Source organism: Roseburia sp. 1XD42-69 (assembly GCF_003612565.1).
In the GTDB taxonomy this organism is placed as follows: domain Bacteria; phylum Bacillota; class Clostridia; order Lachnospirales; family Lachnospiraceae; genus Roseburia_B.
This window is the reverse complement of record NZ_RAZG01000017.1, coordinates 1-57,671: the sequence shown is the minus strand read 5'-3', so window position 1 is coordinate 57,671 and position 57,671 is coordinate 1. Positions and strand designations below refer to the sequence as shown.

62 protein-coding genes and 1 pseudogene (1 of these 63 running past the window's edge) are annotated in these 57,671 nt (G+C 43.1%); 53 read left to right on the top strand and 10 right to left on the bottom strand.

Translation table 11 applies throughout. The annotated features are described in order from the left end of the window. The 14 genes and pseudogenes from drmA to D7Y06_RS10545 all read left to right on the top strand — a co-directional run. Positions 1-53 carry the 3' portion of a DISARM system helicase DrmA gene (gene drmA / locus D7Y06_RS10615; RefSeq protein WP_120407768.1) on the top strand. Its footprint begins 3,415 nt before the window's first position, so only the last 53 of its 3,468 coding nucleotides appear in the window; the start codon falls outside the window, past its left edge; its stop codon occupies positions 51-53. Then, complete coding sequence (drmB, locus tag D7Y06_RS10610; RefSeq protein WP_120407767.1) at positions 53-1,816, top strand: DUF1998 domain-containing protein; 1,764 nt, start codon at positions 53-55, stop codon at positions 1,814-1,816. Before drmA ends, drmB begins: the two co-directional genes overlap by 1 nt. Continuing rightward, on the top strand, positions 1,798-2,496 hold the full coding sequence (locus tag D7Y06_RS10605; RefSeq protein WP_120407766.1) for a phospholipase D-like domain-containing protein: 699 nt from the start codon (positions 1,798-1,800) through the stop codon (positions 2,494-2,496). Before drmB ends, D7Y06_RS10605 begins: the two co-directional genes overlap by 19 nt. Before the next feature lie 79 nt (positions 2,497-2,575). Further along, entirely contained in the window at positions 2,576-4,093 is a 1,518-nt protein-coding gene (locus D7Y06_RS10600; protein ID WP_120407765.1) for an ATP-binding protein, read from the top strand. A gap of 407 nt (positions 4,094-4,500) precedes the next feature. Further along, positions 4,501-5,091: a TetR/AcrR family transcriptional regulator gene (locus D7Y06_RS10595; protein ID WP_016289076.1), complete on the top strand. Its 591-nt coding sequence runs from the start codon at positions 4,501-4,503 to the stop codon at positions 5,089-5,091. 11 nt (positions 5,092-5,102) lie between these two features. After that, positions 5,103-5,333 (top strand): DUF4177 domain-containing protein, encoded by a 231-nt coding sequence (locus tag D7Y06_RS10590; RefSeq protein ID WP_120407764.1) that lies wholly within the window; start codon positions 5,103-5,105, stop codon positions 5,331-5,333. Further along, positions 5,330-6,091 (top strand): ABC transporter ATP-binding protein, encoded by a 762-nt coding sequence (locus D7Y06_RS10585; RefSeq protein ID WP_120407763.1) that lies wholly within the window; start codon positions 5,330-5,332, stop codon positions 6,089-6,091. Before D7Y06_RS10590 ends, D7Y06_RS10585 begins: the two co-directional genes overlap by 4 nt. Beyond that, entirely contained in the window at positions 6,063-6,758 is a 696-nt protein-coding gene (locus D7Y06_RS10580) for an ABC transporter permease (RefSeq protein WP_120407762.1), read from the top strand. The genes D7Y06_RS10585 and D7Y06_RS10580 overlap by 29 nt, the downstream gene beginning before the upstream one ends. Before the next feature lie 19 nt (positions 6,759-6,777). Continuing rightward, a complete protein-coding gene (locus D7Y06_RS10575; RefSeq protein ID WP_120407761.1) occupies positions 6,778-7,002 on the top strand; it encodes a hypothetical protein in 225 nt (74 codons plus the stop codon). A 10-nt stretch (positions 7,003-7,012) separates the two neighbouring features. After that, on the top strand, positions 7,013-7,258 hold the full coding sequence (locus tag D7Y06_RS10570; protein ID WP_120407760.1) for a hypothetical protein: 246 nt from the start codon (positions 7,013-7,015) through the stop codon (positions 7,256-7,258). Then, entirely contained in the window at positions 7,248-7,451 is a 204-nt protein-coding gene (locus D7Y06_RS10565) for a cysteine-rich KTR domain-containing protein (RefSeq protein ID WP_120407759.1), read from the top strand. The genes D7Y06_RS10570 and D7Y06_RS10565 overlap by 11 nt, the downstream gene beginning before the upstream one ends. Positions 7,452-7,885: 434 nt before the next feature. Then, positions 7,886-8,038 (top strand): annotated as a pseudogene (locus tag D7Y06_RS28250) (site-specific integrase); the annotation flags it as partial. 690 nt (positions 8,039-8,728) lie between these two features. Continuing rightward, positions 8,729-9,019, top strand: a complete 291-nt coding sequence (locus tag D7Y06_RS10550; protein ID WP_442970413.1) for a hypothetical protein — start codon at positions 8,729-8,731, stop codon at positions 9,017-9,019. Then, positions 9,016-9,507, top strand: a complete 492-nt coding sequence (locus tag D7Y06_RS10545; RefSeq protein ID WP_120407756.1) for a DUF3368 domain-containing protein — start codon at positions 9,016-9,018, stop codon at positions 9,505-9,507. The genes D7Y06_RS10550 and D7Y06_RS10545 overlap by 4 nt, the downstream gene beginning before the upstream one ends. A 15-nt stretch (positions 9,508-9,522) precedes the next feature. On the opposite strand, the gene D7Y06_RS10540 is transcribed toward D7Y06_RS10545, so the two are convergent. Next, positions 9,523-10,170 carry a GNAT family N-acetyltransferase gene (locus tag D7Y06_RS10540; RefSeq protein ID WP_120407755.1) on the bottom strand — a complete coding sequence of 216 codons (648 nt, stop codon included), beginning with the start codon at positions 10,168-10,170 and terminating at the stop codon, positions 9,523-9,525. 135 nt (positions 10,171-10,305) lie between these two features. On the opposite strand from D7Y06_RS10540, the gene D7Y06_RS25955 reads away from it, so the two are divergent. The 3 genes from D7Y06_RS25955 to D7Y06_RS10530 all read left to right on the top strand — a co-directional run bounded on the left by D7Y06_RS25955 (position 10,306) and on the right by D7Y06_RS10530 (position 12,234). Further along, positions 10,306-10,461, top strand: coding sequence for a hypothetical protein (locus D7Y06_RS25955; RefSeq protein ID WP_158591348.1), 156 nt, complete (start codon positions 10,306-10,308; stop codon positions 10,459-10,461). A gap of 376 nt (positions 10,462-10,837) precedes the next feature. Then, positions 10,838-11,017 (top strand): hypothetical protein, encoded by a 180-nt coding sequence (locus D7Y06_RS27035; protein WP_243119253.1) that lies wholly within the window; start codon positions 10,838-10,840, stop codon positions 11,015-11,017. A 137-nt stretch (positions 11,018-11,154) separates the two neighbouring features. Continuing rightward, on the top strand, positions 11,155-12,234 hold the full coding sequence (locus tag D7Y06_RS10530) for a helix-turn-helix domain-containing protein (protein WP_120407754.1): 1,080 nt from the start codon (positions 11,155-11,157) through the stop codon (positions 12,232-12,234). 174 nt (positions 12,235-12,408) lie between these two features. On the opposite strand, the gene D7Y06_RS10525 is transcribed toward D7Y06_RS10530, so the two are convergent. From D7Y06_RS10525 to D7Y06_RS10505, 5 genes are all read right to left on the bottom strand, one after another. Next, positions 12,409-13,140, bottom strand: a complete 732-nt coding sequence (locus D7Y06_RS10525) for an ABC transporter permease (RefSeq protein ID WP_120407753.1) — start codon at positions 13,138-13,140, stop codon at positions 12,409-12,411. 12 nt (positions 13,141-13,152) lie between these two features. Beyond that, positions 13,153-13,917 carry an ABC transporter permease gene (locus tag D7Y06_RS28245; RefSeq protein WP_120407752.1) on the bottom strand — a complete coding sequence of 255 codons (765 nt, stop codon included), beginning with the start codon at positions 13,915-13,917 and terminating at the stop codon, positions 13,153-13,155. Continuing rightward, positions 13,905-14,828, bottom strand: coding sequence for an ABC transporter ATP-binding protein (locus tag D7Y06_RS10515; RefSeq protein WP_120407751.1), 924 nt, complete (start codon positions 14,826-14,828; stop codon positions 13,905-13,907). The genes D7Y06_RS28245 and D7Y06_RS10515 overlap by 13 nt, the downstream gene beginning before the upstream one ends. Before the next feature lie 170 nt (positions 14,829-14,998). Continuing rightward, entirely contained in the window at positions 14,999-15,178 is a 180-nt protein-coding gene (locus D7Y06_RS27030) for a hypothetical protein (protein ID WP_243119251.1), read from the bottom strand. Next, positions 15,169-15,414, bottom strand: a complete 246-nt coding sequence (locus tag D7Y06_RS10505) for a sigma factor (protein ID WP_243119250.1) — start codon at positions 15,412-15,414, stop codon at positions 15,169-15,171. The genes D7Y06_RS27030 and D7Y06_RS10505 overlap by 10 nt, the downstream gene beginning before the upstream one ends. A gap of 302 nt (positions 15,415-15,716) precedes the next feature. Between D7Y06_RS10505 and D7Y06_RS28240 the strand changes: the two genes are divergently transcribed. After that, positions 15,717-15,827 (top strand): DUF3788 family protein, encoded by a 111-nt coding sequence (locus D7Y06_RS28240; RefSeq protein WP_442970412.1) that lies wholly within the window; start codon positions 15,717-15,719, stop codon positions 15,825-15,827. 133 nt (positions 15,828-15,960) lie between these two features. Here the strand turns inward: D7Y06_RS28240 and D7Y06_RS25950 are convergent, their stop codons facing one another. Then, positions 15,961-16,131, bottom strand: a complete 171-nt coding sequence (locus D7Y06_RS25950) for a hypothetical protein (protein WP_158591346.1) — start codon at positions 16,129-16,131, stop codon at positions 15,961-15,963. Positions 16,132-16,319: 188 nt separating this feature from the next. Between D7Y06_RS25950 and D7Y06_RS10495 the strand changes: the two genes are divergently transcribed. The 8 genes from D7Y06_RS10495 to D7Y06_RS10460 all read left to right on the top strand — a co-directional run bounded on the left by D7Y06_RS10495 (position 16,320) and on the right by D7Y06_RS10460 (position 24,262). Then, the gene (locus tag D7Y06_RS10495; protein WP_120407750.1) at positions 16,320-16,796 is read left to right on the top strand and encodes a hypothetical protein; all 477 of its coding nucleotides are present in this window, start codon (positions 16,320-16,322) and stop codon (positions 16,794-16,796) included. A 7-nt stretch (positions 16,797-16,803) separates the two neighbouring features. Further along, positions 16,804-17,163 (top strand): MmcQ/YjbR family DNA-binding protein, encoded by a 360-nt coding sequence (locus D7Y06_RS10490; RefSeq protein WP_120407749.1) that lies wholly within the window; start codon positions 16,804-16,806, stop codon positions 17,161-17,163. A gap of 118 nt (positions 17,164-17,281) precedes the next feature. Beyond that, on the top strand, positions 17,282-17,485 hold the full coding sequence (locus D7Y06_RS10485) for a hypothetical protein (protein ID WP_120407748.1): 204 nt from the start codon (positions 17,282-17,284) through the stop codon (positions 17,483-17,485). A gap of 75 nt (positions 17,486-17,560) precedes the next feature. After that, on the top strand, positions 17,561-18,343 hold the full coding sequence (locus tag D7Y06_RS10480) for a ZIP family metal transporter (RefSeq protein ID WP_120407747.1): 783 nt from the start codon (positions 17,561-17,563) through the stop codon (positions 18,341-18,343). Between the two features lie 117 nt (positions 18,344-18,460). Then, complete coding sequence (locus D7Y06_RS10475) at positions 18,461-20,491, top strand: EAL domain-containing protein (protein WP_120407746.1); 2,031 nt, start codon at positions 18,461-18,463, stop codon at positions 20,489-20,491. A gap of 27 nt (positions 20,492-20,518) precedes the next feature. Then, positions 20,519-22,729, top strand: coding sequence for an ATP-binding protein (locus tag D7Y06_RS10470; RefSeq protein WP_120407745.1), 2,211 nt, complete (start codon positions 20,519-20,521; stop codon positions 22,727-22,729). 4 nt (positions 22,730-22,733) lie between these two features. Further along, positions 22,734-23,909, top strand: coding sequence for an MFS transporter (locus D7Y06_RS10465; protein ID WP_243119248.1), 1,176 nt, complete (start codon positions 22,734-22,736; stop codon positions 23,907-23,909). A gap of 11 nt (positions 23,910-23,920) precedes the next feature. Then, entirely contained in the window at positions 23,921-24,262 is a 342-nt protein-coding gene (locus tag D7Y06_RS10460; protein ID WP_120407743.1) for a cupin domain-containing protein, read from the top strand. 31 nt (positions 24,263-24,293) lie between these two features. Here D7Y06_RS10460 and D7Y06_RS10455 read toward each other — a convergent pair whose 3' ends face one another. The 3 genes from D7Y06_RS10455 to D7Y06_RS10445 all read right to left on the bottom strand — a co-directional run bounded on the left by D7Y06_RS10455 (position 24,294) and on the right by D7Y06_RS10445 (position 27,202). Continuing rightward, positions 24,294-25,109 (bottom strand): bacteriohemerythrin, encoded by an 816-nt coding sequence (locus tag D7Y06_RS10455; RefSeq protein ID WP_120407742.1) that lies wholly within the window; start codon positions 25,107-25,109, stop codon positions 24,294-24,296. A 106-nt stretch (positions 25,110-25,215) separates the two neighbouring features. Next, on the bottom strand, positions 25,216-26,496 hold the full coding sequence (locus D7Y06_RS10450; RefSeq protein WP_120407741.1) for a sensor histidine kinase: 1,281 nt from the start codon (positions 26,494-26,496) through the stop codon (positions 25,216-25,218). Between the two features lie 19 nt (positions 26,497-26,515). Next, positions 26,516-27,202, bottom strand: coding sequence for a response regulator transcription factor (locus D7Y06_RS10445; RefSeq protein WP_120407740.1), 687 nt, complete (start codon positions 27,200-27,202; stop codon positions 26,516-26,518). Between the two features lie 157 nt (positions 27,203-27,359). Here D7Y06_RS10445 and D7Y06_RS10440 point away from each other — a divergent pair, with 157 nt between their 5' ends. From D7Y06_RS10440 to D7Y06_RS26525, 27 genes are all read left to right on the top strand, one after another. Further along, positions 27,360-29,681, top strand: coding sequence for an extracellular solute-binding protein (locus D7Y06_RS10440; RefSeq protein ID WP_120407739.1), 2,322 nt, complete (start codon positions 27,360-27,362; stop codon positions 29,679-29,681). Next, entirely contained in the window at positions 29,641-30,492 is an 852-nt protein-coding gene (locus tag D7Y06_RS10435; protein ID WP_120407738.1) for a carbohydrate ABC transporter permease, read from the top strand. The genes D7Y06_RS10440 and D7Y06_RS10435 overlap by 41 nt, the downstream gene beginning before the upstream one ends. Before the next feature lie 9 nt (positions 30,493-30,501). After that, positions 30,502-31,386, top strand: a complete 885-nt coding sequence (locus D7Y06_RS10430; protein ID WP_243119246.1) for a carbohydrate ABC transporter permease — start codon at positions 30,502-30,504, stop codon at positions 31,384-31,386. A 96-nt stretch (positions 31,387-31,482) separates the two neighbouring features. Beyond that, entirely contained in the window at positions 31,483-32,937 is a 1,455-nt protein-coding gene (locus D7Y06_RS10425) for a biotin/lipoyl-binding protein (RefSeq protein ID WP_120407737.1), read from the top strand. A gap of 147 nt (positions 32,938-33,084) precedes the next feature. Continuing rightward, a complete protein-coding gene (locus D7Y06_RS10420; protein WP_120407736.1) occupies positions 33,085-34,443 on the top strand; it encodes an SLC13 family permease in 1,359 nt (452 codons plus the stop codon). An 18-nt stretch (positions 34,444-34,461) separates the two neighbouring features. After that, positions 34,462-35,058, top strand: a complete 597-nt coding sequence (locus D7Y06_RS10415) for a cytidylate kinase-like family protein (RefSeq protein WP_120407735.1) — start codon at positions 34,462-34,464, stop codon at positions 35,056-35,058. Positions 35,059-35,459: 401 nt separating this feature from the next. After that, positions 35,460-36,068: an MFS transporter gene (locus D7Y06_RS10410; RefSeq protein WP_243119245.1), complete on the top strand. Its 609-nt coding sequence runs from the start codon at positions 35,460-35,462 to the stop codon at positions 36,066-36,068. A gap of 94 nt (positions 36,069-36,162) precedes the next feature. Then, positions 36,163-36,924, top strand: a complete 762-nt coding sequence (locus tag D7Y06_RS10405; RefSeq protein ID WP_120407734.1) for a formate/nitrite transporter family protein — start codon at positions 36,163-36,165, stop codon at positions 36,922-36,924. A gap of 2 nt (positions 36,925-36,926) precedes the next feature. Then, positions 36,927-38,726 carry a response regulator gene (locus tag D7Y06_RS10400; RefSeq protein ID WP_120407733.1) on the top strand — a complete coding sequence of 600 codons (1,800 nt, stop codon included), beginning with the start codon at positions 36,927-36,929 and terminating at the stop codon, positions 38,724-38,726. Positions 38,727-38,753: 27 nt separating this feature from the next. After that, positions 38,754-39,896, top strand: a complete 1,143-nt coding sequence (locus D7Y06_RS10395) for an aldo/keto reductase (protein ID WP_120407732.1) — start codon at positions 38,754-38,756, stop codon at positions 39,894-39,896. A 210-nt stretch (positions 39,897-40,106) separates the two neighbouring features. Continuing rightward, entirely contained in the window at positions 40,107-41,912 is a 1,806-nt protein-coding gene (locus tag D7Y06_RS10390; RefSeq protein ID WP_147415633.1) for a vWA domain-containing protein, read from the top strand. A gap of 50 nt (positions 41,913-41,962) precedes the next feature. After that, positions 41,963-44,146, top strand: coding sequence for a transcriptional regulator (locus tag D7Y06_RS10385; RefSeq protein WP_120407730.1), 2,184 nt, complete (start codon positions 41,963-41,965; stop codon positions 44,144-44,146). Positions 44,147-44,181: 35 nt separating this feature from the next. Further along, the gene (locus tag D7Y06_RS10380) at positions 44,182-44,607 is read left to right on the top strand and encodes a hypothetical protein (RefSeq protein ID WP_120407729.1); all 426 of its coding nucleotides are present in this window, start codon (positions 44,182-44,184) and stop codon (positions 44,605-44,607) included. A 13-nt stretch (positions 44,608-44,620) separates the two neighbouring features. Next, a complete protein-coding gene (locus D7Y06_RS10375) occupies positions 44,621-45,049 on the top strand; it encodes a membrane-associated protease 1 (RefSeq protein WP_120407728.1) in 429 nt (142 codons plus the stop codon). A 25-nt stretch (positions 45,050-45,074) separates the two neighbouring features. Further along, entirely contained in the window at positions 45,075-46,166 is a 1,092-nt protein-coding gene (locus D7Y06_RS10370) for a UbiA family prenyltransferase (RefSeq protein ID WP_120407727.1), read from the top strand. 1 nt (position 46,167) lies between these two features. After that, positions 46,168-46,611: a hypothetical protein gene (locus D7Y06_RS10365; RefSeq protein WP_120407726.1), complete on the top strand. Its 444-nt coding sequence runs from the start codon at positions 46,168-46,170 to the stop codon at positions 46,609-46,611. 105 nt (positions 46,612-46,716) lie between these two features. Further along, positions 46,717-47,142: a DUF4279 domain-containing protein gene (locus tag D7Y06_RS10360; RefSeq protein WP_147415630.1), complete on the top strand. Its 426-nt coding sequence runs from the start codon at positions 46,717-46,719 to the stop codon at positions 47,140-47,142. A 40-nt stretch (positions 47,143-47,182) separates the two neighbouring features. Further along, positions 47,183-47,653: a DnaJ domain-containing protein gene (locus D7Y06_RS28565; RefSeq protein WP_120407724.1), complete on the top strand. Its 471-nt coding sequence runs from the start codon at positions 47,183-47,185 to the stop codon at positions 47,651-47,653. Positions 47,654-47,657: 4 nt separating this feature from the next. Beyond that, positions 47,658-48,212, top strand: coding sequence for an FHA domain-containing protein (locus D7Y06_RS10350; protein WP_158591345.1), 555 nt, complete (start codon positions 47,658-47,660; stop codon positions 48,210-48,212). A gap of 16 nt (positions 48,213-48,228) precedes the next feature. Next, positions 48,229-48,741 (top strand): FHA domain-containing protein, encoded by a 513-nt coding sequence (locus D7Y06_RS10345; protein WP_120407722.1) that lies wholly within the window; start codon positions 48,229-48,231, stop codon positions 48,739-48,741. Continuing rightward, a complete protein-coding gene (locus D7Y06_RS10340; protein WP_120407721.1) occupies positions 48,738-49,601 on the top strand; it encodes a PP2C family protein-serine/threonine phosphatase in 864 nt (287 codons plus the stop codon). The genes D7Y06_RS10345 and D7Y06_RS10340 overlap by 4 nt, the downstream gene beginning before the upstream one ends. Next, positions 49,576-51,375 carry a PP2C family protein-serine/threonine phosphatase gene (locus tag D7Y06_RS10335; RefSeq protein WP_120407720.1) on the top strand — a complete coding sequence of 600 codons (1,800 nt, stop codon included), beginning with the start codon at positions 49,576-49,578 and terminating at the stop codon, positions 51,373-51,375. The genes D7Y06_RS10340 and D7Y06_RS10335 overlap by 26 nt, the downstream gene beginning before the upstream one ends. Beyond that, positions 51,329-52,687, top strand: coding sequence for a hypothetical protein (locus D7Y06_RS10330; protein ID WP_147415628.1), 1,359 nt, complete (start codon positions 51,329-51,331; stop codon positions 52,685-52,687). The genes D7Y06_RS10335 and D7Y06_RS10330 overlap by 47 nt, the downstream gene beginning before the upstream one ends. After that, positions 52,684-53,391 (top strand): hypothetical protein, encoded by a 708-nt coding sequence (locus tag D7Y06_RS10325; protein WP_120407718.1) that lies wholly within the window; start codon positions 52,684-52,686, stop codon positions 53,389-53,391. The genes D7Y06_RS10330 and D7Y06_RS10325 overlap by 4 nt, the downstream gene beginning before the upstream one ends. Positions 53,392-53,422: 31 nt before the next feature. Beyond that, the gene (locus D7Y06_RS10320) at positions 53,423-56,053 is read left to right on the top strand and encodes a molecular chaperone (RefSeq protein ID WP_147415627.1); all 2,631 of its coding nucleotides are present in this window, start codon (positions 53,423-53,425) and stop codon (positions 56,051-56,053) included. A 17-nt stretch (positions 56,054-56,070) separates the two neighbouring features. Beyond that, positions 56,071-56,847: a hypothetical protein gene (locus D7Y06_RS10315; protein WP_120407716.1), complete on the top strand. Its 777-nt coding sequence runs from the start codon at positions 56,071-56,073 to the stop codon at positions 56,845-56,847. A gap of 261 nt (positions 56,848-57,108) precedes the next feature. Then, the gene (locus D7Y06_RS26525) at positions 57,109-57,513 is read left to right on the top strand and encodes a hypothetical protein (protein ID WP_199714689.1); all 405 of its coding nucleotides are present in this window, start codon (positions 57,109-57,111) and stop codon (positions 57,511-57,513) included. Positions 57,514-57,671 lie beyond the last annotated feature (158 nt).

Genomic DNA, 57,671 nt, shown 5'->3' with positions numbered 1-57,671 from the left:
CTATGCGTGATGTTGAGCAGTCATCAACAGTATTTTATTGGGAGGATGTCTGATGAATTTCTATAAAAAGCTGGGCGAAGTTCGTCCGAATCAGTTAATAACCACATATGGACCGGGCTCAATTATGGATGCGGTAAATGATTCATTGACCGTTTTGGATATTGAATACTGGAACAATAACAGCATTGGTAAAGAAATCAGAGATGCACGGTTGGCAAGCTATATGAATGTTAGAAAGTTCTATATGCCTAAAACTGGTGGCAAAGAAGATATTCCGGTTGTTTCATTTCCTTATTATCATGTTTGTTCCAAAGGTTCATGTAAATTCTTGTTTGATATGAGAGATTATTTTGATATTGATCAATATAATGGCAATCAAGGTGAAGTTAAGTGTCCCAAATGTGGATTCCCAGCATATCCGTCAAGATTTATTACAGTATGTGAAGATGGACATATGGATGACTTCCCGTGGAGGTGGTGGGTTCATTATGGAGAAACAAGCTGTAAAGAGGATATGTTCCTTAAATCAAGGGGTACTACATCGTCACTTGCAGAATTACGGGTAGAATGTAAATGCGGTGCAAAAAGAGTAATGTCGGGAGCAATGCAAAAAGAAAAATTTGTCGGATTATGTTGTTCCGGAAATCACCCCCATAGACCCGGAACGAAGCCAAAGATATGTAAAAAGGGTGTTGTACCTAGTCAAAGAGGTGCATCTAATGTTTATTTTTCTGTTACAAGAAATGCGATATCCATTCCGCCTTGGACAAATCCTATTAATGATATTATGGGGGCGCAGAGGTCAACTATTGAAACATTAGTGGAAGCAATGGGAGAGGAAGCAGGTCTTTCATTTGCATACAAAAAATATTTTGCTGACAAGTATTCTTATGAGGATTTCAAGAATGCCTATGATATGTTAAGTCAGAATATAAAAGAGTTTACTGAATTAAAAGAGATGGAGTATGTCGCTATCACGCACCATGAGGATGTGGAATATCAGCATGATGTGAAATATTTTAAAGCTGAGGAAGTAAGTTTATGTGATAGTATCAGGAAGTATATATCACGAATTATTAAAATACATCGCTTAAGAGAAGTAAAAGTTTTAACCGGATTTACCAGATTGGAAGCTCCGGAACCAGAGGTAGATGAACAAAATCATATTGTTAAGTTAAAATACGGTTCAGTAGAAAAATGGCTTCCGGCAGTTGAAATAAATGGTGAGGGTGTTTTTATTGAGTTGAGTAGGGAAAAAATAGATCAATGGATGCAGAATGAACAGGTGGAGGCGCATTCTAATAAGTATAAAGAGTGTTATGCGTCATACTGCCAGAATAAGGGGTGGGAGAATTTCAAGCCAAGAAATGCGGAATATGTTTTATTACATACCTTTTCGCATATGCTTATTAAGGAAATGGCTATGCAGTCTGGATATTCTTCTTCTGCGTTGCATGAGCGTATATATAGTAGTGAAAATATGTGTGGTATTTTGATATATACAGGTGCGGCTGATAAGGAGGGATCGCTTGGCGGGTTGGTGGAATTGGGTGGAATGAACAAATTCCTGCCGCTTCTAAAAGGTGCATTGGAAAATGGATTGGTTTGTACGACAGATCCTGAATGTTTTATGAAAAACCCGACAAGTGATAGATTAAACGGAGCTTCTTGCCATTCATGTACAATGATTTCAGAAACCGCTTGTGAAAACGGAAACCGGCTGCTTGACAGGGCATTGGTTGTACCTGTGCCTGAACATGAAGAAATGGGATATTTTAGAGACTTGGTGAAGGATTTATGTGGAATACGAGTGTAAGAATTGAATATATCGCAGGTTTGATAGCTGATTCATTTGAAAATTATTCTGTAAATGATGTGAGTAATCAGTTTGATAAAGCAATAAGCGAACTGAAAAAATATTTTGTCCATTGCAGTGATGAAGAAATAGCAGACATAATTAGCTTGTGCATGAAAATGTATTCATCAAAGAAAATAGAACATGCCGATCTGGTTCTTACATCTCCAGATTCATTTCGTGTGAAGGCATTAAAAACGAAGGATATAGTACATAAACTGATTACGAGCACTGAAAAGAGCCTTACTCTTACGGGGTATTCTGTTTCGGATTATTTTACAGATATGCTTGATATTATTATTGAAAAGAGCCAGCATGGTGTTTATGTGCGATTGTATGTAAATGACATTGAAAGGCAAAGAGATGTACTTAACAGGCTAATGGCGTATCGTTCACGTTTTCTACAAGTATATGAATATCAAAAGCAGGAAGAAGATAAAATGGCAGCGTTGCATGCGAAATTAATAGTTTCAGATATAAAGAGATTATTGCTTTCATCAGCTAATCTTTCATATCATGGTATGCAAGGTAATGTTGAGATGGGATTTTTGATAGAGTCGCATGACAAAGCCAAACAGATAGAAGATGTTATGAAGGAAATGGTTAGGATGAAGGTTTTTTGTAGGCGAAACAAGGACTAAGATGATTGATGCTGTGGCTTTATCAGAATATTATCAGAAATTTTTGTGAATAATTCATACCAGAAAGAGAGGCATCTGAATGATACCATTAAAGATAGAAACTTTGTTAGAAGGACGTGTTGTTGAACATGACCGTGTAGAGTATAAAACAGGCTGGAATCCAAATGATATTATTCATTCTATTTGTGCGTTTGCAAATGACTATGATAACACGAATGGCGGATATATCGTCATAGGGGTAAAAGAGAGCAATGGTATGCCGGTATTTCCGTTAGAAGGCGTTCCGAAGGAAAAGTTAGATTCCATACAGCAGGAAATATTTCAGTACTGTAATCAGATTATTCCAAGATACATTCCAAGAATGGAAGTGGTTGATTATAAGAATGAAGGAATTTATTTGATATATCTATGGTGTTCGGCAGGTGATAGCGGTCCTTATCAGGCACCGAAATCAGTGTATGTGGAAAATGGCGAAAAAGCTGACAAAAGTTTGAAATATTGGATTAGACCGGCATCGCTTACTACAGATGCGAAACAGGATGAAATATCCGAATTGTTTGATAAATTTAATTCCGTGCCATTTGATGACCGTGTCAATAGAAAGGCAAAAATTGATGATATCATGAGAGGATATCTTGAAGACTTTATCAGGAAGAGCAATAGTAGTTTGGTGATGGAACTGAATAGCAGTTCATTAGAGGAACTGCTGCTTGCACAGGAAGTTGCAAATGAGACAGATACGGAATTGGATATCAGAAATATCGGCGTATTGATGTTTGCGGAATATCCGGAGAAGCTGATTCCGGGGGCATATATTGAGCTGATTAGATTTCATTCAGAAGAAGCCGAGGCATCGGATGATTTTACGGAAAAAATATTTACAGGACCAATATGGAGACAAGTTCAGGATGCTTTGAATTATATAAAGACAACTGTGATCGAGCAAAAAGTTGTAAAGGTTCAGGGTCAGGCAGAAGCAGAACGATATTTTAACTATCCATATAATGCATTGGAAGAAACATTGGTAAATGCAGTATTTCACAAGTCGTATCGCGAGCCGGAGCCAGTGGAAATCCGTATATATGTGGATAGCATTCAGATACTTAATTATCCCGGACTTGCGAAATGGATTAATCTTGAACGTTTTGTATCAGGTAAAGTGAAAGGAAGAAAATATCGTAACAGAAGAATTGGAGAATTATTTAAGGAGATTGACTTATCTGAAAAAAAGGGAACAGGTATTCCTAAAATATTAAGAGAACTGAAACAAAATGGTTCACCAGAGCCTGAGTTTGATATGGATGAGGAAAGAACCTATTTGAACGCGATTATTCGCATAAGAGACGGTTTTGAAAGAAAAGAGAAAATGTCCGAATCAATGTCCGAATCAATGTCCGAATCAATGTCTGAATTGGAAAGAGCAAGAATGCAGATTATTTTGATTTATCTGGAAACAAATAAAGAAATAAATAGTGCTGCTGCAGCAAAATTGCTGGAAGTTGAAATAAAGACGGCAAGCCGTTTGCTGTTGAAGGCTGAAAAGCTGAATATCCTTAAAGGCACAGGAAAAACAAAAAATAAGGTATATAGAAAATAAAATATTTTTAAGAGAATAATGCAAATGAATGTCATAAGAATGGATTAAGAAGCCTATCTCTATCATAAGAAAAATGATGGAGATAGGAAACAGGCTGTTAATTAAATTCATTCATCACAGCACATGGAAAAGCTAAAGAGCAGCTTTCCCGCGTCCTGCAAACAGAGTTACCCACAATTCCATAAGATAGCCAGTTATACACATTCCCACAAATGCCGATTACTACGGAATCCAACCCCATTCTTTCTATCTTTCCTTCTCAAAAATTTATTTATTGTCGAGAAATACGGCATTGCTAAATCAAGTTCCCTACTTGACAACAGCTATCAATCGTGCTATCATTTGTTTTGCGAATATTTATTGCGAATATTCGCAAATATAGTTCAGAAGAAAGGAGAAGTGAAACTATGCCGTCAAAGCCAGTCCTTTCGGACGCGGATAAAAAAGCAATCCGCAAAAAGCTGGAAGAACTATGCGAGGAATGTTGGATAGCGCAAGGGTACAAAAAGACAAGCATTAAGAATCTATGCGACAAGGCAGTTATCTCTATCGGTACTTTTTATACGCTCTACCCAACAAAGGAAGATTTATTCCTTGAAACAATCACAGACATACAAAGGAGGTTGACAGAAAAGATTATCGACATAAACAGGAACAGCCGGACGAAAGAGGGCTTTGCACAGTCCATGAAAAGGCTTTTCCGGGAATACGACAGCAAGCCGTTCCTCTACAATGTCAATACGCCGGATTTTCAGTCTTTTGTGACAAAGCTGCCGGAAGAAACGATTAAGAAAATCAAGTTTGACAGTTTCGATTTTTTCAGACAGGTTATCCATGCCGCAGACCTCAATCTGAAAATGGAGGAAGCACAGGCGTATGGAATTTTGAGTGCGCTGCTGTCAACAATTAATGCAAAAGAAACGCTTTCCGTCACTTGTGATTATTTCGCTGTTTTTGATTTTATGGTGGATAGCCTTGTGGCAGATATTTTTGAGTAAAGGAGATTTTTATGACAGAATTTGAGTACAAAACGGTAGTAATTGACAGCAAGGAAACAGAACATTCTGAAAAGTCGCTGTCTGATAAACTGAACCATTACGGTAAGGACGGCTGGGAACTGGTTACTTGTTTTGCCTATCCGTGCATAGGCAGCTCCCAATATTCCCTTATCGGAATCGCACAGAAAGCGACTCTGATATTCAAAAGGCGGCTATGCCCCGAAAAGGGGGCGAGCGAATGACAAATGCGGTTGAAGTCCGGCATTTATCAAAATCCATAGAGGGCAGCCCCATACTGAATGATATTTGCATGAATGTAAGGCAAGGGGAAGTATACGGATTTCTGGGCGCAAACGGCGCTGGAAAAACTTCGCTGATGAAAACACTGTACCACATCATTTTCCCCGATACAGGTACGGTATGTTTATTAGGCGAAACTATCAACAAGGGGAACAATCCCGTTTTCTCCCGTATCGGCAGCATTATTGAAAGCCCTGTTTTTTACAGCCATTTAAGCGCATACGAGAACATGGAACTCCATTGCCGGTACATGGGAGCAGGCCACGAATGCTGCGCTTCGGAAAACATCATGGAAACGCTGTCATTGTTGGGGATTGCAGAAACGGGCAATAAAGCCGTAGGGAAATTCTCTTTGGGAATGAAACAGCGGCTTGCCCTTGCAAGGGCAATGCTCACAAAGCCGGATTTGCTCATTTTAGACGAACCTATAAACGGCTTAGACCCACAGGGAATTATCGAAGTGCGGGGGCTGCTGCTGCGAATCAACCATGAATACCACACAAGCATTTTAATATCCAGCCATATCCTTGACGAGCTGTCTAAAATTGCCGACACAATCGGAATTATTGACCACGGGGCTATGCTTGCGGAAGTATCTATGAAAGAGCTTACGGCGAACGGGATAGACCTTGAATCCTATTATTTAGGCTTATTGGGAGGAGGTGGAAAAAATGTGGAATCTTATCCGCATGGAAATTAAGAAAGTACCGTTAAAGCCGCATATCGCCGGATTGTTAATCGCTAACTTTATCATTTTTCTGCTTTCCGTCTTTACGTCCAGCCTTTTAACTGCAAGCGGCAATATATCCACGCTTCCGGGATTTGACCCAGTCCAGTTAGATACGGTTACGTTAGCGGCAATGCTTGTAAGGGCTACTCTGATTGTATGGGAAGCGGTACTGATTTCTGTATTTGTGATTGAAGAATACAGAAACAAGACAATCGGCTTGCTTTTCACTTACCCGATCAGCCGCACGAAACTGATTACGGCAAAACTCATTTTGATATGCTACATTAGTTTTACGTTCCATGTGCTGTCAAATATCTTCCAATATGCCACAATCTTTCTTGCGGCAAAATGTTTTGATTTTGTCACGTTCAGCTTTGGAAACATACTGGCACAGGCAGTTACAACAATATCCGCTATCCTGTTGGGGCTTCTCCCGCTGTATGTTGGAATGATAAAGAAGTCAACGATTGCAACTGTTGTTTCATCTATTGTCATTGTTGCCATAGCGTCAAACTCACAGGGAAGCAGCGCAGGACTTTTGTCAATTCCCGTTGCGGCAATTATTTTCGGTATCATAGGAATCATTTATTCAGCAGTTGCAATGAGAAAAATGATTTTATCAGATTTGAGCAATTAAAAGAAAGGGGGACGATAACATGAATTTTCCAATTCCCGATTTTGTACCTGTTCCAAGTGCGGAAATCATGCAGACTATTTCAATCGTATCATTGATTGTCGGTATCTGCCTTGTGGGTGTGGGATTAATTTTCCTGTTTCTGAACAAGAGAAAAGGGAAAGAAAAGAAAGCCACAGCCCTATGGATTGTCATAGGCATTGGCGTGTTGCTTATTGTAAATCACGGCATACAGTTATTATTTTAAGGAGGACAAAATGATTAAAGAAGTAAATCAGGCTTGCGAAAAGCTGAATAGTAGATTGGGGATTTCCGTAGAGCTTCCCAACCCGAAAAAGAAAGCGTTAAAAACGGCAGCGGCTTGTAACTTAGTTGTCGGTGTTGGTCTGGTGGCGGCAGGAATCCTTTTCCCGTCAAAATCTTGTGCATTATTGGGCGGCGTCAGCGTTATCAGCAGTGCTGTACTGAAAAAGGAAAGCAAGAATAAAACCCATGAATCATAACGAGAGCGAGCAATTCAAATGGTTATTATGCCCTGTTTGCGGAAGCAAGACACGCATTAAAATGCGGTCAGATACAGAACTTCGGAATTTCCCACTGTTCTGCCCCAAATGTAAGCAGGAAATCTTAATCAATGTAACACAATTTCATATTTCAGTTATCAAAGAGCCGGACGCACAGACGCAGAGCCGATAACACGCCAAAATAAAAAATGCGGTTATCGGTTCTTTTTTGTAATCAATAATCAAAGGGCGACAGCCTAAGCGCAGCCGTCCCTATGATTTATAAATGCAACTTGTAAACCATGCACCGCCCTATGTGGGAGAAAGGGGGAATCATCTATGCCTTGTACAGAAGCATACAGGGAACATATCATGTATCTCTTACACTTATATGGTATTAAAAAGGGCACCCACCTATAAAAGTGAAACGCCCACGGCAACCAGCGGTCAGGCAATACACCGGACCGCTGGCACTATTAAATTTTGTCGTTAATGAAACAGCCTCCTTTTTTCGATATTTTTCTCGCCATGTTTCAACTTGGAAAAGGAATTGAATAAATGACGGCAAACGCTCAAACTCCTTGAAAATAAAGGCTTTTTCCGTTTGTCGTTATTATACCGTAATGGCATAGCCATGCAAGTTTATTGATTTCCAGACTGGGGGCACAGCCGAACCTTGTGGCGGAACGGTTAGGGCATGAGAAAATACAGACAACCCTTAATACCTACAGCCATTTATACCCAAACCAGTCGAGGGATCTGGCAGAGGGCGTTGATTGAGGAGAGGGCGGCTCTCAGCGGATATCATAAAAAGGATTTTATAGCCCGGAGCTGTATTTATTCTAACATTGTGGTTGTTGGAAAACAGGAAAATATAAAACGTATCGTGGACTCTTTACAGGAGATGCAGTATGTGATGAGAGAAATCGCCAGGCAGTTACAATCTGGCGATTTTTCCTTGTCTGAGGATGCATATAAGGAGATGAAAGAAGATTATCTTGCTATGGCAGTTACGGTAGTGGATATTGTCAATGGAGCGGCATATCTGTTTGATAAGTCACCTGATACAGATAACCAACATTGGAAAGCAGATTTGGAGTTAGAGAAGTTCCGGGGAATATTGAAGTAAAATGCATATTGCTTTTTCATTGAGAAATAGGAAGAGGTATGCTAATATAATTAGTAGGAAGACGGATAATATATATGGAAAGTAAAGAGATGGCAGCACATGGAACGCAAGATGCGGTAAGTGAAGATATAGAAAATGTTGTGGATGAGGCATTAAGAGTAGAAAAATGGTGAAGCTTTGTTTCTGGGAAAGTGACAGGAGGGCTTGCAGTTCTTGAGGCTTTTGGATATTAAAGAAAAGAGAATTAGCATTATGTTGAAAGCGCCTGATTTTTCAGAGGCAACAGCGACTACTATGGTAAATGATTTTTATGAGGAAAGAGATGCATAGGAAGGAGAGATATTATGGCATTAGTAGATGTTAATATTAAGGTTCCGATGGAAATGGCGGTTTACTTAAAACCATCCGGTCAGGTTGCCGAGCTTGAAAGAAATGCGCTGCTGCTATACCCTTATATTCTAAGGCAGATCATATCCCATGGCCGTGCGGCTGAAATTTTAGGGATACGCAAAAATGAGCTGATAGATATTTATGATAAACTGGGATTTTCCTATTTGGATTTAACAATGAATGATCTGGATGCGGAGCTGGAAGCTTACAGAAAAGTCAAGGCAAAAGGAGAAATGGTATGATAGTTATATCGGATACTACGCCAATGATTTCTCTTTTGAAAATTAACAGGCTTGATTTGCTGGAGAAATCATTTGGAGAGGTTTTAATCCCGAATGCCGTATATGAGGAACTGACAGCCGATAAACGGTTTATAGAAGAAGCTAAAACAGTGAAGGATGCTCCTTATATAAAACCCGTTCCTGTATCAAATCCCGAAGCAGTTAGGATATTAAGGATGGCAACAGGGCTGGACCAGGGCGAAAGTGAAGCGATTGTGCTTACAGATGAACGGAAAGCGGATATTTTGCTTATGGATGAGGCGAAGGGAAGGGCGATTTCCGGGAAAATGGGAATTACCGTTATGAGAACAATCGGCATTCTAATTAGCGCTTATGAGGAAAATTTGATTACTTCAGAGGAAGTCAGAAAGTGTATTGATGACCTTCAAAGATCTGGCAGACATATAGGAGAACGGTATTACCAGATGCTGTTAGACAGATTGCAATAGTGGTAATAAAAGATTTCAAAACCATTTGGATGATGTGGAAAAGCGGAAAAATGGCGTATGAAAAAGGCTGTAAATACACTGAAAATGACCACAAAAACGGTCATTTGAGATGAGTTCGAGTAGTAAACAGAAAGCCGGGAAGCCGCATAAACAGCGGACTTTCCTGCTTTTAATGTGAGGCGTGATACCTTTTTGATACCTATATGAGCGAGTGGTTAAAATTTTATATCTCACGTATATAGATTTTTTCAATTTCTCCCCAAGGTGCCATTTTTTGTCAATAACTTTAAAACCATACTTTTCGTAAAAATTTTCATGGTCACTTACCAAATAAACATGATGAAAGCCCTGTGTCTGTAAATAAGATATTGCATAAGAAATGAGTTTTTGACTTAGGTGATGCCCTCTGTACTTTTCATCAACGAACATATAGCCAATGTAAGGTGTGTATGAAACATTAGGAATACAATCGCTTTTTGCAACAGTACAGTAACCCGCAATATTATTTTCGTGCAAAGCAACTATCACACGCTCCCAATCTGTAAAAGTGTTGTCAGACATATTTTGGGATAGAGATTTTCCAGCTTTCCATGAGCAGTTTTGTGCGTATTGACTTACTTCATTCCACATATCATCAGAAGATGTGATTGATAAAAAATTCATGGTATTTCCTCCGATTTTATTTATTGGACAATATGAAGTGACCTCACATTTGTAGCAACGTGGATTTACCTGTATACTAAGTTGTTGGAAAAACAATGGTAACAGGGATTACCGCATACAAAAGGAGGTCACCTAATGAAAAGAATACTACGAATCGGAATGGATGTCCATAGCACAAACTACACCTTATGCGCCATTGAGCCAATATTTGACGGGGATGACATTATTTACGCGAATATCAAGGTAACGTCAGAACCGGACAATATCGTGCAGTTCATTGAAAATATGTAACTATTCAGCACCCCATTTAGGGCACATTGATTTTTGTGCAAAACGGAGAAAATAAAATTTCTGTTTTGCCATGGCTTTATTGCGAAAAGTGGATAACTTTTCAATGCAACGGCCAGGTGCTTTTTGCTTGTGGATAACGAAACCATAAATCTTCGATTTCGGCCAGATAATGTTCTGTTTGTGGATTTTATCCGGGTGTTATTGGCAGTTATTACAGCAGGTTAATACATTAACATCAACTGTAGATTCCCTGAATGCTACAATCAACGCACAGGCACAGTTGATCGCTCAACTCAATCAGACAATACAGGAACTGAAGGAACAGCTTAATAAGAACTCCCAAAACAATACCCGCAGAGGTGATGTCCCTTCTGACGTGAAAGCAGCTGTACAGTATGGGGAAAACCTTCAGGCATTAGCTGTTGTATTAAATACCGTAGGAGCAGTCAGCGTCAAACGCACCCATGAGATTCTTTCCGGAGTATTTAACATTCCGATTGCAACCGGAACGATCAGCAGTATGGTAAAAAGATACCCTGATTTCATCTTTGAATAAGGGGCTCTGAATAGTTACCTTATAGTTAAAAAAATCATTTCTCAGTTAACAACTGCTCAATTGTTTTTTGGGAAATACACAAGTATAATAAAGTCAACAAAAGCTTTTATGCCATTCTCAATAAGGAGGCTTCTATTATGCCTATGAACTTAGTTATACAAGAAAGAAGAAAAGAATTAGGACTCACGCAGGAACAAGTTGCAGAATATCTCAATGTGTCTATTCCGGCAGTCAGTAAATGGGAAAAAGGAACAACCAGTCCAGATATTTCGCTTTTGGCTCCGTTAGCCCGATTGTTAAAAATTGACTTAAACACTCTTTTTTGTTTTCACGAAGATATAACACAACAAGAAATTGGTTTGTTCTGCAAGGAGGTCGGAAAGATTGTTGGAGATAAAGGAATCGAAGAAGGGTTTGCAGCAGTAGGGCAAAAGCTCCACGAGTATCCTCACAATGAGAGACTCATGCACGGTCTTACATTCCAACTGGATGGACTTCTTTCCATGTCCGACTTGACTGCAGATGAAATGCGCCCCTATGAGGAGCAGATCCTTGAATGGTATCATCGACTTGCTGGGAGCACAGACGTAGAAATAAGCAACAGCGCAAATTTTATGTTGGCAAGCAGATATCTTCGCAGTGGAGAATATGAAAAAGCCCAGGAAATATTAGACTTAATGCCTGACAGAAACGATATTGTCGGCAGCATGGCGGATAAGTTTTGGTTACAAGTTGAAATTGATAAACATCAAGGCAAATCAGAGAAAGCGGCAGAGGATTTGCAGAGAGAATTACAGTTGGCTCTCAACAAGGTCCAGCTGCTGCTATACAAAATGATGAGTATTGAGTTAGAGTGCGGCGAATCTTTCACTGCACAAAAGATAGCAGATAAATCAGCACAGATGGTCACACTTTTTGAAATGTGGAAGTATAGCGCATTCACTGCACCATTGGAAATCGCCTTTGCGGAAAAGGATGCCGATAAATGTATTTCTATTTTGAGAGAAATGCTTGCGGCAATGCGCGAACCATGGAATATGGATAAAACCTTATTATTTAATCGCATACCTGCACAAGCGACTCAACCAGAGCAAATGATTCCTGTAATCCTTTCTGCAATGGAAAAAGAACCTCTGTTGCAAAACTCCTCAGAGTTTCAAGAACTAATCACAGAGTATAAGCGATTCAAAGGCAGGAACACTAATCAAATTATGTAAGCCGCCGATTATGGGTAACACCATGGCGGCGGTTTTCTTTGCCTATCGGCTGTCTCTGTCAAAGGATTTCTTTCTGTGCGGCTTCGGCGGTCTGTGCTTTTTCTTCATGTTCATCAAATGTCAGCGACAGTATTTTCATAATATTATCGCCCACTTTCAAAGTGTAATGTGTTTTCACATTATCATACTCTTTGTGCGTCTGCTAATTCCATAAACAAGAATAATTCCTGTTACGATATTTACAATGACACCTGATACAATCATTTTTCCTGTTAATCCAATTCCGTTATATCCAGAAAAAGCATACAGATAATACATAAAGTCTACAAAGGATATGTAATCTCCAAAAAACTGGCTAAATAAATTATTGACTAATAAAATTATCAGAGAAGCGCACATCATACTGGATATATTTGACATATACAAGGATAAAAGCACGAAAAACAGAACCATTGTTATCTGCGGAAAAGCTAATAACAACGTTTGTAACAAATATTCCTGTGCATAATCGAAGATATGACTGCCCCATAAAAAGAAACCTGTTACAATGCTGACGATTACCACAAACAAAAAACAGATTAGCGCAACTGTCAAAATACTGACAGTTTTTGCGATTAAAAGCTGTTTTTTGGAAACGCCATTCAACAAAGGCTGTCTGAACATACCGCTTGCCTTTTCCCCGCAAATCAATACTGCGCTGATAAAGCTAAGGAAAAGTGTACCGACAATATCAATATAGGACTGCATACACATTGTTGGAAATTTACCGCCTGCATAATATCCCATGCCATTATCTTCTTGAAGCGCATTGGAAATGATAATCACTGCCATTACGACAAAAAATAAGTATAATATCTTTTGCCTTTTCAGTCTTGCAAATTGTATATTTAATAATCTTATAATCATTTTTTACCTCTCTCAAAAATCTATTTTTTTTGTTCTGTATAGGGATATTTGAAAAAAAGCAATTCCGTACAGTATCATAATGAATATTCCTATAATCAGTTCGCTAAATGGTATTTTCTGATACTCATATGCAAAAGTCCAAAGATTAAGGTAATATCCAACCCATATTTTTTGTAATAAAGCAATATTGGAACTGTATATAAATTGGTCAATCAATAAATAAATAATCACAAAAAATATTGTTTTCCATGCGTTGCGGGTACAAATACAAAGTAAAACGATCCCAAGCGTTATAACTGACATATAGATACCCGATAACAGATATTTTATAATGGTTCTGATAAAGGCTGCCTGTTCAAAGATTTCATAGCCCCAACGCATAAAAGCTGTTATGTAATTGATAAAAGCCACCAACAAAACAAAAACCATTGACATACTGACAGCAACATAGATTTTTGAACGTATCATTCTGTTGCGGTTTTCCCCATGCAATAAAGGCTGATAAAGCATTTTGTTCCTATCTTCCTCACAAATAAACAGTGTCAGCAGAAATACATGAAAAAGAATACCCACTGTCCCGACATAAAACCGCATCATAAATTCGGGGAAATTTTTTCTCCCAACAATTCCAATATTGATATTCAGCATTTCTTCCATTTGCGGTGTTGAAATAAGAAAAGCGTAAAAGAAAGAAGCTGTAAAAAAGCAGGCAAAAAAAATGTAAATCAATTTTTGTCTGTATAGTTTTCTTGCATAAAATCTTGTTAATGGATACATGGCTCTGCTCCCCCTGTCAGTTTTAGAAAAAGATCCTGCAATGAGTGTTTCCGCATGGAAAGATAGTGAATATGCAAATGGTTTGCTACAAGGTTTTTAACAAATTCATCAAAACAGATATTTTCAAGTCTGATTGTAAACTGATTTCCTTTCTGTGACACCAAACTTATTCCTTGACACCCGGAGAGAACTCTCCGGGCAGCGTTTGTTTCTTCCAGTATGCAGTCCACGATATTTGTTGTTTCGGATAAAATGTTTTCCGTTTTTCCTTGCAAGATACTTTTTCCCTTATCCAAAATTAAAATATCAGTACAGAATTTTTCCATATCATGCAGTTGGTGTGATGAAACGATAAAGGTTGTGTTTCGTTCTTTCGCCATGTCGCAAATCAGACGGTATAGGTTAATTTGTCCCTGCGGGTCTAATCCGTTTGCCGGTTCATCTAAAATAATCAGTTTTGGCTGTCCTAACATAGCCCTTGCCAATGCCAGTCTTTGTTTCATTCCAAGAGAAAACTTTTTCACTTTCTTTTCAGCCTGGTTCTTAAGTCCGACATAATCAAGCAATTCCATAACTTGCCCGTTTGGGATATTTTCATATAGATGTGCAAAACATTCTATATTTTCTCTTGCAGTCAGTTCCTGATAAAAACTAGGGGTGTCAAGTGCCGCCCCAACCTTTGACAATGCCAGTCCGGGATTTTCGTCTAATGATACGTTGTCTATGACGATTTTCCCATTATCTTTGGAACACAAATTTGTAATCATCTTTAATGTCGTAGTTTTGCCCGCCCCGTTTGTCCCCAATAGTCCCATGATATTTCCGGGTGCAAGCGCAAAGCATACATTCTCAACGGCAGTTTCCTTTTTATATGCTTTTTTTAGATTTTTTACGCTGATTATTTTCTCCATTTTTTAATCCTCCCTATAATTCCAAATGTTATAATTCCAATTACTTCTCCAAGAGCATTGCCTATAAATCCCTGCATATGGAGCGCGTCTTCCCACATATAATCTCCCGTGATTAGTTTTGTGACATAGTTTCCTATGATTACCAAGAATAGGAACAATGCTATGCAGTCTCAAATATTCCATTTCAGGAATATTTCCCCCAGCACTGGAAACCAAAGGACAAAAAGCCATAACAGCAGGGGAGGCAGGCCATAACGGAAAAGCCAAAATGTCCCTGTTCCAATCAGATAATACCGGGTAATCTGTATGACGGAAAGCAGAACAAACGCCCCAATGCTTATTACTGCCATTGCAATACTGCCTTTATTCTTTTTGCAGGTTGAAAGAGCATATATAAAAGCGTCCGCAATAGCCAGACAGAAATTTTACAATCTCCCCTAAATTTGTCAATCCCTTTCATTGCTTGAAAGAATGTTTCCTGCGTCAGATCCTCGTCAAGTCCGCTGTCCTGCGTTAAGCCGCATAGATATTTATATATCATGGCGGCGTTTTCACGATACATTTCATCTAATTTTTCTTTATCCATATCAGCACCTCATATTGTTAGTTCTTTTCAAGTGCGATTTGTTACAAATATTTTTATTTTTTTCGTTTTTTTCTATAACCATATATAGAATCATATACGATTAGGCAAATGAGAAAGCTGCATTTTAGCTTTTCCATGTGCTGTGAACAGAGTTATCCATGAATCCATAGCCTGTTTTGCAACATTCCCGCAATGCTTGTCTTTTGGTTTTTAGTTCGGAATAGTGTGGTGCTGGCGGTCTATCTCTTGTTTTCGGTTGCTTGCTTCTTTACCGCACATGAGCATTATGACATGGATTCTTTGTGGATAAAGGCGGCAAAGCATGGAAATATAAATATAAATATCGCCGGGGCGGTAAAACGCTGTGTGCATTGTATGCAAGAGAAAACTGTGTGGGTTTCATGACTTTATGAAACTGTTGAGAATTAAAAGAAAACCAAACAGAAAGATTTTCTCTCCATTATAAAACCACTCCTTGTGATTCCGGTTATCTCATTAGATTTTATCATTTCTATAGATACTTTTCGCAGTATGTATCCGGGATGCTTAAACATCCCGGTTTTTCTTGGGGAGAGGGTAACCATTCCCCTGAAGGTCGGTGGAGATATCATTAAGATGCTGTTTTTTGGAAGGTTTCTTCCTCTCATTGATAACACCGCCTTCCCAAGCTCCTTTTGGTGTAGTGTAAATGACTTTATCTCTATTGGCTGTTTTCATTGCATCCTCCTGAATTTTGATGGGATTAGTATAACCCCAAAGCGGGAAGTTGATACTTTTTTCACATATTTTCATGGGGGATCAAACAGCGCAATAATTGGTATTTGATACGGCGGCATTTATGTGATATGATAAAACCAAGCCTTTAAGGCGTATATTTTAGCAGGATTCACGAATAGGAGGAAAAAATGAGTACACAAATGGAAAACTTAGTAACGGAGGATTGGGAGAAAAAGGAAAACCTTCCCCTTGGATTAATCGGGGCAGTGATTGGGATTTTGCTGGGCTCGGTTTTATGGGTGTTAATCGGACAGATTGGGTTTATTGCAGGAATTGCCGGATATGCCATTGTTTTTTGCGGGATGAAAGGCTACCAGCTGCTGGGAAAGAAACTTTCAAAAACCGGGATTATTATCTGTATCGTCCTTTCTTTTCTGGCTATTATAGGGGCGGAAGTGGTATCTTTGGGAATTACGGCATACAGGGAACTTTCTGAATATTATTCCCTCACGCTGGGAGAGTCATTTTCCCTGCTCCCGGAACTATTAAAAGAGCCGGAGTTAGTTGGTGCGGTGGCAAAGGATTTGGCTATTGGATATATTTTATCCATCTGGGCAAGTTATTCTTCTGTAAAAAATACCTGGAGGCAGACAGGAGGAAAATAGGACGAAGATGAAATACAGTTGGATGGATGAATATTTGTTGGGAAAACCAGGGGTAACGAAGGATTTACAGAAAGACTGGAACTGGATTCGTTATCAGATTGGGGGAAAAATGTTTGCGGCGCTTTGCCTTGGGGAGGATGATAAGCCTTATTACATTACCTTGAAACTGGAGCCTATGGAGGGAGATTTTTTAAGAAGCCAGTATGAAGATATTGTTCCCGGGTATTATATGAATAAGGTGCATTGGAATTCTGTAAAACCGGAAGGAGCAGTGCCGGATGACTTACTGAAAGATATGCTGGATAAATCTTACCAGTTGGTGCTTGGGGGATTGAGCAAGAAAAAGCAGCGGGAAATATTGGGCTGACTTTGTTCTTATATTATTCCAAGAAGGGTAAAGCAGGTGATTTCCTGCTTTACCGTACACCTGGCGGGGCGTAAAATTAATTTATGGAAAAACAGATATGTAGACAGGAGGAAATGAGATGACGAAAAAATGTAACGAATTATGGCAAAGTTTAAATGTTCCGGTTTTGGTAAACAAAAGGGAACTGGTATTGGGAATTATGGTCTGTACTCTGGCAGGAATTTTATTTGGCATTCTGTTCAGCCCGAAAAAGCACACCACAATCGGCAGCAATAATGGAAACAATTCCGGGAATGTTTTGCCGGAGGAAGAGGAAATTTAACCTGTAACCTCAACCCCTTTTTCTGCATAAGATGAAGGGAAAAGATGACGAAAAGGTTGGAAATTGGATTCTAACATGTTCAGGGATATTATGGTTGGTCTTAGTGTTCCTTTTTTGGGAACAATGTCAGGCTCTGCAATGGTATTTTTTATGAAGAGCCAGATGAATTGTAAAATTGAAAAACTGCTTTTGGGGTTTGCCTCCGGAGTGATGGTGGCTGCGTCTGTTTGGTCTTTGCTTTTACCCTCCATAGATATGGCGGAAGAGCAGGGACAAAGGCCGTGGCTCCCGGCTTCGGCAGGCTTTTTATTTGGCATGGCATTTCTGTTTTTATTGGAGAGCATGGCTTCCCGGCTGGATTTGCTGCAGGGAAAGTTTAAAGACACAGGGCATGGGGCAAAAAAGACGGCTATGCTGGTGTTTGCCGTGACTTTGCACAATATTCCTGAGGGAATGGCGGTGGGGGTGGCCTTTGCTGGAGCAATGATAGACAGTCCAAGGATTGCCCTGGCAGGGGCTTTGGCCTTAGCGGCGGGGATTGGGATACAAAACTTCCCGGAGGGGGCTATTATATCCATGCCTCTGCGAAGTCAGGGAACCAGCAGGCCAAAAGCTTTTTTCTACGGCGTTCTCTCCGGTCTGGTGGAACCTGTAAGCGCCGTGTTTACCATTCTTTTAGCCAGGATGGTAGTGCCTGTGCTGCCATTTCTTTTAGCCTTTGCGGCAGGAGCTATGATTTATGTGGTAGTGGAAGAACTGATACCGGAATCCCAGGCGGGGGATGAGTCCCACAGGGGAACCTTTGGAGTTGCAGCGGGGTTTGCAATTATGATGATTTTGGATGTGGCATGGGGATAAACAGGAAAAAAATTCTGATTTTATGACAAAAGTGACAGAAATATGGTAAAATCGGTATAATTAGTGCTATTTATATTATATCATGTTACTATATATCTGCGCATAAGGAGAATTTTTATGAAGGAATACAAAGAAAAAAGTTTAAAAGGATTTCGCAAGAAGAGTATCTGGCCGTCCCTAATACTGTTTTTTGTTTTTCTCGTGTTTTGTATTGGCCTCATTGTGATGATAATGAGCGTGTTTGAAGAGTACATTATGGATTCGAAAATTGCTGGGGTGTATGAGGATGCGGAGGATTTGGGAAGACTGGTGAAGGCCAATAAGGAGGAAAATATAATGGAGTCCCTTTCCTTTGTGGGGAGGAATCTGAAAAAAGAAAACGGCATCTGCCTTACGGACAGGGACAATCAAATTAAAATAATTTACGGAAAGTCACGGCCGGACTTTAACCGCAGGGAGGAGATAGACCTTTTTGATACCTATATAGTGATGCCGGATCAAGGCGCACAGCAGATGGAGTGGGACAACATGCTGATGATTCCTGTTCAGGAGCTTTGGGAGCGAACTATGGATGGACCCATAAGGCTGAATAACGATTCCAAGCAGATGTGGGAGATGTGGCTCAGGGAAGAAATTTTTACCGTAAACTGCTGGCTGGAGGTTCCCTTAAATTTTGAGGAGTATCATCTGTATTACAGGGACCGTGTGAGATTGGTGCGAAAAGATATCCTGTATCTTATTGTAGTGGGTATTATAGCCATATCGGCACTGAGTCTGCCTATTATTCTGCTCCTTATCAATGTTCTCTCTTCTATAGTGATACAGAGACGTATGGTAAAGCTGTTGTATCTGGATACCATCACAGGGGGGAAGAACTGGACATATTTTATCCATCACAGCAAAAAGATTCTCAACAGGGTGTCGGGCAGTAAGAATACATATGCCATGGTGAACCTGCATATGGACAAATATCAGGATTTTTGTGCCTGTTACGGAAACAAGTCGGGGGAGGAACTTCTGGAACATATATCCGGCTTTTTACAGGCAAAAGTGGGAAAAGGGGAGGCCTTTGCCCGGTTTGCCACAGCTGATTTTGGCCTTTTGTTAAAGTGCCAGTCCAGGGAACAGTGTGAGATGCGGCTTCGGAAAATGTTAGCTGAGCTGAAAGGGATCAGAAAAGACAAAAAACTGAATTACCATGTGGGAATCTATATGATTGATCCTCTGACCCATCAGAAGGGAGATAAAAAACATTACCGCAGACAGGTGGATGTGGACCAGATTTATCATTATGCCAGTGCGGCAAGGCAGGAGGTAATGGGAAATGAAGGTCAATATATCAAAGTTTTTGACCAGCAGATTTTAGAGGAGCAGCTTTGGAAACGAAAAGTGGAGGATTCCATGGAATCCGCTCTGTTAAATAAAGAGTTCCAAATTTATCTTCAGCCAAAATACAGTCCCGTTTCGGGAAAATTGGTAGGGGCAGAGGCGTTGGTCCGGTGGATTTCTCCCACAGACGGCCTGATAACCCCAGGATGTTTTATTCCTATATTTGAAGAAAACGGGTTTATCACCCAGCTTGACGATTATATGATTTCCGGTGTGGCAAAACTTCAGTCGGAGCGGAAACTCCAGGGGAAAAAGGCTGTCCCTGTTTCCGTAAATGTCTCCAGAGCCCATTTTACCAGGGAGGACTTGGCGGAGCATATCTGCCAGTTGGTGGACAGTTACGGTACAGACCACGGAAGCATTGAACTAGAAGTGACGGAGAGCGCATTCTTTGGGGATAAAGATATGCTGCAGAGAATTATCAAAGAGCTGAAAGTGTACGGTTTTTCTATTTCCATGGATGACTTTGGGGCAGGCTACTCTTCCCTGAATTCCTTAAAAGATCTTCCTATTGATGTTTTGAAGCTGGATATGGAGTTTTTCCGGGGAGAGGATGTGGAAAAACGAGGTGAAATTGTGGTAAAAGAGACCATTCAGCTCGCCAAGAATCTGAATATGAAGATTGTGGCGGAGGGAATCGAGCGGAAGGACCAGGTAGAGTTTTTGGCGGATCAGGGTTGTGATATGATTCAGGGATTTTACTATGCAAAGCCAATGACGGTTCAGGAGTTTGACAGGAGAGTGGAGCGGGACAGTTAAAGGAAGGTTTTTGAAAGAGGGAATGCTATGCATACATTTTACATCGCAGTACAGTACATAGGAATTATGATTTTAATGGTGGAGGCTTTATATGTGATGGGGCAAAAGCCCTCCAAACATCAGCAGTATCTTTTGTTTTTGATATTTGCACTTTGCATTAATTTTGTGGGATATCTCCTGGAATTGCAGTCTACATTTCTGAGGGAGGCGTTGACCACAGTTAAATTTTCTTACCTGGGAAAATCCTTTCTGGGGATTACCATGTTTTTGTTTGTGATGCAGATTTGCAAAGTCAAGATACCCGTATGGGTATCCCGGACGCTGGCCTTAGTGCATATTGTGATTATTTTCCTTGTGTTAAACTGTGAAAAGCACACGTTGTTCTACAACAGCATAGAGTTTGTCCAGGAGGGAGATTTTCCCCATTTGGTGCTGGGACACGGGGTGGTATATAATCTGAACTGCATCATTTTGATTTCCTACGCCGCTGTTATGATTGGCGTTTGTGTGCATTATTACCAGAGGGCCCACTATGTTTTTGAAAAAAAGCAGTTTGGAAATCTGTTGTTTATTAATATTGTGGCCCTTCTTGGATTTGCCATTTATATCAGCGGAGTGACAAAAGGTTATGATATTACGCTTCTGGCTTACCTTATTGATACCATACTTTTATCGGTGCTGATTTTTAGGCACAGGCTTTTTGACACTTTGACCCTGGCGAAAGATCTGGCAGTGGATTCCCTGGCGGAAGGGCTGGTGGTTGTGGACAATGATGAGAAAATTATTTATTTTAACCAGAAAGCGGAGCAGATTTATGAAAAAATCTCCCTGGGAAAGGCGGAACCTATCTTAGAGGATATGAACGACTGTATTCTGGAAAAGAAAAATATTATCCGGGATAAGCAGATTTATGCTGTGGGCAGTTATATGGTGGAGCAGGAGAGCACTTATTATGGAAAAATGTATGTTCTGACAGATGTGACAGACAATTACCACTATACGAAACGGATGCAGGAGCAGGCGGAGATTATGAAGGAGCTAAAGGAGCAGGCGGAGGCGGCAAACCAGGCCAAGTCTCTTTTTGTCTCCAATATGTCCCATGAAATCCGCACCCCCATGAACGCCATTGTGGGGCTTACGGAGGTTCTTTTGCGGAAAGACTGGCCTATGGAGGATAAAAAGTATCTGTTAAACATTAAAAGCTCCGGGAAAGCGCTTTTGGATATTATCAATGACCTTTTGGATTTCTCCAAGATAGAGGCGGGGAAGTTTGTGATTACCAGGGATACCTATGATATTGCCCAGATGTTCCGGGATATTCAGGTGATTGGGGATACGAGAATCGGGGATAAGGATGTAAAACTTGTGATGGATGTGGACAGAGAAATCCCCAGGCTTTTATATGGAGATTCCCTGCGCATCCGCCAGGTGCTTATCAACATTATGAATAACGCAATTAAGTTCACCGACAAAGGCTCCGTTACAGTCCAGGTTCAGGCAAAACAGCGGGAAGGAAAAAGGGTGCAGCTTGATTTTTCTGTTAAGGATACGGGACAGGGGATTAAAAAACAGGATTTGGAGCATCTTTTTAACGCCTTTACCCAGGTGGATTTGAAAAAGAACAGAGGAAAAGAGGGCACGGGGCTTGGACTTGCCATTTCCCGTCAGTTAGTGGAGCTTATGGGGGGAACCCTTTTGGTGGAAAGCGAGTACGGCAAAGGAAGTGAGTTTTATTTTACCCTGTGGGAGGGCATTGAGAGTGAGGAGAACATAGGGGATTTCGGAGAGGTAAAGGAGCAGGCGGGGGATGCCGGGAAGGATATGTTTACCTTTACCCTGCCGGAGGCAACCATTCTGCTTGTGGATGACAACGAGATTAACCGGGAGGTGGCCCAGGCGCTGTTAGAGCCCTTTGAGATGAAAATCGATGTGGTTTCAAACGGAAAAGAGGCTTTGGATTTGGTGCAGCAAAACCATTATGATTTGGTGTTTATGGACCATTACATGCCGGTGATGGACGGGGTGGAGGCTACCAGGAGGATTAGAAGCCTTGAGGGGGATTATTACAAAAATCTTCCCATTCTGGCCTTGACTGCAGACGCTGTCCAGGGAGTTAAGGAAGAATTTTTAGCGGCGGGGATGAATGATTTTGTGTCAAAGCCTATTGCCATGAAGGATATTACTTCAGCCCTCACCAGGTGGATTCCGAAAAATAAAATTGTGCGAAAGGATGAATAATAGAATGGAATTTTTGGATACGGGGGAAAAGAAAAAACAGTTTTATTTTACATACGGGGCGTTTTTAATTAACGGTATGCTTGCCCTGTCTATCGGATCCCTGCTGCCTTTTATAAAGGACGCCAAAATGTTAAGCTATGCTTTTGGAGGGTTTATCGTAAGCCTCCACTCTGTAGGGAATTTGATTTCCAGCTTTGCAGGGGGGACCCTTCCGGTGTTTATTGGAAGAAAAAAGACGATTTTGCTGTTTAACCTGTTTACGGCGGTTGCCTATGCAATGATTGTTTTTGGAAATGATAAATATACCATTGCGGCAGCCTTTTTCCTCACAGGTTTATCCAGGGGGGCCACCAGCAATTTTTGCAATACGGTAATCAATAACCTGGCTCCGGGAAAGGCCTGGACCATCAATGCTCTGCATGCCACTTTCGCAGTGGGGGCGTTTCTGTTTCCTATTTTAATTATTTTGCTCACCAATAACAACCCGGATAACTGGGTGTATGCCTGCGTGTTTATGGTAATTATGGGAGTGATAAGCTGGCTTTTGTATTTCTTTACGCCTCTTTCCAATGACAGGCTGGAGAAAAAGCAGGGAAACCAGGGAGGTTTTTTGTTTTTTAAAGAGCCTTTGTTCTGGATTTGCACCGGAACCCTTTTCTTCTATCTCTGCGGGGAGCAGGGGGTTATTGGATGGATGATTACCTACTTTAAGGATACGGGGCTTTTAAGTGCAACCCTGTCCCAGATAACGGCAAGTGTTTTGTGGATTATGATTTTGGCGGGAAGGCTTTCCGCAGCCTGGCTGTCCACCAGGGTGAAAAAGGAAAAGCTTCTGGTGATAATGGGAGTGGGGCTTACCCTGTTTTTCTTTATCCTGCTCTTTAGCAGGACTACAGCGGTAATATTTATTGCCATTATGGGATTTGGATACAGTATGGCAGGGATTTATCCCACCACTGTGGCTGTGGGCGGCAAAATTATTAAGAAATATGATATGGCATGGAGCTTTATGCTGACTATGGCAAGCCTGGGGGCCATTGTGATGCCCTCTATTATTGGAAAAATCGCGGAGACAGCGGGAATTTTTTATGGGATGAGCTCTATTGTAGCAGTGGTGTTTATTGATTTGGCCTTTATTATCGGTTTATATCTGCTGCAGGGAAAAAAGGAAAATGCTTAAGGAGGTAAAAGATGAAAACAGAAAAAAACAGAGTGTGGAATTTTGAGAATGAGGTGGATTTGGAGAAGTGCGGGGAGGGGATAAGCCGGAAGATTATGGCTTACAGCGACGACGCCATGTGTGTGGTAAACCATTTTGAAAAAGGAGCCATTGGGGCAATGCACCATCATCCCCACACCCAGATTACCTATGTGGCGGCAGGAAAATTTGAGTTTACCGTGGAGGGGGAAAAGAAAATGGTAAAGACAGGGGACGTGCTGTTAAAGCGGGAGTCTGCGGAACATGGCTGCGTATGCCTTGAAAAAGGGATTTTAGTGGACTTTTTTACTCCCATGCGGGAAGATTTTGTATAACAAAAAAGAGGGATGTGCTCCCTCTTTTTTGTTATAAATCTATTTCATGGGTCAGGTCGGACAGATAATTGCCAATTTCTTTGTCCATATGAAGAATATGTACGGAAAGCCAGTTTAATAAAAATTCAATTAAGTTTTCCAAATATGCCTGCTGGTTATTATCCATATCCTCCAGCTGAATTTCAGCCAGTTTGTCACAGAAAGCCTGGTGGGCTTCCCTCTGCTTTAAAAGGCCGGGATATCCGACTCTTTCCATGTAGGCTTCCTCGTGTTTAAAATGTTCCTTTGTGTAATTTTTCAGACGGTTTACCACATAGACAATCTGGTCGTATTTGTCAAAAACGAGATTATCCTGTATCACATCGTGAGTCTCTTTTACCATTCGGAACAGCTGGCGGTGCTCCTCGTCGATTTCATCGATTCCGGTGGCGTATTTGGAGGTAAAGGCAAAGGGGGATTCAAATTTGCCGATTAGGATATCGCTGCCCAAAATATGGCCAAAAAGCCAGCGGGCCAGATAGTCCAATAGGTTTTCCAGAGCGGGGCGAAGCTGTTCGTCTGTGAGTCTGGAGAAATCTACGGCATTCATCCGGTTGGTAAAATCCACATGCTCCCGCTTTTGGGAGGAAAGTTCCGGATCGTCGATTTTTCTCATATATTCTTCTTCGTGGATAAAATGGGTATCGGCGTAATCCCTAAGATGTTTCAGTAAATTTTTTGCCGCGGGCCTTAAATTCTCCTCCTGGTTTAACAGAGCGTACCCTTTATTTACAAGGGCAAAGAGCCTTTCATGTTCGCTGTCAATTTCCGGGATTCCCAGGCGGCAGTCTTCGGTAAACTGTAGCATGAAACCACCTCATCTCTATTATGTAATTTTATTCAAGTGTGCATTATAGCATAGTCCTATGAAATTGGCAATAGAGAAACATGGCATATTTCATGCTTTTCTTGTTTTATTTTTTCAGTTCCAGGAAAAAGGAAGCGCCGCCTCCCAGGGTGTCTTCCAGCCAAATTCTGCCCTGGTGTCTGTCCATGATTTCTTTGGCGATGCAAAGGCCCAGGCCGAAATGGTCTTTTGCATTCCGGGAGGTGTCTCCTCGGTAAAAGCGGTCAAAAATATAGGGCTTATCAGAGTCGGGAATACCCGGGCCCGTATCCCTTACCCCTAAGAGAAAACAGCCGGATTTCTCCTTTAAGGTCAGGGTGATACTCCCACCCTCCCTGCCGTAGCTTAGTGCATTTGAGATAAGAATCTCTAAAACCTGGCGGATTCTGTCTTTATCGCAGGAACATTTGGAAACGGCCTGTTCCGGGAGGCTTATCATGAGATGCATGTCTTTATCCCTGGCAAGGGGGCGGAAAGCTTCCCAGGTTTCTAAAAGAAGGGTGTCAAGTTCCGTCGGGAGGGAATTTAGAAGAAACCGATGGCTGTCTGCCCGGGAGAGAGTGAGCATGTCATTTACCAGAACAGACATGCGCATGGCTTCCGTCTTTATGATGCCAAGAAATGCCTCCTGCTCTCTCTGGGAGGCTTTTCTTGAAGCGGAAACCGCAGATAAAATCACAGCCAGAGGGGTGCGCAGTTCATGGGATGCTGCGGCGATAAAGGCATTTTGCTTTTCGTGGGAGGATTGTATGGGGGCTAAGAGCTTACCTGTATAAAACCAGGAGAAGAGACACAGGCACAGGATCCCTAGGACATTCAACAGGGCAAAACGCAGCTTTTGGCGCATAATCTGACTGCGGAGGGGGAGAGTGTTATAGAGAATCACCCCTGTGAGGCTGCCGGAGTTTTTGGGCAGGTTTATGGCTGAGACATAATAATCAGCCTGTCCCTTCACTTTATATACAAATTCATTGTGGGAGGGGGTGCGGCTTTTGTAGGTTTTTAAGGAGGGGTATAGGGAAAATCCCTGGGCCCAGGCTCTTTCTGCCAGTTCCTTTTCCTCTTTTTCTAAAAAAAGGGCGCAGGAAGGCAGCAGGACGTCCCTGTCGTAAAACGCCGGGAGAAACCCGTTGTTTGTAAAAGCGGCGGCCCTCCACTGGGAAGAAAAATTTTCCTGCTGCTGCAAATTTAAAATGATGGCGGAGACTTCCTGGGAAAAAGAAAGGAAGCTGTTTTCCCTCACATCTTTTTCGTAGAGATAGAGATAAAAAAGGGACATGGTAATAAGAATACCTGCCGTAATTCCGGAAAAAATAAATGTAAGGCGGCGGTGCAGTTTTTTGTACATAAAAGATTCCTCCCGGGAATTAGTTTCTTAAGTCTTTACTTGTAAGGCGGTATCCAACGCCCCGGACAGTCTGGATTAAGACCTGGCAGCTTACGGTTTTTAACCGGCGGCGGATAAAGTGGATGTAGTTGTCCAAATTTCCGTCCTCCACCTCCGCATCCACCCCCCAGACCCGGGATAAAAGGGTGTCTCTTGGAAGAACCTGTTCCGGGTTTAAAAGAAAGACTTCTAAGAGCATCCCCTCTTTTTTGGACAGGGAGCAGCTTCCCAAAGCCCCGGAAAGCTGGTTGTCCCCGGGGGAGTAGGTGATATCCCTAATACACAGGGAAGGCTCTTTTTCCCACTGTCTGGGCCGCCTGCTTATGCTGCGGATTCTGGCAAGAAGCTCTTCAAATTCAAAGGGTTTTACCAGGTAATCATCCGCCCCGGCATCAAGCCCCGTTACTTTGTCAGAAAGCTCTCCTAAAGCGGTAAGGATAATTACCGGGGTCTGGCATCCCTTGTCTCTGAATTTTTTTAAAAGGGTGATGCCGTCTGTTTTTGGCAGCATTCGGTCTAAAAGAATCAGGTCATGGGTTTTTGAGCCCATATAGTACAGGGCGTCCTCCCCGTTCCCGCAGGCGTCAACGGTGAAACCTTCCTGCTCTAACTGGAAGGTTAAGGTCATTCTTAAATTGTAATCATCTTCAATCAGTAAAATCCGCATAGAAAACTCCTTTTTCTTGATATAAAAAGTGTATCACACTTATCTGGAAATAATCTTTAAAATTTAGAGAAAGTTTAAAGAAATCTCTGATATGTTAATGTTAAATCACCTCCCTGGTAAAGCAGGGCAGGGAATATTATGAATGAGAGGTAAAGATATGGACAGAAATCATGTTAGAAATTGGTGGAAACGAAAAAGGGCGGCATTGCTTTCCGGCACCCTTGCCCTTGCCCTGGCCCTTTCAGGCTGCGGGGGAAAGGGGAAAACGGCGGAAAGCCCGGGGGAAGCAGCAGGGGGAACGGAGAACTACGAAGAGAATACGGTAAAAGGGCGTTATATGGAAAGTGCAAAAACCATACCGGAAGGGATTACCGATCTGGAAAATATGGTGCGTCTTTCTGACGGAAGCCTTGGGATTGCGGACAGAAAAGCCGGGGTTTTGTATCTGTCAAAAGATGAGGGGGAAACCTGGGAGACTAAGGATGTTTCTCCACTGATAGATGTGTTAAACCAGGAGAGTTCGGAGGTGACATCCATAGCGTTAGCCCCGGACGGGGGATTATTTTTTTCCTATGTGCTTTGGGCCGGCGGTGTGGATGAGAACGGAAATGTGGCGGAACAGTATGTGTATATGGACGCACAGGGCCAGTCAAGGGAAGTTTCCCTTAAGAGCAAGCAGGAGGACTATATTTTACAGAAGGCTGTTTTTGGAGGGGATGGAAATCTTTATCTTGTGTACCTTACCGGGCAGGTGTACCGGGCGGATTTAAACACGGGAGAGCTTACCGGGGTGATGAAGATTGGCGACGACCCAACGGTTTTTACATCAAGCGGGGACTATATTATCTGCGGAAGTATGGACCAGGTAAGTATATTAAAAATTTCCACAGGGGAAGTACTGGAATCGGATTCCGTTTTAAATGATTTTTATTCCAAAGAAGTTGCCATGGTGTACAATATAGGCATTTTAGTGGACGATGCCGACGGGCAGATTTATACGGCTTCAAAAAGCGGGCTTTATGGCCATGTCCCCGGCGGAAGCGTTATGGATGAACTTTTAGCGGGAGATCTTTCCAATATGGGAGACCCCACCAGAAAAGCAGTGAGCCTTTTAAAGGGGAAAGACGGGGGATTTCTTGTGGCTTACAGCGACGGGGAGATTGATTCCTATATCTATGACAAAGACGCCCCGGCGGTGCCGGAGCAGCAGCTTACCATTTACAGCCTGACGGAAAACGATACGGTGAGCAAGGCGGTAAGCGCATTTCGGAAAAACCACCCGGAGGTTTTTGTAAAGCAGGAAATCGGCATTACCGATGAAGCCAGCATGGTGGCGGAGGATGCCATACGAAATTTAAATGCCAGCCTTCTCTCCGGGGAAGGGCCGGATATCATTATCTTAGACGGGATGCCCAGGGATGCTTACATAGAGAAAGGGCAGCTAAAGGATTTAAAGGAGTTTGCAGAGAAACTGGAAGGAGAAGGCTCTTATTTTAAAAATATCCTCCACGCCTATGACAGTGAGGAGGGGTTATATGCACTGCCCACCCGCTTTGCCATTCCCGTGGCGGCAGGAACCAAAGAAGTTTTGGGGGATATGAAAACTTTAGAAGATTTGGCGGATACCGTGGTGTCTGAGAGAGAAAAGAAACCGGAGCAGAGGACGGTTCTTGGCACCTATACCCCGGAAGAACTTCTGGCCATTTTACAAAACGGCAGCGCCCCTGCCTGGATGAAGGATGGGAAGTTTGACAAAGGGGCGGTGGAGTCCTATCTCACCCAGGCTTTGAGGATATATGAGGCGGAACATGCCAATATCACCCCGGAGCAGGAGCAGATGCGGGAGCAGTATACCACAACCGTGGATTTTGGAATGAGTTATGCAGAGTACAATTCCAATCTGAATGTAGCGGCGGCATTTAATATTATGGGAAAAGAGGCAAGCTTAATAGTGGGAAACCTAAACAGCGCCGACGGGGTGAAAATGCTGGTTTCCCTGATGAAACAGGCCCAGGGAGTGGGGTATACACGGATGCCCGGGCAGGCTGAAAATGTATTTTGCCCCCGGGGGATTGTGGGAGTGAATGCAGGGACAAAGGATGAGGGCACCGCTTTTGATTTTTTAAGTGCGCTTTTTAGTGAAGATGTATTAAAAAGCGATTTGAATGACGGCTATCCGGTGAATGAGAAAGCTTTTGATGAATTTTTTGTTGACCCCAGCGGCGGCAAAAATCAGGAAGGATTTTCTACCTCAAGTGAGGATGGAGTGAGGGTGCAGTTTGAAATTTCCTGGCCCACCAAAGAGGAGGTTGACAGTTTAAAGGAGTTTATCGGAACCTTAGACTGCCCTGGGGATGTGGAGAGCATCTTAAAAGAGGCAGTAAGCCTTACAGGGGAAAAAGTATTGACAGGGGAGATGACTCCCCAGGAGGGCGCAGATGAAATTGGTCAGAAAATGGAACTGTATTTTGCAGAGTAAATGGACCTTTCTGGTGCCAAGCCTTACAGGTACCTTTGTGTTCGCAGTGCTTCCCTTTTTGGAAGTGCTGCGGCGCTCTTTCTGGGATGACAAGGAAAAATTTTTCTCTTTTATAAATTATGGGAATCTGTGGGAAAATGAGGCTTTCCGTCTGGCGGTAAAAAATACGGTAAAGTTTGTGGGGGTGTGTATCCCACTGCTTCTTTTCTTATCCCTGGTGTTTGCCCTGGGGCTTTTTCACAGCAAATGGATGAAGTTTTTAAAATCCGCCCTTCTTCTGCCGTTGGCGGTGCCCACGGCAGTGGTGGTGTTTGTGTGGAAACTGATATTTTTTAAAGAGGGTTTTTTTAATATGTTTTTGGGGTTGTTTTCTTTAAAGCCTGTGGACTGGCTGGGAGGGGAGGGGGCGTTTTTTGTCCTGGTTATCAGTTATATCTGGAAAAATATGGGATATACTATGGTGCTTTGGCTTGCGGCAATGGCGGATATTCCAAAGGAGATGTTAGAAGCGGCAGAGGTGGACGGCAGCAGCGGTATACAGAGGATTTACTATATGGTGCTGCCATCTTTAAAACCTGCTTTTTACACTATAACCATTGTGTCTTTTTTAAACTCCTTTAAGGTGTTCCGGGAAGCATACCTGGTGGCAGGGTCTTATCCCCCAAAGAGTATGTATCTCCTGCAGCATCTTTTTAATAACTGGTTTGTCAATCTGGAACTTGGGAAAATATCTGCCGGAGGGGTTATGATGGCAGGGGTGTTTGTGCTTGTTACTTTGCTTTTGCAGCATATGTGGGATAAGTCAGAATAGAGGAATGAAATGAAGGAATTTATGATAATTAAGGTAAAAAAATTAAGGAAAATATGTCTGCGGCATTTGGGGGATATCCTTCTTTTTCTGGCCGCCCTCCTTGTGTGTTTTCCCATTCTCCTTCTCCTTACAGGGGTGGTAAAAAGCTCAGGGGAATTGAGGGAGGGCCTTGCCCCTATCCTTTCAAAGGGGGAAGGGGGGATTCACTGGAATCTGCTGCCCTTGTACCCCACAGGGGAGCATCTTTTAGATATTTTGTTTTTTAAGCCCCAGTTTCATGTGGTGTTCTGGAACTCTATGAAAATTACAGTGTGCATCCTTGCAGGGCAGCTTTTTTTGGCTTCGCCTATGGCCTGGGGATTTGCCCGGTTTTCTTTCCCCGGGAAAAAAGTTTTTTTTACGTTGTATGTGATTTTAATGCTGATGCCTTTTCAGGTTATGATGCTGCCCTCCTATCTGATTTTAAACGGCATGAATCTTTTAGACACTCATCTGGCGGTAATTCTCCCGGCCATGTGTTCTACTCTGCCTGTGTTTCTCATGTACCAGGGCTTTGCCTCGATTCCAAAGGAATGTATTGAGGCGGCCCAGATAGACGGTGCGGATAACTGGCAGGTATTTTTTTATCTTGGTGTGCCCTTAGGCTCCGGGGGGATTTTATCCGCCATGGTTTTGGGATATCTGGAATACTGGAATATGTTAGAGCAGCCTATGACCTTTTTAAGGACAAGTGCAAAATATCCCCTGTCTCTTTTTCTGCCCCAAATCAGCATGGAGCAGGCGGGGATGGTGTTGGCGGCTTCCCTTATTATGCTGATACCCGCCATGTTTATATTTTTTGCAGGGCAGGATTATTTGGAGCAGGGCATAGCGGTGTCCGGGCTAAAAGGATAGAGGAGGGAGGCAAATGCGCAGCATTTTTAGGATGCCTCCCGACGACTTGCCGCCGAACCTTGGTGAGGGGGCGCTACATTATGAGAGGAGTGCACAATGAAGCAGAAAGGAAAAGCTTTAAAGGGATTTATATGGTTTCTGGTGTTTATGTTTGTGTGCGGCATGGTTTCCAGGGGCATTTATGCGGAGCAGATGCCAAGGGTCATAACGGCGAAAATCGTGGAGAGGGAGCTTGACCACACGGTAGAGGGAGAGGGGGTTTTAGAGGCAAAAGAGGAAAAGCCCCTTTTGCTTCCGGCGGGACTTTTGGTGGAGAGGATTCATGTGAAGAAGGGACAGATGGTGAAAGAGGGAGATTTGCTCCTCACGTTTAATACGGAAAGCCTTAAGAAGCTGTATGAGGAAAAGCAAAAGGAACTTACCCTGGCGGATACCCGGTTAAAAGATTATGAGTCCGGGGTGGCAAAGGAAACGCAGAACCGCCAGAGGGCCATAGACCGGGCAAGCGAAGATTACAGTCAGGCAAACAGCAGCGGGCAGGATGGGGTGAACATTGCCCAGGGGGCGTACCAGAGGGCAAAGGATGCCCTTGACAGTTTCCCTTCCCTTAAAGAGTACAAAAAGAAGGCCAAGGAGAAAGATGGGGAATATCAAAAGCTAAAGAAGGAGGCGGATAAAAAGGACGCCTCAGATGAGGAGAAGTGTGCCTTTGAGGAGTATGCGGCCCAGCTTGAAAGCAGCTTGGAGAGTCGGTATCAGGAGGAAAAACAGGGGCTTAAGGAAGCTTTGTCCCAGAGGGAGGGGGAACTTTCCGCAGCAAAAAAGGAGCAGGGGGAAAAAATTTTGGCGGCAGGCCGGGCCTTAGAGGATGCCAGGGAACCTCTTCGGGTGGAGGAAGCCACGGAGGTGGAGCTTCGCCAGTTGATTTCGGATATTAAGAAGGAGCAGGGAATTTATAAAGAATATCTGGATAAGGAGGGGGCTGTTTTTGCCCCGGAAGATGCCTGTGTCAGCGATGTTTTGCTGGAAGCGGGGGGCATCACCGGGGAGACGGGGGCTATGGTGCTTTCCACCTTGGGGGACACCCTTTATTTTACGGGGAATATTGTAAAAGAGGACAAGAAGTATGTGGCTCTGGGGGATTTGATGACCATTTCTTTCGGGGGGAGATATCTTTCGGATATCCCGGTTTTAGCCATAGAAGAAGGGGAGGATGGGGGATACAAAGTGACGGCGGAGATATCCTCCCAGGACCGCATGATTGGGGAAAACGGCACATTTTCCCTGGTGAGAAAGACAGATTCTTATCCCCAGTGCATTCCCATTTCCGCTCTTTATACGGAAAACCAGGAGGATTTTGTATACTATATTGAAAAGCAGGAGACGATTCTTGGCACGGAGCTTGTGGCAAAAAAGCGTAAGGTAAAGGTTTTAGATAAGGATGAGAAGTTTGCGGCACTTGACGGGGGGAGTTTTACGGAGGATGAGCTTTTGATTGTGGGGTTTGACAAGGAATTTGAGACAGGAACCAGGGTGAGGGAAGAGGAGTAAAAAAAAGAACTATTGACAAATGATTAAGAAAGTTGTTAAATAATGATTGGATTAAAGGGATTACAGCGCATGTAACTTCCGGCACAAGTGACGGAGGTTCAAATATTACAAAATAATACATAAGAAAGAGTAAGGGGAGAAAGAGATATGTTAGTTGCTCAGGTATTAGCAGTAATTATTTTTATTGCGATGTTTCTAATGATTGTGATGGACAAAGTGGAACGGCAGTATGTTACTTTAGGCTGCGGCTTGCTTACCCTTGTTGGTGTATTTGGCATAGCTATGCACAGCATGGATGCAATTCTTGAGACTTTGAACATCCGAAGTATTTTTACTCTTGGTTTCTGGTATGAAGCGGGAAGTTCTTCTGAGTCTTCCGCCGGAATCAACTGGGCTACCATTATTTTTATTGCAGGAATGATGGTAATGGTGGAAGGAATGGCGAAAGCCGGATTTTTCCGGTGGCTTTGCATGACCCTTGCAAAGATGGTAAACTATAAGCCGATTCCTCTTTTTGTGGCATTTATGATCATGTCTTCTATACTGGCTATGTTTATTGACAGTATTACAGTTATTCTGTTTTTGGCAAGTGTCACAATCGAATTGTCGAAGCTGCTGAAGTTTAATCCGGTGCCAATGATTCTCTCAGAAATTTTCTGTGCGAATCTGGGTGGTTCCGCAACTATGTGCGGCGATCCGCCAAACATTATTATCGGTACTTCACTGGGATATTCTTTCAGCGATTTTATTACCAACACCGGTGTGATGGCTCTTATCAGCCTTGTGTTTGTGGTTATTTATTTTTATGTTGCTTTCCGGAAAGAAATTTTGGCGGGGGCGCCGGAACATATTGATACTTCCGCTATGCCCACACCCAGGGAGACGATTACAAACAAAAAGGATTTTGCCATAAGCTGTGTAATTTTTGCCTGTGCGGTGGTTATGCTTGTGAGCCATGCCCAGACAGGGCTTACCGTGGCATTTATCGGCACGGTAATTGCGATTATAACTTTGATTACATCAGGGAAATATGCCCTGGAGATTATAAAGAAAGTGGATTATAAGACACTCCTATTTTTCATCGGGCTTTTTATTGTTGTAGGCGGTTTGGAACAGACAGGGATTTTGGAGATTATTGCAGGCTTTATCGGTGATGTGAGCAAGGGAAACCTGAAAGTTATGGTAGCCATTATTATCTGGGTGTCCGCCATTGCCAGCGCTTTTGTGGACAATATTCCTTTTGCGGCTACTATGGTTCCAGTCATCCAGAGCCTGGCGGCTGCCCAGGGGGTGGACTTATCCACTCTTGCATGGGCTTTGTCCATGGGAACGGATATCGGCGGAAGCGCTACGCCTATCGGTGCATCCGCAAACGTTGTGGGTACTTCCGTGGCAGCGAAAAACGGCCATGTCATCGGCTGGGGCAAATACTGTATTACGGCAATTCCGGCAACGGTGGTGGTAATTGCAGTATCCATGCTGTTTATATTCGTCAGGTATTGTTAAGGTAGAAGGAGGAATGATATGGCAAAGCAGACAATTATAGCAATCAGTCGTGAATTCGGCAGCGAAGGCCATGAGATAGCCAGAATTATTGCGGAGGATTTAGGGCTTAAATTATATGACAGAAGTATGTTAGACGAGATGGCTGACAATATGGGCATTAAGGTGGAAGTGTTGGAAAAGCATGATGAAAAGCCCAGGAATTTCTTTTTAACCAGAACCGTGGGAAAGTATACAAACTCCATGGAAGAAATTGTTGCGGATATGCAGTTTGAATTTATTAAGGAAAAAGCGGATTCCGGGGAATCCTTTGTGATTGTAGGGCGCTGTGCGGATTCTGTGCTCCGGGGCATGGAAGGGCTGATTACCATATTTGTAATCGGCACGAAGGAAGCAAAGGTAAAACATGTCATGGAGAAATTTAATATGAATGAGTCGGAGGCACTGATTAAAATGGCCCGCCATGACAAGAAGAGAAGCCAGTACCACAACAGGCATTCTGATGGAAAATGGGGGGATTCCCGTTTTTATGATTTGTGCATAAACAGCAGCCTGTTAGGAGTACAGGGAACCGTGAAAATTTTAGAAGATTACATCCATGCAAGAATGGAAAAATAAAAGGAGACGCAGTATGAATGCCCTGGGGTATACACCAATTTTAAGCAGCAGTGCTTTATCAAAAACATACATTTTATATGCCCCGGGGATTACTGTACCTATTTTTATATACTTATAAATATATTTTGGCATATAAATGTAGTATTAGTAATTCCCATAACAGTTCAGTCCTTTGATGGATTGGGCTGTTTTTTATGTATTATGCCGGGAAACGGCAGTGAATATTAGCATATAAGGGGAATTATGATGAAAAAAATAGAGAATAAGAATGCAACGAAGAAATTACTGAGAAACATTAAGCTGGACTATGTTGGAACTTTTCTGGCAAATTTAAATATGCAAAGTTGTATCTGGGTGCTTATTTCCTGTACTGCGGGCTGAATCTTGCTCAGGTAGGGTTTTTGGAGGGGATTTACCACGCCACAAGCATAGTGTGCGAGATTCCTTCCGGCGCCGTGGCAGATTTGTTAGGGCGAAAGAGAAGCATGGTTTTAGGCAGAATATGTATTGCACTTTCCTGTATGATTATGCTTTTGACAAAAAATTTCTGGCTCTTTGCCCTAAGCTTTATGGTTCAGGCCATGGGCAACAATTTTAATTCCGGCTCCGAGGAGGCTTTGATATATGATTCCATGAAGTGTGCGGGGCAGGAGGAGCAGTACATTAGCGTGTGGGGAAAATTAAATATGATTCTTGAGGCGGCCCAGGGAATTGCCACAGTGGCAGGGGGGATTTTGGCGGAATATTCCTATTTTTGGTGTTATTTCTTCTGTCTCATTATCTCCCTGCTGGCCCTTATCCCGGTGTTGTTTTTAGTGGAGGTGCCGGTCAGTTCCGGGAGTGAAACAAAAAGAATTTATTTTTGGGGTATTGTGTACAGCCATTTTAGAATTAGTTTTACTGTTTTAAAGGGAGACCTGCTTTTGTTCTTGCGCTTTATGGAGGATTCTTGCTGGCGTTTGTGGGGGTGTGGAAGAGCCCATAAGGCTTTTTTACCTTTAAGTCTTTGAAAAAATGCCAAATAGATATTTATTTCACAATGTGAATTTGGTATAATAAAATTCACAGCGCAGCAAGGACAGTGAACAAGAAAGGGGAAACACGATGTTGACAGATGATATCAACGTAATATCTATGACAGCGGTAAACAAAGCCGAAGTATGCAGTAAATATCCGGGTAAATTTTTTATCAGATCCATTATGGCAGGATTTTACATAGCGGTGGCTACTATATTATCCCATGTCACTGCGGCAGTTTTATATTCCACTTATCCACAGTTTGGGAAAGTGATTTCATCTTTGCTGTTTTCTATTGGGATGGTTTTAATTGTATTTATCGGCGGAGAATTGTTTACGGGAAACAACCTTACTATGGCCATGGGGTATTACAACAGTAAGTGTACGCTTTTGGATATGGGAAAAGTCTGGCTTATGAGTTATTTGGGAAATTTTGTGGGAACGGTTTTTCTCTCATTTATACTGGTGGAGAGCGGCGCTTCCAAATCTATTTTGACGGAATATTACAAAACTTTTGTTTATGGAAAATTGGAAATCACTCCGGCGGAGATGGTGCTTCGGGGGATTTTGTGTAACTTTTTGGTATGCCTTGCAGTTTGGGTAGGGGCAAAAATGAAATCCGAGAGCGGCAAGCTTATTATCATCTTTTGTCTGATTATGACTTTTGTGGAGTCCGGGTTTGAGCACTCCATTGCCAATATGAGCACGTACACCATAGGGTATCTTTTGTTGGGAGGACTGGAGTTGAAAATGGTATTTACCAGTATGCTGTTTGTGACACTGGGCAATATGCTGGGGGGAGCGGTTCTTTTGGCTCTGCCTCTGTATCTGATGAGCTGGGAGAAGTAAATATGCCGGGTTTAAAAAAGTGGAGAGATCTTTACTTTAAGGTGGATTACATAGTTACGGCGGCTACTTTCTTATTGGAAGTTATCATGTTTTTTTTCTTATATCACATGAACCTGATTAAAGAGAGCACCGGGGTTTATCTGATGCTGTTTCTGGTAATTCCAACTGTGTTAAATGCTTCAATTATCGGGGTGGCTAATATTTTCAGAAAAAGGCTTCCCCAGGAGGATAAGAGGCAGAACGATATTGCAATTATGGCCCTTGTCTTGATTTGTACGGTTATCAGCGTGACACACTGTGCTTTTTTTAATACTTTAACTATTTTCTGCATCCCCGTCTTTATGACCACAGTGTTTGGGGAGAAGAACCTGTGCAGAAAAATTACAATTATCAGTGTGTGCAGTATTATTGCGGCCACGGTGAAACATTATTTTACGGCGGGAAATCCAGAGGATCGGGTTTGGTATTTTCCGGAATGTCTTCTGGCTGTGACAGTTGTGGTGATTGTGGAACAGGTGGCTTTAAAACTTTTAAAGATGCTGGAGGGGCAGAAAAGACGGCTGATTGACCTGGCGGAAACTTCAAAGGAGGCCCACAGGCGGGAGAAAGCTGCAAATGAGGCGAAAAGTGTATTTTTGGCTAATATGTCCCATGAAATAAGGACCCCCATCAATGCTGTTTTGGGGATGAATGAAATGATACTCCGGGAGAATGAAAATCCCCAGATTTTGGAATATGCAAAGAATATTCAATCCGCCGGGAATCTTCTCCTGTCATTGATTAATGATGTTTTGGACATTTCAAAAGTGGAGTCCGGGAAACTGGATATTGTAGAGTCGTCTTATGAGACTTCCTCTTTTCTCCACGACAGCTGCAGTATGATAGGGGAGAGGGCTTTAAAGAAGGGACTGGAGTTTCGCATTGCCTGTGATTTTAATCTTCCCAGCCGCCTTATGGGGGATGAATACCGCATAAGGCAGATTGTCACCAATCTTTTGTCCAATGCGGTAAAATATACGGAGAGAGGCAGCGTAACCTTTTCCGTGGAGAGCAGGCAGAGTGAGGAACAGTTTTTCCTTGTTATCTCCGTGGAGGATACGGGAATGGGGATACGGGAGGAAAATATGAAAGATTTATTCTCCCAGTTTGCCCGGTTTCATATGGAGAAAAACAGGCATATCGAGGGCACCGGATTGGGGCTTGCCATTACCAAGCAGCTTTTGGATTTGATGCATGGGGAGATTTTGGTGGAGAGTACTTACGGGGAGGGATCTGTTTTTACCGTAACCATTCCCCAGCAGATTGTGGACGATTCCCCTGTGGGTGACTTTTTAAAACATTTCCATGATGTCACCCGGGAAAACAGTGAGTACCAGCAGAGTTTTGAGGCAGGAAGTGCCAGGATTCTGGTGGTGGATGATGTGCCGGTGAATTTGAAAGTGATTTCAAATCTTTTAAAGAAAACAAAGATTCAAGTGGATACAGCGGAGAGCGGTGCAGCCTGCATCGAGATGGTATCTAACAAAGCATATGATATTATTTTTATGGACCATATGATGCCGGGGATGGACGGGGTGGAGACATACAAAAAGATGCAGCAGCTGAAAGATTCCCCCAATGCCCACACTCCTGTGATTATGCTTACCGCCAATGCCATAAACGGGGTGAAGGAAGAGTACTTAAAGGACGGTTTTGTGGATTACCTCTCCAAACCAGTGAGAGGGGATAAACTGGAGCGTATGATTCTGAATTATCTGCCGGAGGATAAAATAGACCTTCGGATAAATGGGGAGAAAGAGTGAGTTAATTCTTAGACGGGAGGGATTTTTATGGAGTATCGCAGGATGGAAAAAATTGGGGCCAAAGTGTCCCTGCTGGGATTTGGCTGTATGCGTTTTCCTGTGCGTGCAGACGGAGGTATTGACAGGGAACAGGCATTCGCCATGATTGAGGAGGCTTATCAGAATGGGGTGAACTATTTTGACACGGCGTATCCCTATCATGGGGGCACAAGTGAGTCCCTTACCGGGGAGGCTTTGAGCCGGTATCCCAGAGAGTCTTACTATCTTGCCACTAAGCTGCCGGTTTGGTCGGTGTCGTCCTTAGAGGATGCAGAGAGAATTTTTCAGGAGCAGTTAAGCCGCCTGGATAAAGATTATGTGGATTTCTATCTCATGCACGCCCTGGACAGACACAGGTGGAAGCAGGTAAAAGAGTTAAAAATTCTCGAATATTTTGAAAGCCTTAAGGCCCAGGGAAAGATTCGCTATCTGGGATTTTCTTTCCATGACGATTACGATACTTTTCGGGAAATTATTACATCCCATAGCTGGGATTTCTGCCAGATTCAGTTTAACTATATGGATAAGGATACCCAGGCTACGGATAAGGGGATTGCCCTGGCAGAAGAGCTTGGGATTCCTGTTATTGTAATGGAGCCGGTGAAGGGAGGCTCTCTGGCAAATCTTCCGGAGGACATCACAGGGATTTTTAAGGAAAGACGGCCGGGGGATACGGCATCTTCCTGGGCGCTTCGCTATGTGGGGACATTTCCCAATGTGAAGGTGATTCTAAGCGGGATGTCAGATATGTCCCAGGTGAGGGACAATTTAAAAACCTTTGGACAATTTCAGCCTTTAAGCCAGGAGGAGCAGGGGGTTGTGCAGCGTGTCTCTGCAGCCATCCGGGCCAGGGTTCAAAACGGCTGTACCGCCTGCCGTTATTGTATGCCATGTCCGAAGGGGGTGGATATTCCGGGAAGTTTTAAGATATGGAATGCCTATCATATGTACAATAATGTAAGCGATACTCTGTCCAGATGGAACAATGAACTGAGGGCAGAATTAAGGCCCTTAAACTGCGTGGAGTGCGGTAAATGTGAGGCGGCATGTCCCCAGAAAATCAGTATCCGCAAGGATTTGAAGCGGGTGCAGAGGGAGATGGAAGCTCTAGCAGGGGAATCTGTGGAATAGAATATGGTTACAAAAAACCGGAGAGAAACCGTTGGTTTCTTTTCCGGTTTTTTTAATGCACGTTTCAAAACGCTTTTTGCAGAAAAGTAATTTTAACAGTGTATTTCCTTATTTTGACATAAATCCTATAGATTCGACAAAATATGGTAGACTATCTTTATTTAGAAAAAGGAAATACGTTCCTAATGTTTTATTTGGGAGGAAATCTAGGTGAATAACAAGAATAAGATTCATAGCAGGTTTTTTATGATGATATTGGTTTTCCTGGTTTTCGTCCTGGCATCTTTTCCGGCACAGGCATCTGATAAAAATGGCCAAAAAGCGGTAGTATTCCTGCTGGATGTCAGTGGTAGCATGAAGACCAACGACCCGAATCGTTACGCCATTGACAGTATTGCACAGCTTATCTATACCCTGCCCACAAACTATGATGTGGGCTTTGCGGCGTACAGTTCTGAGCTCTCCGCACTTCAGGGTTTTTTAGGAAATTCCCAGAGAAGCAGAATTATGGAGGCGGCTCAGGCCGTGGAATATAGCGGTTACAGCAATCCGGGGGCAGGATTAAATGAAGCGGTTATGATGCTGAAAAATTCCAATGCGGAGGAAAAGGATATTATTCTCCTCTCCGATGGAGAAATTCTAATGGAAGATGAGGAAACTACATCCCAGTCGGAAGAAATTTACCAGAAGGCGGTTTTAGAGGCGGCGGAAAATAAAATCAGGATTCATGTAATCGGCCTTGGGGAAGAAATGGAAGATACGGGAAATTCCATTTTTCAGGCAGCAAAAAAGACAGGGGGAGGAGTTTACTATTCCCCCCAGGCTTTGGATATACAGGGATCTATTGACTCTATTACAGAGGAAGAGTTACACATAAAACAGACGACGGCGGCTATTGTGGATGTGGGAGATGAAACAGAAAATGTAAAGATTGACATGCCCTTTGCCCATGCAGGCACTGTCCGTGTGCTTTTAACCAGCGGATCCCCCATAGGCAGTCTGAAAACCAACTTTACAGCGGAAAATGCCAGACAGATAGGCGGGGAGCGTTATTCCCTGATTGAAGTCAATAATCCGAAAGGGGACCAGTTTGACATGAGCTTTGAGGGGACGCCGGAAAGCCAGGTGAGAATTACCCTGATACCGGAGTATCATGTTTTGGCAAAGGCAGATGTTTCTTATAAAGACAGTGTGCCAAAAGAAGAAGGCGCTCTTTTCTATGACAGGGAAGCGGAGGTTACCTATTCTTTTTATGACGCAGAAAATGAGAGCCTGCGGCTGTGGACAGAAGAATATTTTAACCACAGTAAAATGTCCGTAACGGTGAATGGAAAAAGGGAGGAGAAAACCTTGGAGGCCGGGGGGATTACTGTCACAGAAAAGGTGACGGGAGATGATACAAAACACGTCTCCTTTGCCTGTGAGGCGTTTCCTGCAAATGTATTGGATATAGAGGGTGTGGAAGTTTCACTGAAAGGGCCGGATTTACTTCCGGTAGAAGAGCCGGAGCCTCCGCCCTATGAGCTGTATGGCGCAGTTGTTTTAGGGGTACTTTTTCTTATATTGATAATTTTGCTTCTCTTCAGGAGAAAGACGCCCAGGACAGGATTTGCACCAAAAGAGCCGGACCGTCCCGTATCCGGAAATTCCAGCTACGTGGGAAGGCTGAATATTTATATAACCAGGACAAAATCAGGGTATGACATAAGCCCTTTGGCCTACGACCTGTTCCGCCTGCCTGCAAACCGGGTGGTTTCCATAGCGGAAATACTGGAAAACTGTGGCATTAAAGAGCATTTTTTGGGAGCGGAGAATATCTATTTAAGCTCCGGGCAGGGCAGGAGCATTATATTAACCAACCAGTCTGACTGCTGCATTATGAAGAGCGGGGAGATTCTTATGAAAAAGAAGAGTTACCAGCTTTTTACAGAATCAAAAGTGGATATTACCTTTGAGGATGAGATTAGTGAACTGACGTTTCAGTATAAAGATTTAAAACCGTCGGAGATGTATTAGAATTTGGACGGGTTTAAGTAAATATTACCAGTACAAGGGAGTGAAAGAACATGGAGATAATTAATCAGACAAACCGCACGCTTCTCCTTGATATGATTAATCCGGACAAAATGGATCTTCTCACATTGGTGGGGGATGTAAAGGGTCTGGACAGCTTAAGCGACGATCAGATGCGGGAAATCAACCAGCATTTGGAGTGCCACAGCTATGAGGAAATGGAGCGGAAGTTTGAGCCTACGGTGTGGTCATTTTTTGACGCGGGTTCCCAGTCGGTGAAGTATACATTGGAGCGCCCGGAAAATATTCCACCGTCTATGCTGACACCGATCAATTTAAATGACTATGACAGTTTTTTTAAGACGATTTTGACAGTGATGGATTCCAGAAAAGCCCAGGGGCTTTTAAATGTGGAGTTTCATTTTGAAAAGCTTTTGGAAATGATATCGCCGAAGAAAGTTATGGAGGATATCAAGCTGGTAAGGAAAGAAATCCAGTTCAATTACAGTAAATACGCAGCTCTGGAAGACGGAGATCCTGCAAAACTGGATTTGGGGGACAAGCTGAATTTACTTTTTGAGGACGCCAGCAAGAATTACAACAATATTATGGCCATGCTTCCCCTGGCAATCGAGGATATCAAGACAAGGCTATTGCTGGGAGGCGGCGGCGAGAAGGATAAGGGAAAAGGCGTTGTGGCAGGTCTTCTCACCATGGGTGAGAATGGGGAACTGAAAATTTTAGAAGCGCCCAAGGAGGAATCCACAAGTCTGGCGGTGGTAGATGATGAGGTTACAGCAGGCCTTGTGGAAGTGTTGGCGGAGGATTACCAGTCGGTGAACGAATCTCCCAACAACTACGTGCAGAATCTGGTAGTGCGCACCTTCTGTCCCTTAACGGCAACCACTCCAACGGAAATCGACGTGGAGACGGAAGTGGCAAATTATAATTCCTATCTGGAATTTTACCGCACGTCAAAGGACAACTTTATTAAAGTGGTAAAACCCCTGGTAGAAAAACTGTTGGGAATCCGCATGTTTTTTGACCAGTATAAAACAAAGACAAAAGGCATGGCGCCCACCCTTGTTGTGGCCAATATTTCCCCGGACATATTGGCAAAGAGCCCAAATATTCCCCGGCTCATTACATTCTTAAATACCACAAACAGCAAGAACAATTTTAATGATACGATATGGTACGCTATTTATCCCAATGTGTCCTGGAGCCAGAATGTGACCAACAAAATCCACAGAGAGCGATTCCAGGGAAATGTAAAAAAGGCGGGAACCGATGTGTACAGCATGGAATCCTTAAGCATACTGCTAAACGTCTTTAAGGATTACCGGGTGGAGACATTTTTTTCCTTTGAGAACCGGGAGGAGACAACTTTCAACGCCTTAGCGGCGGAGGGCGTGGAAAAAATCATGGAGCGGTGCGCACCCCTTATGGGGAAACCCTACAGTGAGTTTGCCATACCTGTGCTGCCGAATTTCACCATACTTCCCAAGAATAAATCCGGTGTGGTATTAGACAGCAGAATGCATGTCACGGATGACAATGGGGTGGAACTCTCCGAGGCCAAGGAGGATGTCATCCGGCTTTGGATAGAAGGGGTTTATATCAGCGGCGCCTATGTGGCGGCAGGTTTCCGGGCAGCATGCCAGTGCCCCGAATATATAAAGAATCATTTTATTACAACAAAGGCAAAAACAGATTTGGAACTGCCGGGGGTAAGGTTTGACATAGAGGCGGGAAATAATTCTCTGATGGCCTACACCACAATGCCAAAGGAGATAACCGGCTTTACAAATACAATTAAGACCCAGATAAACCAGAAGAATTTCGGCTGGGTTTTTGCATCCGAAAATGCATCCGCAAATGGGATGGCAATAACGAATATAACGGTTTATAAGGCCAGGAACCTTTTATACGATTCCGAACATTCCACTTATGAGCCGGTATATAAAACACAGGTTACAACTTACATGGAACGGATTCTAAGGTATGTGACGGGAGATTTCAAGGAAGATAATATCAAAGATTTCTTCTCCAACAACCCCAGGAGCCAGAAAAGTAAGTGGCTGTCAAAAAAGGATTGTATCAATGCAATTATCGCAGAGGGGGACAGCGTAGAGTATGACATCAACGAAGACAATGGAATCTGTGAGTTGACATTGTCCTTTAACGGCAGTCCGAGAAATCTGGAAGTCCAGATTAACCGTGTGACAGGTGTATAAAGAAAAAACAGGTAGATGACAGGAGGGAACAGTTTATGGGTTTTCGAGTAACGATTGACGGCTCAGGTCCAGTGAACCTGACAGAACAGTGTGTAACCAGTGTGGAATTTTTTTCTGATATTCCAAAGGATTCCAATGCCAGGGCAACAGATAACGGCACAGCCTTAAAAATCCGGGGCAAGCTTCTTTTTTCCCTTGGGGCAGAGGCACAGGATGCCACCATTAACATGGCAAAATGGAGCGTGGTGCCCAGTGAGAGCGCAGACGCTTACCGCAATGTAAAAGTGGATGTGGTTGCAGCAGGGCAGATTGTAAGGCAGTTTACCCTTCCCAATGCTTTTGTGATGGAGTATGAGGAAGAGCTTGACGATGAGACAGGCGTGGGAGCATTTTATCTCCATGTGAAGCAGAAGAAAGATTTAACCAAGATGACAAAAATTGAAGGCGGATTCAGCGAATAGGAGGTGAGTACATATGTCATTACGTGTAACAGTAAACGGAGCATCCAGTTTTGAAATTGCAAAAGAGTGTGTGCAGAAAATAAAATTCCGCACGGATATCCCATTGGATTCCAATGCCAGGACAAAAGACGTGGGAAGTACCTTGGAAATTTCCGGAAAGATTCTTGTTTCCACAGACGGGGACCCCTTTGACAGCACCAGGCAGCTTGCCCTGTGGTCAGTGGTTCCGGCGGAGGAGGCTTTGGCTTACCGCCAGGTGGAAGTTGAGATATTAAATGCAGGGCTTGTGGAAAGGAAGTACAGCTTCCCCCGGGCCTTCGTAGTGGATTATAAAGAAGATTTTTCCAACAGCGACGGTATCGGACAGTTTACCATTACCATTAAACAGAAAAAAGATAAGCTGGATAAAATCGAGATTGAGGGCGGCTATATCGGCGCTTAAGGGTTTTATGCAGGAGAGGAAAGGCATGTCAGTAGACGTGCCTTTCCCTGAAAATAAAATCCCTGTCCAGGGATTTGTATTTATCCAAGCTATTTTTCGGAAAATGGCCTGGATAAATACAAAGGAAAGGCAGAGCGCTATGTCGGAGATTTTTAAGAAAACCTATACAGTGGCAGAGCCTGGATGCGGGCTAACCGTCTTTAGCATGGAGGGCAGTGAGATTCACCTTTTTGGGAGCCATACGGTGATAAAGACATCGGGAGAGGATTTTTTTGAACCCATTAAGGATTTTTTGCATGAAAAATTGGTGGAAGAGAAAGCGGATACCATGTATTATATAAGCATGGCGGATACCGTGGTACTTGGGGTTCTGGCAGGCGTAGCCATTGTCGCAGGCGTGGTTGCAACTTTTATGTCATTTGGTGCGGCAACGCCCCTTTTAGGGCTGGGTTGTGTGTTGGCCGGAGCTGCCATCTCGTCATATGGTTATATGAAAACTCTTGACAGTGACAGGGCTGCCGGGAGAGAACGTAGCTGGGCACAATTCTATTTGGAGAGGACGGCAGGGGAGTTTAAAGGTGCAGCAGCGGGAGCTGTGGTATTTGCGGGCCTGCTTTCCGGTTATGAATTGATAGGTATGGCCGGGGGGATATCAAGCAGTATTCCATCTATTGTGACTGCAGGGACTTCAGGCGGGACAATGGCAGGTGCAGTGGAAGCAGCTGGTTTGGGAGAGGCGGTACTGGGTATTGGGAGTATGGCCGCATTGCTTGCGGCTGCGATGAAGTCAGGGGAAGGCGGGGAGAGTAAGGAAGGGGTTGAGTTTGAAAAAGGTGGTAAAAAGGATTTTAAACAGCATTTATCTAATCAGCAGGCGAATAAAATGAAAGAAGAAGTGCTTGGTGGGAAGGATGTAAAATTTAGAACAAAAGAAGAAGCTGTAGAATTTATAAAGAAAAAGTTCCCAGATTTCAAACAAGAAACGGCGGGAAACAGAAGTAGTGAAGGATGGCATTTTGATAGTCATCCGATTAATGGAAGTACTGGAAATATAGATCATATTAATATATATAGTAAAAAGCAAAAATTTAGAGTGCATATTACATGGGGGGATTAAATTGAGAAAAGTAGTTATTAGGACAAAGATTGTAGGAAGTGTTTCATCAGCAATTATACATGAAGCTAAAGAAAATGAAACTTTGAATGACTTGATCTTTAGAATAGGAAAAGAACAAGTATTAATAAAAATATATAAAGAAGAACATATAACATACGATTTTTTATTTCAGGAATATAATAGATTTAGAACAGGGGAGAAAAGTTCATATTTTGCATGGATGTATATTATTAACCCTAATTTTGGCGTTGTACTTGATGAACATATTTATTTGTATCATTTCGATATGCAAATATATGATACCCAAAGTGAAATTTTTCCTTGGCTCTATGCGGATAGTAAGAAATTTTTAGGAGATACTTGGTGGGAAGAAGATGAAGAAATTTTATCTGATATAAGAACACTTACCCTCGTAGATTTTTTAAATAAATATAAGGGATATTAAAATTCTTTCAATTAAAAATGATACATTAGTTGGTGAATATGATATTTGGAGAATGTAGAAGATACAATAAAAGATTATTAGGACATAAGGAAGAGAAAGTTGATTATGGACATGTTACCAAAAGTTGAAGTAAGTTTTGTGATTTCAGGAAAAGATTTTGATTTAAGTATGTTAACAGAAGAATTGAACATATCGCCCAGTGAAACGAGAAGTCTTGAGGATTGGCCGGAAGCGGTAAAAAATAACGTACATATTCCAGAAGAGTTACAGCCTGTGTATGAGTGGTGTATATCCGAAAAAGAAGAATTGTGTTTACAGATAGAAACACCTATTAGAAGAATAATTTCTCAAATAGAAGGCAAAGAACAAGTTCTGATGGAGTTTTGTAAGAGATACGGTTTGAAAAAGAGTTTGTGCATTGTAATTCATGGGGAGGATATGGGCTTGCCAGATATTACCCTTTCTCCTTACATTGTAGGTTACTTTGGGAAATTAGAAGCTTTGATAACTTTTGATATTTATGTATATTAAAAAAGACCTTATACAAAAGATTTGAGAAAGGCGGCACACTATGAACGACTGGTACAAAATCCTTGGGACAGCAAGGGATGCAGATGAGGCGCAGATAAAGGCGGCTTACCGGAAGCTGGCAAAGAAATACCATCCTGACGCCCACCCCGGAGACAAAGAATGCGAAGCACGTTTCCGGGAGATAACGGAGGCATATACAATCCTCTCAGACCCGGCAAAACGAAAGAAATATGATGAGGAATTTTCCAGTCAGGCAGGACAGCAAAAAACGAACGGCGGCAAAAGCGGCGGGATGGGCAGGGAATCCCGGCAGGGAACAAAGGCATCCTTTGGAAATGAAGGGGCAAAGGTGGATTTTGAAAACATTTCCAGAAACTTTGAACAGTTTTTCGGTTTCAATCCCCAGACAAAAGATGTGGTAAATCCGGAAAAGTTAAAATCCAGGGCAAATGCAGGCAACCCTTTGGATACCACAAATCTTTTTGAAGCATTTATGGGAATTAAGAGGTAGCGGCATGAATCTTAAGAGAAAAATCAATTACAGTATTCTAGTTATCTGCCTTGTAATTGCCATCCTGGTTTTGGTTGAGATGGGATGGGAGCAGGGGTTTACCTGGGCAGCCATTGCCGTTTTGGTGGGGCTTATCCATGTGGTATTGCCGGAAGGGAGCGGCGTATTATACATGGAAGAGGAAACGTCGCCGCTGCTTTACGAGATGCGGATACCGGAGGGGACGGCCACGGAGCTTTCCCTTTTAAACGAGGAAGGGGAACCCCTTGCCGCATGGGATATTTACGGGAAAAACGGTATTGTTATTGGCCGGGATACTGGGGAAAACAGCGTCACAGTAGATTTAAATAATACCACTTACGCCAGCATGATTGATGTGGAGCATGCGGTTTTAAATTATTTTAACGGTGCATGGTACATAGAAGACATTTCCACAAAAAACGGAGTCAGTATTAAAAAAAGCGACGGAAAAAAATATAAAATTTCCTACGGGAAACCCTGCAGGCTGGAACTGGGGGATATTATTTTTATAGGGCCAACCAGGCTGCAAATATTATAAATACTTGGAGGGAAACATGGGACAGTCAAATTTAATCCGCTGCCAAAACGGGCATATGTTCAGCAAAAAGAGATATGGGACAATTTGTCCATACTGCAATATAGAAACTGCCACCCAGGAGAAAAAGGAAACGGGAAAAACAGAGATTGATATTGAGGAAGAATTGTTTAAAGATGACGTGAAGCCTGTGTGCGGGTGGATTGTGTGTATTTCAGGACCCCGCCAGGGAAAAGATTATAAAATTATCTCCGGCAAAAATTTTGTGGGAAGGGCGGATGACATGGATATCCAGATTTTAGGGGACAATGAGATTTCCAGAAGAAACCATGCCGTTATTGTGTTTGACCCCAAGAAGAAGGAAACCGTGCTTTTGCCCGGGGATTCCAATGGTTTGGTTTACCTGAATGAAAATGCAGTTTATGTACCCACGTCTTTAAATCCCTATGACAAAATCGAACTGGGAAAGTCTGTGTTTGTGTTTATACCATTTTGCGGCAACAATTTTATGTGGGGAAGTGAACCGGAATGACAAATTATGTGTGTATCTCTTTGCTTGGCGTGAGCATTTTTATATTAGATTTTATCAAGCTGTTTATTAAAAAGCCGGTTAGGGAGAGGATACCGGATATCGGCAAGAGCATGACCATTGGAAGGCGGCAGGTTCAAGAAGACCAGGTTGGAACTATGGAGACAAAGGCCGGAGTTCTGGCAGTGCTTTCTGACGGGGCGGGAAGAGAGTATGGGGGACGGATTGCCAGCCGCATTGCCGTGGACACTTGTATGGATTTGTTCGGCGATTATAATGCCTTCCACAATCCACAGTATTTTTTCCGGAAATCTTTCCACAATGCAAACCTGGAAATTTTAAAAGCCCTGGGGGATGAAAACAGGGGTTCCGCCAGCCTGGGATGTGTGCTCCTTGCCGCAGGCTATCTATATTATGCCCAGGTGGGGAATGTTAAAATATGCGTGTACCGGGAGGGAAACCTCATTCCGATTTCCACCGGCCATACCGTGGCTGTTTTGGCGGAACAGAAATTTCATGAGGGGACAATTTCCCGTGAAGATGCACTGGCCCTCCTTGAAAATAAGAGGCTTTACAATTATCTGGGACAGGATGGGTTTAAGGATATAGAACTTTTTGACGCCCCTGTGAAGCTAAAGCGAGGGGATATTGTGGTATTGATGAGTGACGGAATCTATGATCTGCTGGGTGTACGGGAGATAGAGGCAGTTCTAAAAAGTGATTTAGATTGCCAGCAGATGGCGTATGACATCATAGAATTAGTGAACCGGCATCCCGGGGAGGAAAAGGATAATGCCAGCATCATCCTTCTGGGAATGGGAAAGGGAGCTGACACATATGCGAAAGCAAAATTCGGAATTTAAGACGGCCTTTACCTCGGAGGCAGATAATAATATAAAAAATACAGACTATTTTGGATTTGTGGAATTGGATGATTTTGCCTGTTATGTGGTAGCGGACGGAATCGATGACCAAATGGATGCCCAGGGGGCAAAAATTTCCGTGGCGGCTGTGGTAAGCGCATTTTCAGAGAGCCCGGGAGTTGGAAGGCGGGTTATGCGCCGATGCTTAAATGCCGCAAATAAAGCGTTGCTCACGGAAAACAGTAAACTAAAGTTAAAAGCCTCCGTTATGATAGTGCTGACAGACTATGCAAATTTCAGGTATGGACAGGCGGGAAATGTGAGGCTTTGCCTGTACCGCGACGGATTTTTAAAATGCCAGTCAACAGACCAGTCCCTCACCATGGACTATGTCAAGGAGGAGAGGGTAGAGCAGGATAAAGTGGCGCTGCATGAAGAGCGGAATAACCTGTACGCATATCTGGGGCAGGAAAAAGAGTTCCACCCCTTTATCTCAAAAAAGATAAAGCTTATGAACACGGACGCTATTGCAGTGTTTACCCGGGGTATCTGGGAAAATGTGGATGGCGGGGAGCTTTTGGATGTTTTTTCAGACGCAGGCAATGACCCCCAGGAACTGGTGGATGACGTGGAGGAGCTGCTTTTGTCCAGGCAGCCGGAAAATCTGGGCAAATATACCTTTGTCACCATATTTGTGGATAAAGTCTTTATAGACCCAAATAAGAAACGCAGAATTAAGAGAATGATTATGACCATGATCCCTATCCTTGTAATTTTAATTATCCTCACTGTGATATTGGTTGTCCTCCATAACAAAAGGGTGGAACGGCGTATACAGCTGGGGCAGGGATTTGCGGATACCATTGAGTATATCCAGATAGACAATTATGTACGGGCGCAGGAGAGATGTGAAGAGTCTATGGCGCTGGCGGAGAAATTAAGGGACCACGCCATGGAAAAGAAGCTGGGGGACTACCAGAAATTAATTGAGGCGGTGCTTTTGGCTGAGGAAAAGCTCTCGGACAACCAATTTGTGGATGCGCAGAACATGTATAAGGAAGCGGCGAACCGCTCCCGCTATGTGGACAGCCTGGGCCTTGATTATATCTATGAAAGGCTTGCCTTGACAGCGGAATATTTATCTGTATATGACCTTTTAAACCTGGGGGATACTCTGGCCCTCAACCTGCAGTATGACAAGGCGGAGGAAAAGTATCTGGAGGCAAAGGCTACCGCAGGAGCCGTATATTTTGATGAGGGAAGGACGGAGGCAATCGAAGCCTTAAAAAAGCTTTATGAGGACCAAAAGGAGCAGAAAGAGGAAGAGGAACAGGAGCGGAAAGACCAGCTTTTAAAGCAGGAGGCAGGAGCCAATGCCACCGCCCAGGGAGACGCCGCATTTGCCCAGGGAGATTATGAGAGCGCAAGGGTATTTTACCTCTCTGCGAAGCAGGCCTATGATGAGATGGGGGATAAGACCCAGAGCAAGGCTATGGAAGATAAGCTGGATACGGTGGAAGAGAAAATTGACCAGAGAGAGGCAAAGGAGCAGGAGGCTAAGCGGTATGTGATGCAGGGGGAAAGCGCAGAAGATAAAAAAGATTATGTCTCTGCAAAGAAGTACTACCTGCTGGCAAAAGATATTTATGCCTCTTTGGATATGGAGGATAAAGTAGAAGAAATCAGCCGGAAAATTGAAAGACTTGAAATAGACATGGATGCCGGGAATGGGCCGGGACAAGAGTCAGGGGGCGGGGAAGTCACAGATGGATGAAAAACAGGATTTTAGCATGGAAGAGTACATAGAAAAAAGAATGATGGAAATTACGGATTTAGACCAGCGCCGCATGTTTAAACAGACGGTGGGGGATATCCTTTCCGCTGTTTATGCCTACAGTAAAGAGGCTTTTGACAAACTGGAAAATGATATTTTAAAAGAGTGCCAGGGAGAGCAGAACAGGTATGCCGTCTATATATCCATGACAGATAAGGAGCATTATGATGCCACGGATACTTTTTTGTACCCTATGAGAGATGAGGATACGAAAGAAGAAAACATCTCCTGTCAGGAAATAAAAGAAACCTTAGGAAAAGGGGAGGAGGTTAAGCTCTTTACCGTATTTTTAAAAGACAGCGCCACCCGGGTTTATTCTCTTTTAAACCAAAGAGAGCGATATTTTTCCGGATGCATAAAAACTCTCAAGGGAGAGTACCGGGGAGTTTTTCTTGTAAGGCAGAACAGGGAATATCTTAAAATGATAGAAGAGCTTTATGTTTCCTTTGGAGTAAATTTTAAACCCTGGCTTACTGTGTGTACAGCCTATCTCACAAAGCTTCTGGATGTGTATCTTTACTCTATGGAAGGAACAGAGGATGAGGAGGAGATTCAGGAGATTGAGGTGGATTTTGAAGAGTTTGCTTCCTGTATAGAGTATAGGAGAGTTCCCCTTTGGAATCTGAAACCTATCAAGGAAAAAACCAGCACATACCCCAATCCCTGTATCGACAAAATTAACTATGAGCATCAGTTTTTTTCCCAGAGGTTAAGACCGGACTGTGGTTATCTGGTGAGGGATGCGGGGGTGGAAATCACAAATATCCGCAGGCTTAACGGGGATTTGTATATCACCTGTCCCATTCCAAGGCCCTGTGACTGGCATCTCTACGAAGTACATCAAAATGAGAACATGGGAAATTATCCTTACCCCGTGTTATCCAACCAGTATAAAGACACTTTCTCCGGCAGCATAACGGAAATGTACAAAAAGAGCATTAAAACCCGGGGGGAGATGGCAAGGCTTATGGAATCTTTTGAATATGGGGATTACCTTGTTTTTTCTGACTTTGAAATCTTAAGTTCTGTTCCGGAGGAATGCATATCCTGTAACTATAATATGGACAGTTTTATGGAAGATGAAATACGGACCGGGAATCAGAGAGCGGTTCTTGTGATTTGTTTTGAGGCCAGAGATGAGGAAAATTATTTAAATGAGGACATTATGAGCTTTCTGGTGACTCAGGTACAGAGAATTTTCCCGGATTATTGTTGTGTGGGAAAAATAGTAAAAGGGGGATCAGGTGGTTGAATTTTTTATGGGATATTGTGATTCGGGCAAAGGAGCAGGGGTATAAAGAAGGAGAGTTGTTTTTCCGGCAGGCCAAAGAGTGCAGCCCTTTTTTTGAACAGTCTTTTTCCTGCGTCAATGAGACAAAGGTGACATCCCCTGAGATAGAATTAAATTTACTGTATCGTTTTGCAGATATTTTTCAGGATATTCTAATGCAGGAAAACTCTGGACTCACAGAGGAGGAGTACCATGAGTTCGGTGTCTTTTTTATCGATACCGCACTGCATGCAATTCTCTATGCAGACTTAAGGCACGGCCTTACAAAGCGGGAGATGTATATCAGAAAAATTGCTAAGGAGCTTCGGGAGGGGATATTCTTTTCCGGGATGGCAAAGAATTTTAACCGGATAGAAAAGTCAGAGCAGGAACGCCTGGCAGCCCTGGCATTATGCCAGATGGAGACAGGCTCATCCCTGGGATTATTCCGCAGGGCTCTGCTTGTTTTATATCCAGATGCCCTGCTTTATCAGATAAAAAATGAAGGAAAAAATTTGCTTCTATACATAAATATCAGGGAAAACGACAGGGAGGCAGGGAGGCTAAGGTTTGTAACAGATATGTTTCTGCCTGTGGGATACGAACTTCGGGTTTTCTTCGAGTATCATTTTGGGATTATCGGCGTGGAGGGCACCATGATAACAGATGAAATTGCCCTGTACTAAAGAGCTGTTTTTACCCGGGGAGGGAAGGGAAATGCATATAGATAAGTACACGTATACACTGAACCAGGACAAAACAAAACAGGAATACCGTTCTTACAGCAAAAGCGAACTGGAACTTATGACTACGTTCCAGCTTCGGGATATCTGCTTTAAGGAGCGGATTATAAACGGCATCCAGGCGCCCATGGACAAAGATGAATTAATCCGTCAGATTATGCGCTTCAGGGGAAGGAAAGACGGTCTTTTTATAACGGAGTACAGAGAAGAAGGAATAAAACGCCTGGAGGAGATATTAAAAACTGCCAGAATCCATATTGCCTCGGAGCCTTTAAGGGGATGTGCAAAAATCGTCACCTATCAGGGGATTGCAGTCACCTGCTCTGACGGGCTGGCTATCGGGTATAAGAAAGAGATTGCAGACACCAACGCGCTTTTGGTAAGCGGAGGGGAAGTGTGCGCTATCTTTAACATTCGTTCCCTTGGGGGGAAGGGTGACAGACTGTACCTGACAAAGTCGGAAAAAATTCCCTGCAGGGAGTCCGGAATAAAAAGTTACCGTCTGTACTGCATGAATCGGGGACAGTCCGAATGGCTGTATCATCTGTATGAGACCGGATATGATATGTATCCGGAGCATCTGGATTTTTATGAGGCTCCGGTCATGGATTTTAAAGTGCGGAAACTTTTAGAGATGGATATGCCCCTTGCCATAGATTTTGGCACTACGAATACCACGGCCGGAATATACTTAGATTCCAGTTATCTGGAATGGTTAAGCGGGGACCCGGCAAGGGAGGCCTTAAAAGAAAATGAGGCAAATTATGTGACTTTTCCCGGGGAGGACGGCAGGGAGACACCTCTCCTCCCCTCAGCGGTGGGGGTGTTGGGGATTGACGGGGAAAAAATCCGGTATGTTTTTGGATATGAGGCCCAGGAGATGCTGCATTCCAGTTACATAGACGAGGGATTCTGTGTATTTTATGATATAAAGCGGTGGATTAGCGACCCGGAGAAAGAAGAAGAACTTGTGGACCAGAGAGGACGGCGGTGTTTTGTAAAAAGGAAGGAGATTATCCGGGCTTTTTTAGAGTATGTCATATCCTGTGCCACCCAGAAGTTTAAATGCACTTTTAGAAGCCTGCATTTAACAGCACCAGTGAAACAGAAAAAATTGTTTCTAAGGCTTTTTAAGGACATTTTTCCAGGGTATGAGATTATGGAGGAAGATATGCTGGATGAAGGAGTGGCGGTTCTATATAACTCTATCTCAGAACTTATCGCAAAAAACCGTTTTGTAAACGGCAGGGAACTTCGGGCACTAATTATAGACTGCGGCGGGGGCACCACAGACCTTACCTCCAGCCATTTTTCCATAATTAGCCACAGAGTGTCCTACCGCATCCGGATTGCCACGGCCTATGAAAATGGGGATACGGATTTTGGGGGAAACAATTTAACCTACCGTGTGATGCAGCTTTTAAAAATTGCCGCAGCCAAAGAATTAGGGAATGCTTTTGGCAAAGGGGATATGGAACTTTTGGAGCCGGAAGATATTATCCGGGAAATGGGCACGGATATATTCCGCAGGATAGACAGGGAAGGGGCGGGGAGCGTATACTGCGCACTGGAGGAGGAATACCAAAAAGCCGAGGAGTTTATTCCTACCCGGTTTAAGGAATATGAACACAGGAGCAACAGTGAGTATTTTGCAGTAAAAAATAATTTCTATTTTTTATTTGAACTGGCGGAGGAGATGAAAAAGGCATTTTACGGGAGGCGGGAAGCCCTTCGTGTGGCAGTGGGCTCTAAACCCCCAAAAGAGATGGGAACGGCAGCCATTTTTGCAGACCGATTTAAACTCTCCGTCTACGGGGAGAGGGGACTTACGGTAATAAAGGATTTTCCCACCCTGTATTTTAATGTCAGCCAGATGGGGCGGCTCTTAAAGGGAGATATCTACCGTCTGGTAAAACGGTTTATCGAAGGCCCTTACGAGGATGGAAGGCTCTATGAATATTCCATCATGCGCCTTACGGGGCAGTCCTGCAAAATTAATTTATTTCGGGATGCCTTAAAGGAGTTTATTCCAGGAAAAGTAATTGAATCCTCAAAGAGCGCCGCTTTCGGGAAAGATGACCACGGCTTAAAACTAATGTGCTTAGATGGGGCCATAAAATATATCAAAGATAAGCGTTTCGGATTTGCAGATGTTGCCATCACAAGCGAACAGCCCGCATTCCCCTATATCGTCACGGCAAAGACCCACACCGGGGAGGAGCGCATATTAATTAACAGCCTGGACCGGAAACAGACGAAGGGGTATATCTCACGTAACATGACGGACCTTACCCTGCAGCTATATTTAAAGGATGCAGGGGGACAGGAGCGGTATAAATACAGCTGTTCCTTTAATCCACGAAAATTTAATCCTGCCGAGGCGGAGGAAATTGTGGAGAAATACCAGGGAATGATTATTCAGGATGAGGTGGATTCTATTATGAACCGGGAGCTGCGCTCCTTTGTGCTGGCGGACGAGGCCCGGTGGGGATTTCTTGTGGTCCCTGTCCTAAGGGAAGAGGAACAGCTTATGCTTGGGCCGGACCGTTTGTTTTTATTCGAGACGGAAAACTGGATGACAAATTTCTTTGACGGAACAAAGTAAAGGAGTGAAAATTATCTATGATGATACAGGCGATACCTGTTTTTAAGGAAGCCCATATTTTAAGGAAGAATATGTTAGAAGCTCTTTCCGATTATGCATACCTTTCCGGAAAGCTTCTCCACAAAGGGTATGGGGACGGTATCCTTTCCGGGTGTGAACTTACCACCACAGAGGACAGGATAATTTTAAATGAGGGGGCGCTGCTATATCAGGGGGAGATGTTTTTTATTAAAGAGCCTGCGGAGGTTTCTTACTTCCCTACAAACACCACCACAATTTTAAAACTATACATTTCAGAACCGAAGGAGGAGCACAGCCTTTTATACCAGGAGATGGAGCTTATACTGGAGGAAGAGAAAGGGGAAAAAGGCGGCATAGAGCTGTGCCGTTTTAAATTGCAGGAGGGGGCCAGGCTCCGGTATGCGTACCAGGATTTTTTTGACCGGGATACGGAGTTTGACACCTTAAACGTCATTCACGCCCCCTATGCCGTAAAAGGAGGGAGCGCCATATCCCCGGAAGTTACAAAGGCTTTTGCACGGGAAATGCTTGCCATAAAAGGGCTTCCTGGGGAGGATGTGCAGTTTTGCCTGCAGCTTTTGGGACGGGAGCGCCCGGCAGATAATGGAATGCTTGCCGCATACATTGGATGGCGGGAAGGGAAAGAGTTAAAGAAACAGGGCAATGGGGCGATTTTCAGCGGACTTGCCAGGATTTTAAAGAGGTCCGGAAGCGGGGAGGGCTGGGAGGATGATTCCGCCGGGAGGAAGAAATGGAAGATGATGGTGGAGTAAAAGGAGGCTTTGTATGCGGGATATTGTAAGGGGCAGGTATCCCTTAGCGGAACCGGGGTGCGGCCTTACGGTTCTCTCCATGGAAGGCGGGGAGATAACCCTTTTTGGGAGCTGTGTGAAGATGTAGACAACAGGGAAGGACAAGCTTACCGGCTCTTATACAAGGGAAAGCGATTTTAATGCAGGATTGTCGGAGAGTGCATTCCGCAGATTATCGGGATTGAAGCGGCGGCTGAGATGCTGGCCCAGGCGGGGAAAGCGATGTTGAGTAAGCCGCCGGATGGAGGTGATGCGGCAGGGGGTGAAGAGGAAGGGGTTTATATTGAGGATGGAAATTCTGTAAAACCAACAAAAGAAGGATTAGATATAATTGAAAAACATTTATCAGGTGATATGCAGGCAGATTATAATGATGCCATGATTGAGAGAATTAAAAATATATTAAAAGAAAGAGGAGAACTAACGGGCCCAGATGCAGAATTTTATCGCCATGAAATTGAAGAAACAAGATTAATGAATCAAGGTATGGATTATGATACAGCACATGGTGCTGCATTAGATAAATATGGCGTAACAGAGTTTGATTTATATCATCCAGATGTTATAGAATCTATGCCGGAATGGTTTGGTTCACCATGGTTTGATTACTGGGGAATTAGTCACTAAGAAAATATGATTAAATATCAAAAAATAGATGAATATCGTGTGATGAGGCTGTGGGTAGATGAAATGCCTGAGGATGGGGGGATTTCCACAAACACAATAATCAAAGAATATGATGCAAATGCAAATGTAAAATGGTTTAATGGGACACTTTGTTTAGA

Coding starts and splice junctions, on each gene's coding strand:
- D7Y06_RS10350 (WP_158591345.1), top strand. CDS start 47,658: ATGAATCTTAAGAGAAAAATCAATTACAGTATTCTAGTTATCTGCCTT.
- D7Y06_RS10575 (WP_120407761.1), top strand. CDS start 6,778: ATGAATTTTCCAATTCCCGATTTTGTACCTGTTCCAAGTGCGGAAATC.
- D7Y06_RS10480 (WP_120407747.1), top strand. CDS start 17,561: ATGTTCAGGGATATTATGGTTGGTCTTAGTGTTCCTTTTTTGGGAACA.
- D7Y06_RS10545 (WP_120407756.1), top strand. CDS start 9,016: ATGATAGTTATATCGGATACTACGCCAATGATTTCTCTTTTGAAAATT.
- D7Y06_RS10530 (WP_120407754.1), top strand. CDS start 11,155: ATGCCTATGAACTTAGTTATACAAGAAAGAAGAAAAGAATTAGGACTC.
- D7Y06_RS10465 (WP_243119248.1), top strand. CDS start 22,734: ATGGAATTTTTGGATACGGGGGAAAAGAAAAAACAGTTTTATTTTACA.
- D7Y06_RS10385 (WP_120407730.1), top strand. CDS start 41,963: ATGGAGATAATTAATCAGACAAACCGCACGCTTCTCCTTGATATGATT.
- D7Y06_RS28245 (WP_120407752.1), bottom strand. CDS start 13,917: ATGTATCCATTAACAAGATTTTATGCAAGAAAACTATACAGACAAAAA.
- D7Y06_RS10440 (WP_120407739.1), top strand. CDS start 27,360: ATGGACAGAAATCATGTTAGAAATTGGTGGAAACGAAAAAGGGCGGCA.
- D7Y06_RS10360 (WP_147415630.1), top strand. CDS start 46,717: ATGGACATGTTACCAAAAGTTGAAGTAAGTTTTGTGATTTCAGGAAAA.
- D7Y06_RS10435 (WP_120407738.1), top strand. CDS start 29,641: ATGAAATTGGTCAGAAAATGGAACTGTATTTTGCAGAGTAAATGGACC.
- D7Y06_RS10345 (WP_120407722.1), top strand. CDS start 48,229: ATGGGACAGTCAAATTTAATCCGCTGCCAAAACGGGCATATGTTCAGC.
- D7Y06_RS25955 (WP_158591348.1), top strand. CDS start 10,306: ATGAAAAGAATACTACGAATCGGAATGGATGTCCATAGCACAAACTAC.
- D7Y06_RS25950 (WP_158591346.1), bottom strand. CDS start 16,131: ATGAAAACAGCCAATAGAGATAAAGTCATTTACACTACACCAAAAGGA.
- D7Y06_RS10425 (WP_120407737.1), top strand. CDS start 31,483: ATGAAGCAGAAAGGAAAAGCTTTAAAGGGATTTATATGGTTTCTGGTG.
- D7Y06_RS10590 (WP_120407764.1), top strand. CDS start 5,103: ATGACAGAATTTGAGTACAAAACGGTAGTAATTGACAGCAAGGAAACA.
- D7Y06_RS10430 (WP_243119246.1), top strand. CDS start 30,502: ATGAAGGAATTTATGATAATTAAGGTAAAAAAATTAAGGAAAATATGT.
- D7Y06_RS10330 (WP_147415628.1), top strand. CDS start 51,329: ATGGGCCGGGACAAGAGTCAGGGGGCGGGGAAGTCACAGATGGATGAA.
- D7Y06_RS26525 (WP_199714689.1), top strand. CDS start 57,109: ATGTTGAGTAAGCCGCCGGATGGAGGTGATGCGGCAGGGGGTGAAGAG.
- D7Y06_RS10525 (WP_120407753.1), bottom strand. CDS start 13,140: ATGATTATAAGATTATTAAATATACAATTTGCAAGACTGAAAAGGCAA.
- D7Y06_RS10485 (WP_120407748.1), top strand. CDS start 17,282: ATGACGAAAAAATGTAACGAATTATGGCAAAGTTTAAATGTTCCGGTT.
- D7Y06_RS10380 (WP_120407729.1), top strand. CDS start 44,182: ATGGGTTTTCGAGTAACGATTGACGGCTCAGGTCCAGTGAACCTGACA.
- D7Y06_RS10460 (WP_120407743.1), top strand. CDS start 23,921: ATGAAAACAGAAAAAAACAGAGTGTGGAATTTTGAGAATGAGGTGGAT.
- D7Y06_RS10395 (WP_120407732.1), top strand. CDS start 38,754: ATGGAGTATCGCAGGATGGAAAAAATTGGGGCCAAAGTGTCCCTGCTG.
- D7Y06_RS27030 (WP_243119251.1), bottom strand. CDS start 15,178: ATGGCAGTAATAAGCATTGGGGCGTTTGTTCTGCTTTCCGTCATACAG.
- D7Y06_RS10600 (WP_120407765.1), top strand. CDS start 2,576: ATGATACCATTAAAGATAGAAACTTTGTTAGAAGGACGTGTTGTTGAA.
- D7Y06_RS10335 (WP_120407720.1), top strand. CDS start 49,576: ATGCGAAAGCAAAATTCGGAATTTAAGACGGCCTTTACCTCGGAGGCA.
- D7Y06_RS10570 (WP_120407760.1), top strand. CDS start 7,013: ATGATTAAAGAAGTAAATCAGGCTTGCGAAAAGCTGAATAGTAGATTG.
- drmB (WP_120407767.1), top strand. CDS start 53: ATGAATTTCTATAAAAAGCTGGGCGAAGTTCGTCCGAATCAGTTAATA.
- D7Y06_RS10490 (WP_120407749.1), top strand. CDS start 16,804: ATGAAATACAGTTGGATGGATGAATATTTGTTGGGAAAACCAGGGGTA.
- D7Y06_RS28565 (WP_120407724.1), top strand. CDS start 47,183: ATGAACGACTGGTACAAAATCCTTGGGACAGCAAGGGATGCAGATGAG.
- D7Y06_RS10605 (WP_120407766.1), top strand. CDS start 1,798: ATGTGGAATACGAGTGTAAGAATTGAATATATCGCAGGTTTGATAGCT.
- D7Y06_RS10445 (WP_120407740.1), bottom strand. CDS start 27,202: ATGCGGATTTTACTGATTGAAGATGATTACAATTTAAGAATGACCTTA.
- D7Y06_RS10315 (WP_120407716.1), top strand. CDS start 56,071: ATGATGATACAGGCGATACCTGTTTTTAAGGAAGCCCATATTTTAAGG.
- D7Y06_RS10495 (WP_120407750.1), top strand. CDS start 16,320: ATGAGTACACAAATGGAAAACTTAGTAACGGAGGATTGGGAGAAAAAG.
- D7Y06_RS10515 (WP_120407751.1), bottom strand. CDS start 14,828: ATGGAGAAAATAATCAGCGTAAAAAATCTAAAAAAAGCATATAAAAAG.
- D7Y06_RS10475 (WP_120407746.1), top strand. CDS start 18,461: ATGAAGGAATACAAAGAAAAAAGTTTAAAAGGATTTCGCAAGAAGAGT.
- D7Y06_RS10455 (WP_120407742.1), bottom strand. CDS start 25,109: ATGCTACAGTTTACCGAAGACTGCCGCCTGGGAATCCCGGAAATTGAC.
- D7Y06_RS10540 (WP_120407755.1), bottom strand. CDS start 10,170: ATGAATTTTTTATCAATCACATCTTCTGATGATATGTGGAATGAAGTA.
- D7Y06_RS10420 (WP_120407736.1), top strand. CDS start 33,085: ATGTTAGTTGCTCAGGTATTAGCAGTAATTATTTTTATTGCGATGTTT.
- D7Y06_RS10565 (WP_120407759.1), top strand. CDS start 7,248: ATGAATCATAACGAGAGCGAGCAATTCAAATGGTTATTATGCCCTGTT.
- D7Y06_RS10580 (WP_120407762.1), top strand. CDS start 6,063: ATGTGGAATCTTATCCGCATGGAAATTAAGAAAGTACCGTTAAAGCCG.
- D7Y06_RS10405 (WP_120407734.1), top strand. CDS start 36,163: ATGTTGACAGATGATATCAACGTAATATCTATGACAGCGGTAAACAAA.
- D7Y06_RS10340 (WP_120407721.1), top strand. CDS start 48,738: ATGACAAATTATGTGTGTATCTCTTTGCTTGGCGTGAGCATTTTTATA.
- D7Y06_RS10375 (WP_120407728.1), top strand. CDS start 44,621: ATGTCATTACGTGTAACAGTAAACGGAGCATCCAGTTTTGAAATTGCA.
- D7Y06_RS10595 (WP_016289076.1), top strand. CDS start 4,501: ATGCCGTCAAAGCCAGTCCTTTCGGACGCGGATAAAAAAGCAATCCGC.
- D7Y06_RS10585 (WP_120407763.1), top strand. CDS start 5,330: ATGACAAATGCGGTTGAAGTCCGGCATTTATCAAAATCCATAGAGGGC.
- D7Y06_RS10400 (WP_120407733.1), top strand. CDS start 36,927: ATGCCGGGTTTAAAAAAGTGGAGAGATCTTTACTTTAAGGTGGATTAC.
- D7Y06_RS10370 (WP_120407727.1), top strand. CDS start 45,075: ATGTCAGTAGACGTGCCTTTCCCTGAAAATAAAATCCCTGTCCAGGGA.
- D7Y06_RS10450 (WP_120407741.1), bottom strand. CDS start 26,496: ATGTACAAAAAACTGCACCGCCGCCTTACATTTATTTTTTCCGGAATT.
- D7Y06_RS10505 (WP_243119250.1), bottom strand. CDS start 15,414: ATGGATAAAGAAAAATTAGATGAAATGTATCGTGAAAACGCCGCCATG.
- D7Y06_RS10470 (WP_120407745.1), top strand. CDS start 20,519: ATGCATACATTTTACATCGCAGTACAGTACATAGGAATTATGATTTTA.
- D7Y06_RS10320 (WP_147415627.1), top strand. CDS start 53,423: ATGCATATAGATAAGTACACGTATACACTGAACCAGGACAAAACAAAA.
- D7Y06_RS10415 (WP_120407735.1), top strand. CDS start 34,462: ATGGCAAAGCAGACAATTATAGCAATCAGTCGTGAATTCGGCAGCGAA.